Consider the following 57671-nt stretch of genomic DNA (forward strand, 5'->3'; position numbering starts at 1 on the left):
CAACCGGTCAGGCAATGGGTCAGGCAATGGGTCAGGCAACGGGTCAGGTATCTGCACCGGCTGCGGTCGGGCGGGCAGCACGGGCGCGGCGGGCCGCCGGCCCGGGTCAGGCCGCCTGGACGGCACGGCGACCGGCGCAGCGTCCGGGACCGAGGCCGGGGCGCTTGGCAGGACCGGTGGCACGGACGCCGGGGCCACGGCCGGGTCCGCCTGCGCAGGGGCGCCTGGCCCCGCCTGGGGCACGCTCCCCGTGGGGCGGGACGACGGCGGCGGTGGCGCCGCGCGCGGCTTGGGCACAGGCCCGGTGGCCTGAGCCGCGGCCTGGGCCGTGACGGCGGGGGGCGGCGGCTGGACGTCGCCGGGGAGCGCACTGGGGATGTCCCTGGTGGTGCCGGCCGTATCGCCCGGTGTGGCGGCGGCCGCGGGGGCGGCGGCCGTCGGCACGGCAGCGATCTGGGGATCGGGGGCGTCTGGCGCCCGACTGGCGGCCTGAGGGGCGATCTTGTCGCCTGCCGTGCCGCTCGACCGGTCCGCCGCGTGGACGACACCCGGCGCCGTGTCCGACGGGGCCCCTGACGCGGCGCCTGGTGCGGCGCCTGGCACGGAGCCCGTTGCGGGGTTGCCGGCGCCTGCCGCGGAGGGCGCCGCTGCCGGCGCGCCAGACGCGGCAGCGGCCCCGGTGCCGGACGTTGCCGCGGGTGTGGCCGGGTTGGCGGTGCCGGTGGTGTCGTTGGTGTCGTTGGTGTCGTTGGTGTCGTTGGTGTCGGTGGACCTGGCAGGTGCTTCGCGTCCGTCTGCTGCTGCTGCTGCTGCTGCTGCGGGGGCCGGGGCGGGTTCGGACGCGGGCGCCGGCGCGGGCGCTGTGGTCTGGCCGTCGGCGGTCCCGGCGCCTTGCGGGCCGGTGTCGCGTGCCGGGGTGTCGGCGGCCGCAGGGCGCTGCACCTGTCCGCCGTGGCGGGCCACTTCGGCCTCCACGATGGCTTCGGCGGCTTGCACCTGGGCTTGGGTGGCCTCGATGTCACGGTTCACGCGGTCCACCTCGGCCTGGGCGGCATCAATGCCAGCTTGGGCCTGGTCGCGCAGCGCGGTCACTTGGGCGTGGGTGGCGGCCACCTCGGCGTCCAGGCGGGCCTCGCTGGTCAGGCTGGCGGCGCGCACGGCGTCGGCCGCGGCGGCGGCAGGCAGCAGTTCGGCTTGCAGCTGGGACTGGGTGGCCTCGGCCTCGGCCTGGGCGGTGTGCAGGGCGGCGCTGAGGTCGTCGACCACGGTGTTGGCGGGGGCGAGTTGGGCCTCCAGGGGGGCGGTGGCGTCGGCCGCGGCCTGTTCGCTGGCCTGCACGGCCTCGGCGGCGTGTTGGCGGGCGTCGGCCAGGCCGGCGTCGGCGCGGGTTTGCAGGGTGGGGGGCTCGGGCCAGTCGGGCGGGGTGGCGCTGGCCTGGGTCTGCAGCTGTTCGGCGGCCTGGGCCAGGGCGGTTTGGCTGGCGGTGTGCTGGGTTTGCACGGCGCTGGCCTGGGCGTTGGCTGCGTCGGCGCGGGCTTGCAGGGTGGCTTGGGCCTGCTCGCAGGTGCTGGCCCAGGCCGGGCCGGGGTCGGCGCCGGGATCGTCGGGGGGGGCGCAGGCGGCGCTGGCTTGGCTGTGCAGCGCGTCCCGGGCTTGTTCGGCGGCGGCGTCCAGGGCGTCGCCTCGGGCCTGGGCGTGGTCGATGAGGGCGCTGTGCAGGGTGTCGGCGGCGTCCGTGGGGTCGGCGCTGGGGGGGGCGTCCGCCGGGATGTCTTGGGGCGGGGCGGGCAGCAGCGCGTCCAGGCCCTCCAGGGCCTGGCGCTTGAGGTCGTCAATGCCCAGGTCGCCTTGGTCGAGCAGGCTCACCACCTGGTCGCGGGCTTGGTCCAGGGCGTCACGCAGGCGGGCCAGCAGCTGGTCCACCTGGTCCAGGGCTTGGGCGAGCAGGTCTTGCAGGGCGCGGGCGGGCTGCTGCACGGCGTCGGCCACCTGGGCCAGGGCGTCGGTCAGGCGGGCCTGGGTGTCGCGTACAGCCTGGGTGGGGGTGTCGATCTGTGCGGCCAGGGTGTCGAGCTGGCCGTGGGTGTGCTGCAGGCCTTGGTCCAGGCGGTCGCGCACAGGCTGGGTGAGTTGGGTGGGCAGGGCACGCACCTGGGCGGCCACGGCGTCCACCCGTTCGCGGGGCTGGGCGGCGGCCAGGGCTTGGTCCAGTGCGTTTTGCGCGGCGATGGGGATGGCGTCCAGCTGGGCGGCGGCGGCTTGGGCTTTCTCGCGCAGCTGGGCGGCCAGGGCGGAGAGGCGCTCGCCCCCTTGCACCAGCGCCGCTTGCAGTTGCTTGAGCACCCCCACCAGCTGCTCGATCACGCCTTGGAGCTGGGCGATGGCCTGGTCCAGCAGGCCGTTGAGCGCATCCACCGCCTGGCGGGCGGTGTTGAGCAGGGTGGTGGCGGTCTGCCCGGCCTTCTGGACCACGCTGCGGGCGCTGCTGATGGCGCTTTGCAGCTTGGGCAGCAGGGCCTTGACGCCCATGAACAGCACCCGCGCGGCCACCAGCGGCGGGCAGCGCAGCATATAGCGGGTGCACAGGTCGATGGCGTTGTCGCACAGCGCGCCGGCCTGCTTGAGCTCGGCGCTGGCCGCGGAGAGGGCGCCGTCGGCCTGCAGTACAAAACTCTCCACCCGCGACAGGATCATCTGCAGCAGCACATCGGCGGCGGTGATTTGCTCGCGCACGGGGTCGAGCTGGCGGGGCAGGTCGCGCAGTTGGGCAATCAGGGTGTCGATGTCGGCACCCAGCAGCACCAGCGCTTCTTTGAAGCCGGCCACGGCGGTGTCCACGCCGTCCATCACCTCGCTGACGGTTTGCTGCAGACCGGCCACGATCTCGCCCACGCGCCGCACCTGGGCTTGCAGCGCCTCGATCACCTGGGTGACGAGGGCGGCCACGGCATCCACCTGCACGGCAATGCCTTCGATCAGCGCGTCGGCCTGGTCCAGCGGGGTGGCCAGGGCGAGGCCGGCGTCGTCAATGCGGGCGTGCAGGCCCAGCAGCTCGGCTTGCAGGTCGGCCAGCAACTGCGCCAGCACATCGGCGCCGGCGTCGAGCTGCTGCTGCAGGGTGTTGAGCAGGCCCAGCACGCCGCCGGTGAGCTCGTTGGCCGCCGCCTGGGTGCCGTCGGCGGTGCGTTGCACGCCGGCGCGCAGGGTGTCGAGCAGGGTGTCCAGCGCCTCGCGTTCGGTTTGCACGGCTTGTCGCAGCATGTCCACCTCGCCGTGGGCCAGGGTGGCCAGGGCCTCGCAGGCCTGGGTGAGCTGCTCACGGGCGCGCAGCACGGCGTCGTCGCGGGCGCGCATCAAGGCGGGTTGCAACTGGTCGCGCACCTGTTGCTGCACCCAGTGGCGGGCGTGGGCGGGCAGGGCGTCCAGGGGGGGGGCGTCGCCCTGCACCAGCGCGGCTTGGCCGGCGGCCAGGCCTTGGCGGCGGGCTTCGGCCAGCGCCTGTTGCAGCAGCTGTTCACCCAAGTGGCGGGCGGTGGCCTGCTGGGTGCGGGCGAAGTCTTCGGCGCTGCGGCGGGCGCTCTGCGCCAGGTCGGTGGCCAGGGTGGCCAGGCGTGCGGGTAGGCCGCTGGCGTGGTTCAGCAGGGCTTGACCGCGCTCGGCGGCGGCGCTGGCTTGGGTGCGCAGGGCGGGCAGGTCGGGCACCGCCAAGCGGGCCAGCTCAGCGGGCATTTGTGTGGCGCGGCGGGCCAGGGCCTGGGCGTCAGTGGGCAGGGGTTGGAGGCCCTCGATCACCGGCTGCAGGCGCTGCGGCAGCGTGGCGGCGGTGCCGGCGATGTGTTGCAGGTCGGTGGCCAGCTGCTGGGCCACGCCGGCCAGGGCGTTCACCGTGGGGCGCGGGTCCAGCAGCGGGGCCAGCTTGGCCAGCTCGGGCGGGATGGCGGCCAGGCCGTTGCCCACGGTGCGGGCAGCGGTTTGCGCATCGCTGATGCCGGCGGCCAGCTCGCCGCCCAGCCGCGTCACACCCTGCTGCACCGCCTGGGCCACCTGGGTGGCGCCATCGTTCAAGGCGGTCTGGGTGCGGGTGACGAACTGCATCGGGCGGTGGGTGGGGTTCCAGGGGGCTGGGGTGGTCAGCCGCTCACAGGCTGTCGAGCGTGCTGCGCACCGCGGCGCTGCGTTCTTTGAGCGTGCCCTGGATCTCGGGCACCTTGTCGGGCGCCGGGGTGAGCGAGGTGCTGGCCGAGGCGATCTGGTCGATGCCGGTCTTCATCTGCGCGATGGATTCCTTGACCTCGGGCAGCACGCCGGCGCCTTCAACCTGCAGGTCTTCGAGTGCGGGCAGCAGCGGCGGCAGCACCGGAATGCTGGGCATGGCGCCCAGTGAGGGCAGGTTGGACAGCGCGCTGGACATGCCGCCTGCCGAGGCCGGGGCCAGGGTGAGCCGTCCGGCGGGCACCTGGCCGAAGGCGCTCTCGGCCACCACCAGGCCGCCGCGCCAGAGGGCCTCACCCAGCAGGGCAAAGATGTCGTCCGGTCGCAGCGCGGCCTGGCGCGCCGTCGAGGTGCCCAGGCGCTGGGCCACCCAGCGCAGGTCGGCCAGGGCGGCGGGGTCGCCACGCCAGAACTGCAGCCACTGGGCCGCCTCGTCCGGGCGCCCGAAACGCCGCCGCTGCAGACCGCTGTAGCCCGGCTCGCGCCACAGCGTGGCCGCGCTGCCGCCCAGCTCGGGCGGCAGGCCGCCGGTCTCGAACATCAGCACCCGCAGATGGTGCCGCCAGAGGGTCAGCAGGGGATGGCGCATGGCGGTCGGGCCGCCGCGGGGCAGGCCCCGGGCAGGGGAACGGGGCGAACCGCGTCCGCCCTGACCTGGTGATGATCGGCCGGTGTGGGGCCTGCTTGAGCGCCTGCAGGATCAGGTCTTGGGTGCGGGCCCGCCCGCACCCCAGCCGCACGCCAACCGCACCTCACACTGCACGCGCCCCAAACGCATCGGCAACGCGTTCACACCAGCACAAAGTCCTGCGCCGTGAGCGCGGTGCCCGGGTTGAGGGTGGCAAACAGCACGGCGCTGCCGCTGCCACTGCCATCGGCGTCGTAGTACAGCTGGCCGCCATCACTGTCGTAGACCAGGCGGTCGTCGGCGTCCATCGCCCGGCCGGCGGTGTTGGCCACAAATTGCCCGCTGGCCACGCTGCCGGTGCTGCCCCCACTGGCGTTGCGCAAGGTGGTGAAGACGAGGTGGTCGAGCTGCAGCGTGTCGTCCACGCTGCTGAAGTCGCTCAGGCGGTCGGCCTGCCCGGCGCCCAGCGGGCCGTCGAACACAAAGGTGTCCGAGCCCGCGCCGCCGGCCAGGGTGTCGGCGCCGCCGCCGCCCACCAGCCAGTCGTGGTCGGCCTCGCCGTTCAAGCGGTCGTTGCCGGCACCGCCGCGCAGGGTATCGGCCCCGGTGCCGCCGGTGAGCAGGTCATTGCCGTCGGCACCGCTCAGGCTGTCTTGGCCGTTGCCGCCGTTCAGGCTGTCGTGGCCGGCGCTGCCCAGCACGGTGTCATCGCCGCTGCCGGCGATCACCGATTCAATGCCCGTCAGCAGGTCAGTGCCCTCTCCGGTGCCGCTGGCGGTGCCGGTGCTCAGGTCGATCAGCGAGCTGGCAGCGCCGAACACGGCGGTGTCGCTGCCGGCAGACCCGCGCATGGTGTCATTGCCCGCGCCCCCTTCCAGACGGTCGCTGCCGTTGCCGCCGAGCAGGCTGTCGTGGCCGCTGCCGTCCAGCAGGGTGTCGTTGCCGTCTCCGCCGTCGAGGGTGTCGTTGCCCGCCGCGCCGTCGAGCAGGTCATGGCCGGTCAGCCCGGTCAGGCGGTCATGGCTGCCGGCGTCGATGGCATCGCCTCGCAGGCTGTCGTTGCCGGTGCCACCGCTCAGGCTCAGGTTGTCCAGCACGGCCTTCAGGTCCACGCTGAGCGCGGCGGTATTGGCCGAGAAGGCCTGCCCGTCGCTCACCTTGAACAGGATCTGCGCCACGGCGGTGCCGGCGTTGTTGTCTTGCGGCACGTAGCTCAATGCGCCGCTGCTGATCTGGGCGGCGCTGACGGTTTGGCCGGTGCCCAGGGCCGTGCCGTTCAGGCGCAGCTCGCCGCGCCCCTCCAGGCCCACGAACTGCAGGGCGGCCAGGCTGTCATGGTCGGCATCGCTGAAGCCGAACTGGCTCAGGGTGAGCACCAGCGCCGTGTCTTCCACCCCTTGCACGAGGCTGACCAGGGCCAGTGGGGCGTCGTTGGTGGAGGTGATGTGCACCGTCACGCTGCTGACGGCCAGACTGGCCCCGCCAGTACCTTGGGCGCCGGCGTTGCCGTCGTTGAAAGTCCAGCTCAGTTGCACCTGGGCGGGCGGGGTGTCAGAGAGGCAGCGGTAAGCCAGGCTTTGCAGCACGCCGTCCACCTGCGCCTGGGTGGCGCCGGCGGCAAATTGCAGCCGCAGCAGCCCGCCCTGCAGGTTGAGCACCGTGCCAACGGTCTGGCCGTCCCACACCAGCGCGCCGCCGTGGCTCAAGGCGCCCAGTGCCGAGCCCGCGGCGGCGCTGAAGGTGTCATCGGCCTGGGCGCCGCCTTGACGGGCGATCTGCAGCGTACTGCCGCCGTAGTCGCCACGGCCGGCGGCCAGCGCGGCCAGTTCGGTGTCCACCACGCGGGCCTCTGGGGCCAGGCGCACGTCCGCCCCGTCCTCGGTGAAACCGATCGGGGTGGTGCCAACGGTGTCGCGCACACCCCAGCCGGGGTCGGCCACGCCGTTGGCGCTGTAGCGGGCCATGGTGAACTGGGTCACGCCGTCCACCAGCGCCGTGCCCGCCAGCACGATGCGGCCGCTGGCGTCCACGCTCATGCCGCCCACGGCGGCGGTGCCGGAGGGCGCTTGCAGGCCGGTGTGCAGCACGCCGCCGGTGCCAAAGCTGCCGTCCAAGGTGCCGCTGCTGCTCAGGCGCAGCACCACCAGCTCGCCGTCTGATTCAGCGGCGACCAGCAGCTTGCCGCTGGCCAGCGCGATCACTTGGCGGGCCTGGTCCACCCCGTTGCTGAGCGAAAAGGTGGCCACCCCGTCTCCGGAGAAGCTGGTGTCCAGAGCGCCGCTGGCGGTGAAGCGTTCCACCAGGATGTCGCGGTCTGTGCTGGTGAGCAGCACGCTGCCCACCACCACGGGCTTCAGGTCGGCCTGCGCGGTGACGCCCAGCGCCATGCAGGGTTGGGTGAGGGGGTGGCTGGTGAGCAGGCCATCACCCGAGAAAGTGGTGTCCAGCGTGCCACTGGCGTTCAGGCGGGCCAGGGCCACCGAGTAGGTGCTGCCGCTCCAGCTGTAGCCCGCCAGCAGCAACTTGCCGTCGGCAGCGCGGGCCATGGCCAGGCCGTAGTCCGCCCCGCTGCTGGGCGAGACGTAGACCGTGCTCATGCCCGTGCCAGTGCTGCCCACCTTGTCCAGCGTGAAGTTCAGCGCCGAGCCGGTGGTGTTGGGCCGGCCCCAGCCGCCCAGCAGGTAGTTGCCGCTGGCATCGCGCAGGAAGTCGGTGCCGGCGTCGTGATCCGGGGTGAGGGAGTGCACGAACAGACCGTCGCTGGAGAAGCGGGTGTCCAGGGCGCCGTCGGTGCTCAGACGGGCCAGGAAGCTGTCGAGCTTGCCAGTGCTGCCTGCGGCGCTGCTGGAGGTGCCGCTGATGACAATGCGGCCATCGGGATCAATCTTCACGCGGCGGCCGATGTCCTCGCCGCTGCCTACGCTGAAGGTCATCACCCCGTCACCCGAGAAGCTGGTGTCCAGCGTGCCGTCGTTCAGGTAGCGGGCCACGCCGACATTGCCGGCGGTGGTGCCCACCACCACCAGCTTGCCGTCGGTTTGAACGGCCACATCCAGCGCGCGGCTGCCGGTGGCGCTGAAGGGGGTGTGGATCTGGCCGTCGCCGACGGTAAAGCGGGGGGCGGTGTTGAGGGGCATGGGCGCGAGGGGGGAGGCAGGAGAAGGTCATGCGCCAGCCCGGCCCCAGGTGAGGCCGTGGCGGAGCGACGGCTTAGCGCTTGGTTTCGGCCGCTTTTCAGCGGACTTGAGTGATCTGCGACAGCCGTACGTACGGCAGGCGCGCCGGCTCCCCCGGCCACCGGTCGCGGCGACAATACGCGCCCCGCGCTGCGGCGCTTCTGCTCTTGAGTCACTCCCATGTCCGTCCAATGGTTCCCCGGCCACATGCATGCCACGCGCAAGGCGATCACCGAGCGCATGAAGCAGGGCATCGATGTGGTGATCGAGCTGCTGGACGCACGCCTGCCGGGCTCCAGCTGCAATCCGCTGCTGGCCGAGCTGACCGCCGGCAAGCCCAGCCTGAAGGTGCTCAACAAGCAGGATCTGGCCGACGCCGACCGGACGGCGCGCTGGCTGGCCCACTACCGCGCGCAGCACGAGACCGGCGCCCTGGCGCTGGACGCCAGCGAGCGCGCGCCGGCGGCCCGCCTGGCCGAGGGCTGTCGCGCGTTGGCACCGCTGCGCGGCGGCATGGACAAGCCACTGCGTATCCTGATCTGCGGTGTGCCCAACGTGGGCAAGTCCACCCTGATCAACACGCTGGTGGGCAAGAAGGCCACCAAGACCGGAGATGTGGCGGGGGTGACGCGCAACGAGCAGCGCATCACGCTGGCCAGCGACGCCTACCTGTTTGACACCCCGGGCATGCTGTGGCCCAAGATCACGGTGCCCAAGAGCGGCTTTCACCTGGCCGCCAGCGGCGCGGTGGGCGCCAACGCCTACGACGAGCAGGAGGTGGCGCTGGAGCTGCTGGAAACCCTGCAGCCGCACTACGCCGCCGTGCTGCAGTCCCGCTATGGCCTCAAGGAGAGCCCCGAGGAGGTGGCGGCCCTGCCCAGCGAACGCCTGCTGGAGGCCATTGGCCGGCGGCGCAGCGCGGTGCGCGCCGGCGGTGTGGTGGACCTGCACAAAGCCGCCGAGGTGCTGATCGCTGACTTCCGTGCAGGCGCCATGGGCCGCATCACCCTGGAGACCCCCGAGGAGCTGGCCGCCTGGCGCGTGAAGGCTGAGGCCGAAGAGGCCGCCCGCCTGGCCCGCAAGCAGGCGCTGAAGGAGGCGGGCCTGATCCGGGTGCGCAAGCCCAAGGCCGAGCCGCAGGGGTGAGTCCCAGGGCGCCGGCAGGTGCCTTGGGGAGCCGCGGGCGTCAGTAGTCGGTGAAGTCGTAGCCGATCTGGACGGAGACCCAGGTCTTGCCGTGCTGGTCAAAGGCAGCCCGGTGGGCCCGGCCCACGTAGTCGCGGCCCACCAGGATTCCGGACTGCAGGCCGCGGCCGTTCTGGCTGTTGGGCTTGCGCGTCTCGAAGGTCAGGCCCCAGGCGGTGCTGAAGGCGGTGAGCTGCTCGGTCTGGGCATTTCCACCAGCGTCCTTGGAGCTGCCCGACACCACGCCCACACCTGCGGCGACGATAAACGAGGCGCTGCCGCCCAGCGCTTCGATGCGGCGGCCGAAATACGGGGCAATGGTGGCCGAGGGCGCCAGTTCCTTGGCCCCCATGTAGTACTTGAACGGTACCACCAGGGTGCCGTAGGTGTACCCACGGCGTAGGGCGCCGCTGGCGACCACGTCCTCTACCCGCACGGTCAGCCGGGTGGGCAGTTGGCCTGCCGAGTCCATGTCGGGGGCAGAACAGGAATAGAAGGGGGACTGGGGAGCGGCTACGGCGCTCAGTTCGGTGCCGTCCTCCGTCTGCGAGAGCACGCGGATGTGGGTCACATGCGGCGGAACCCCCTTCAGGGGCGTTGTCAGCTTCAGGCAATCCGACACGTAGTTGGTGCGGGCCGGTGGGTTCACGGTGGTGTCCACCACGCAGGTTTTGGTGGCGCTGCTGTACCGTACTTGGGGGCCACCGGGGCAGCGGGGTGTCTGGGCGACCACGGCGCAGGTGTTGGGGGTGGCGCTCTGGAAGGTGCCGCCGGCAGACGCGCACATTGCCTGGTTACCGTTGAGCTTGGCCTGCAGTGCCTCGGCGGGCATGCAGTTGCCGTCCTTGTTGGGGCTCCAGCCGGTTTCACAGGTCGGCTTGATGTCCTGCTCTGCCGCCCAGGCACCGGGTCCGGCCAGCAGGGTCGTGATCAGCAGGGCGGTACCGGCGGCGAACCGGGGGCGGGGGGACAGGGACATGGTGAACTCCTCGGGTGTGGGTCTGCAGGGCGCGCCAAACGGGCGACGGCCCCATTGCATCGCCGCCGCCCGGTCCGGCCCATCCTCCACCGGGCTCATGCCGAAGGGGGAGACCGCGGTTACCGCCGGTGAATTCACAAGCTTCCCCGGTGGTGGGAAGATCCGCCGACCCCTCCCCTGGACCGTGCCATGCGCCTGCTGCTCGTCGACGACCACACCCTGTTCCGTGAAGGCATGCGCCTGCTGCTGCAGCCGCTGGTGCAGCCCCTGGAGGTGGAGGAGGCGGGCAGCTGCGAGGAGGCCCTGGCCCGGTTTGAGGCGGGGGAGGCTTTTGACCTGGTGTTGATGGACCTGGCCCTGCCGGGGGCTTCGGGCATCCAGGGCATGGCTTGGCTCAAGGCGGCGCGGCCGGAGGTGAAGGTGGTGGCGCTGAGCTCATCGGATGACCGCGACAGCGTGCTGCGGGCCTTGGACGCTGGCGCCATGGGTTTCATCCCCAAGAGCTCCACCGGGCTGGTGATGCTGGCGGCGCTGCAGCTGGTGCTGGCGCGGGGCATCTACCTGCCGCCCAGCGTTTTTCTGCCCGGCGGGGTGGCCGCCCCGGTCGAGCTGCGGCCCACCGGGGCGGACGCAACGGGCAGCGCAGGTGCGGCCGACCGTGCCGATCCGGGACCAGGCACCGACGGGCCGGCGGTGGCGGCCCGTTTGGGCCTGTCGCCCCGCCAGGCCGAGGTGCTGGACCTGCTCTTGCAGGGCAAATCGGCCAAGCTCATCGCCCGGGATCTGGACCTGGGCCTGGCCACCGTCAAGACCCACACCACCGCGGTGCTGCGGGCCCTGAACGTGACCACCCGTACCCAGGCCATCGTGGCGGCCAGCCGCCTGGGCTGGCGTTTCAGCCGCTGACGGGCGGCGTCGCCGTCGGCGGGTTGGACGGGGCGTCCTGGACATGCGGCGGCAACAGCAGACACAGGGTCTCCAGCAGCCGGTCGGCCCCGACGGGTTTGTGCAGGACCGGCACGCCCAGGGCCAGGGCGCGGGCGGCGGTGGTGGCCGAGGTGTCAGCCGTCAGCAGCAGGGCGGGGGTGTCCTCGCCCGTGGCCTCGCGCAGGCGGGGCAGCAGGCTCAGCCCATCGGTCTCGGCAGCCAAGCCAGGCTGGGCCCGAGGGCCCAGCTGCAGGTCGGTCACCACCAGGTCGGGCGGGCGCAGGTGGCGGTCCAGCTCGGCCAGGGCGGCGTTGGCGCTGCCGGCGCAGGCCACCAGCGCGCCCCAGCGTTGGCACAGCACCTCCAGGGCCTGACGGTTGTCGGCGTCGTCGTCCACGACCAGTACAAAGGCGCCCCGCAGGCGGTCGACCGACGGCGTGAGGGCGGGGCCCGCAGGCAGCACCTCGTGGGCCTGCACCCGCGGCAGCAGCAGCTCGAAGCAGGCGCCGCGGCCTGGGGTCGAGCGCAGGGACAGCCGGTGGCCCAACAGTTCGGCGGTGCGCTGCACGATGGCCAGCCCCAGGCCCAGGCCCTGGGAGCCACCGGCTTGGGTGGTGCCCGCCTCAGGCGTGCCCAAGCGTACGAATTCTTCAAAGATGCGGGCCTGGTCGGCAGGGGCTACGCCCGGGCCGGTGTCCAGCACTTGCACGGCCAGCCCATCGCCACGGCGGCGCGCGCCCAGCAGCACCTGGCCGCCAGCGGGCGTGTAGCGCAGGGCGTTGCCCAGCAGGTTGACCAGGCAGCGCTCCAGCAGCGCCAGGTCACTGCGCACCAGGGCGCAGCATGGCGCCACGCGCAGCCGCAGCCGGGCGGCCTGAGCCTGGGGCTCGAACTGGCTTGCCAGCCGCTGCAGCAGTTCATGCAGGGCAAAGGTCTCCAGTCGGGGCTGGACCAGCCCCGCATCCAGCCGCGAGATGTCGAGCAGGCTGTTGAACAGCCGCTCCATCGCCTCCACCGAGGTGCCCAGCCGCCCCACCAAGGTCTGGACCTGGGCCGTGGCAGACTCACCGCCCCCTGCCGCCTCCAGGGCGGCCAGCCGGCTGCGCAGCACGCCCACCAGCAGGCCGATGGTGTGCATGGGCTGGCGCAGGTCGTGGCTGGCGGCGGCCAGGAATCGGGTCTTGGCCAGGCTGGCACGCTCGGCCGCGTCCCGCGCCTGGCTGAGCTGTTCGGTGCGCTGGGTGACCTGGGCCTCCAGTTGCTCGTAAAACGAGCCCAGGCGGCGGGCCATGGCGTTCAAGTCGTCAGCCAGCAGTTCCAGCTCGTCGCCGGTCTGGAGCGCCACCGGAGTGGAAAAGTCGCCCGAGGCGATGCGGGCGCTGGCCCGACGCAGCAGCAGGATGGGCGCGGCCAAGCGGCGGCCTTGCCACAGGCTGGCCAGCACGGCCAGCACTGCGGCCGCGCCCATCAGCAGGGCGGTGCGCTGCAGCGTGTCCAGCACCGGGGCCATCACGGTGTCGCGGGGCTGCTCCAGCACCAGCAGCCAGCCGGTCTCGGGCAGCTCCACCACGGTGTTGAGGGTGGGCCGGCCCTCCAGGTCCAGGCTGTCCTGCCCGGTGGGCAGGGGCCGGCCGGCGGCACGGGCGGCGCGGGCGGCGCGCAGGTCGGGACGGCCGTCCAGGCGGCGCTGGCGCAGCATTTCAATCTGCACCGGGTGCACGATCAGCCGGTCCTGGGCATCCACCAGCCAGGCCCGCCCGCCCAGGCGCTCGCCCACCCGGGTCAGGGTGTCGGCCACCAGGCGCAGGTGGACCACGGCGGTGGTGCGCACGCCGCCCTCGGCGCGGCCGGCGTCCACTTCGGCCACGCGGAGCTCCACCTGGGGGTCGGCGCCCTGGAAGAAGGGTTGGCCAAAACGCACCGGGCCGGCCACCGCCGCCTGGGTGGCGCCAGGGCGGCGCGGCAGGCGGCCCGGCCCCAGCAGATCCGGGGCGGTGCGCGAGACCTGGGCCAGCAGCCGGCCTTCGGGGTCGTGGGTGCGCACCTCCACCAGCGAGGTGTGCAGCACCAGCAGGCGCTGCAGTTCGTCGCGCAGGCGCTCGGGGCCGTAGCCGGGGGCTCCCCAGGGGAATTTGCCGCTGTCGCGCAGGGCGGCGGCCGGCCCCTGCAGGGCCTGCTCGATCTCGCGTGCGGCCGCATCGGCTTGGGCGGCCTGCAGTTGCACCGCCTGCCCGCGGCTCTGCTGGTAGGTGTGGAACATCTGCACTGCCCCCGACAGGGCCAGCAGCAGCACCGCCACCAGGCCGATCTGCAGGGCCCGGCGGCGCGCCAAGGGGGGCAGGGGGATCCAGGGCTGGATCATGGCGGGCGGCAGGCCGTTGGCCGCCCAGGCGGGGCGGGGTGGGATTGGGGGGCGTGGGCGCGGGCCATGGGCTCAGCGCAGCACCTCGTCGGCCAGTGCCACGACCGCCGGCTGCACCCGCAGCCCGCCCAGGTCGTAGTCGGCCCGCAGCGTCAGTCGGTGCCGACGCGGGCGCTCCAGCGGAATCTGTCGCAGGTCTTCGCCGTTGCAGGCCCGGGCGGCCAGGTCGGCCACCGCGTCATAGCTGAACTGGGTTTCCGCCTCGTAGGCCATCAGGCCGCCGGCGCGCACATCGTCGGCGCTGGCCGAGAGGTGGGGCAGGTGCCGGCTGCGCAGGGCGGCCAGCAGGTCGGCCTGGGCCAAGTAGGCGACATAGGTGGCTGGCAGGTACCAGGCCTGGGGGCGCCGGGACGCGGGCAGGGCATCCAGCTGGGAGAAGAGCTGTCGCAGGGCCGGTGCCGATTCCACCGCATGCACCTGCAGCGCCAGGCCCAGCCGGTGGGCCTGGAGGCGCAGGTCCTGGGCGCCCCGGGTTTCGGTCAACCAGGCCTCGTCGGCCAGCACTGCCACCCGCGACAGCTCGGGAAAGGCCCGGTGAAGCAGGCCCAGGCGCACGGCGTCGGCGGTGTCGTGCAGGTCTACTCCGGTCGCGGGCGCGCGCTGGCCGGGGTCACCCAGCAGGCCCAGGCGCCGGGGCTCCAGGAAGCTGGCAAACACCAGGGGCACTTGCGGGCCGTGGCGGCGCACCGCGGCGGCCGAATCGGCGGTCACCGCCACCACCAGATCGGGTGGCGCCGCCAGGTGCCGGCGCACGGCGGCATCCAGCGCCGCCAGGTGCGTGCCGTCCAGGGCGGCATGTTCCAGGCGGTGGCCGGTGCAGGCCGGCGGCGAACGTTGCGCCCAACGCTGGCGCGCATGCTGGTACAGGGGGTCGGCCGCAGCCTGCGTGGCGCCCAGCCACAGCAGGCGCGGCGGCTCCGCAGGGGCGCTGGCCGTCTGCCGCAGCAGTGGCAGCAGCGCCAGCAGGGCAGCCCAGCCCCAGCCCGATCGCGAGCGGCGCAGCACAGGGCGGCGGAGGGTGGTCGGCGGGTCCATGGCTGGCGCCGATTGTGTCGCCTGCGCAGGTCCGCCGCTGAACAGGACCATGGGGCGGCCTGCCCCCCGAGCCACAGGCAGGCAAACGCAAAGCAATGGAGCGATGAGCCATGAGTCAGACAAACCGTAAGCAGCAGCACCAAATGGAGGGGAGTTACTTCTGTTGGATGAAGCTGTGCCCCAGCCACGGCGCCGAGCCGGACGGGCCGTTGGGCGGCCCGCTGAAACCCATGGCGGGTGGCCGGCCACCGGTCCGTCTGGCGGGGGTGTTGCTGGGGGAGGATGCCAGCGCTGGCGGGGCTTCAGGGGCCGATCCAAAGCGCAGCTACAGCGTCGACGGCTGGTGGAGCTTGCCCCAGGCCTTTCCCATGGGCCTGCCGCCGGGCATGCAAGTGGACGTGATGCCCATGGTGCAAAGCAAAAAGGTGACGGAGAGCGACGACTGGGACGGAGGCGGAACCGACACCGACGACTCAGCACGTGCCAAGCACAAGCCCCAGGACAAGGTCATGGCGCTGGCGTGGATCGACACCGAGGAAGGGCGGGCCTGGCGCGCCGGCGCCATGGCCTGGTGGCCGGTCGAGTTCCGCGGCCGCCTGCGTGTGCCGCGCTCCACCCGCCGCGACCCGGACGAGGTGGCGCTGCCGAGGGAGCCCGAGTTGGGGAACGATGGGACATGGGGCCTTTTTGGCGGCTGGGCGGCCTGGGGCGAGGCGTACCGGGACGAGGTCAAGCGGCAGCCGGAGTTCTTGGGCCCCGCTGCCGACTGGAAGTGCATCGTGGAGCCGCTGAAGGAGCTGCTCGGGAGGCAGAACAAGTCCGCACAGGAGGGCGCGGTTCGCCAGGCGAGATGCCACCGCGCGGGGGCAACGCCGGCCATCCTGGCCCAGAACGGCAGCGTGTGGGATGCGATTGCCCCGGTGCTGGCGGTCGCCGGGGTGCAGCCGCATGCGCCGGAGCAGGCGCCCATGGCCGAATATTTGTGGCGCTCGTTGCAGGCCATGCGGCCGGTGCTGTTCTATGCCAAGGCGCATTTCAACCTGGCGCGACCCTTCTGGCAGGACGGCCATAGCACTCCGGCCACCGTCATCGCCATGCCGGCGCATCCCAGCTACCCCGCTGGTCATGCCGCTGCGGCCTACCTGGCGGCCCTGTTGCTGAAGGCCGCCGGCCGAGGTGATTGGGCCCGCCTGGTGAACGCGGTCGAAACAGTGGCCTTCAACCGCGTCATCGCCGGCGTCCATTACCCCATGGATGCCAACGCGGGGTTCATGTTGGCGGAGCGGGTGTTTGAGATGCTCAAGCAAAACGATGACTGGAAGACCTGTCTCCAGAAGGTGGCGAGGCAACAAAATGAACAGCAGGAGAACCTCCCGAGTCTGAAGCCCCATCTCGAGTTCTGAGCCGCAGGGGCTCAACTCCTTTCCGCTCAGGCCGAAAGCGCCAAGAGGGTGAAGGCGGGAGGGAGTGGTCCCATGTTTCACGGTGTGCAGGGTTGGATGCGCCGGTGGCGCATCCGCACCCGTTTGTTCTGGTTGGGCGGGCTGGGCGGCCTGGCGGTGCTGCTGGGCCTGGGCCTGGCGCTTTGGCTTGGCCAGGGCCTGACCGTGCTGAGTCAGCGGGTGTTCGTCTCCAAGGACGTGGTGGCCGACATCCTGCCGCCGCCGCTGTACCTGGTGGAGATGCGACTGGTGGTCTCGCAGGTGGCTGAAGGCAGCCTGCCCTTGGCGCAGGGGCGCACCGAGGTGGCCCGGCTGCGCCAGGAGTACGAGGCGCGGGCCACGTTTTGGCGTGAGCATCCGCCCCATGGCCTGGAGACCAGCCTGCTGGGCGCGCAGCACCGCGCAGGGCTGGCCTTTATGGACGGCGTGGCCCAGCTGCTGGCCTTGCCTGAAGAGCAGGCCCTGACCCAGCTGCGGGCGGGCCTGCCCGAGTTGCAGCGGCAGTACGCCGAGCACCGAGCGGGGGTGGACGAGACGGTGCGCCAGGCGACGGCGATGGCGCTGGCCGACATGGCGGCGTTTGAACAGATGGTGGCGCAGAGCCGGCAGGGATCCCTGCTGGCCGGTGGACTGCTGCTGGCGGCCGTGCTGGGCCTGGCCGGGCTGTTGGCCGCCACGGTGCTGGAGCCCCTGCGCCGCGCCGTGCGCGCGGTGCAGCAGGTGGCCGGGGGGGATCTGGCGGCGCCGGTGGACGTGGCTGGCGCGGACGAGTTGACCGACCTGGGGCGTGCGCTGCAGGCCATGCAGCAGGAGCTGGCGACCATGGTGCAGCATGTGCAGCGGGATGCACAGCAGGTGGCGGTGGCGTCGGAGCAGATTGCCACGGGCAATCGCGAGCTGAAGATCCGCACCGAGTCACAGGCCGGCGCGGTGCAGGAGACGGCCGCCATCATGGAAGAGCTGCACTGCACCCTGAACGCCAGCGCCGACAACGCCCGCCAAGTGTGCAGTCTGACCCAGCAGGCCTCCGCCATGGCCAGCCGCGGCGGTGAGGTGGTGGGGCAGGTGGTGGGTACCATGCAGGGCATTCAGGACGCGTCCCGGCGCGTGGGGGACATCCTGGGCGTGATTGACGGTATCGCCTTCCAGACCAACATCCTGGCGCTCAACGCGGCGGTGGAGGCGGCCCGCGCCGGCGAGGCGGGTAAGGGCTTTGCCGTGGTGGCGTCCGAGGTGCGCATGCTGGCCGGGCGCAGCGCCGAGGCCGCACGGGAGATCAAGCGGCTCATGCACGACAGCAGTGAGCGGGTGGAGCGGGGCGGGGCGCTGGTGGAGGCCGCCGGCGCCGCCATGGGCGATATCGTGCGGGCCATCCAGCAGGTCAATGAGCGGGTGGTGCAGATCAGCGACGCGAGCCTGCAGCAGAATGCCGGCGTGGCACAGATGGGCGTCTCCATCGACAACCTCAACGCTGCTACGCAGCAGAACGCGGTGATGGTGGAGCAGGCCGCCTCGGCGACGATGAGTCTGCATGGGCAGGCCGACGGGTTGGTGCAGTCGGTGGCGCGTTTCAGGCTGCAGGGGCAGGGGGAACACGCCGATTGACTGTCCCGATTGACCGGACCGCCCGTCTCAGCATGTGGCGGCCGCGCGTGTACCTCATTCCGCCTGGTAGACGCGTACGGCGCCGTACAGCGAGATCGCCATCAGGCCGGGCAGGTCTCCTTCACCAAAGAACTGCGCGTTGCGGGGCGCATCCTTGCTGAGCAGGCGCCAGTCGCCGCCCTCAGTCCGGTAGAGGTAGTTGGCGTCGGCCGCGCTGTTGTTTCCCCACCGCAGGGACAGCCAGATCCGCCCGCGGCGGTCTGCATACAGCGACGTGGGGCCGCCATAGGCATTGGAGGCGCCGTCCACCGAACGCGGCAGGCTGGGCATGCGCGGCCCGGCCACGCGCTCTGGGGTGGCGCTGCCGGCGGGCAGCCGCCACAGCTCGATTTGAAAGCCCGTGAGATCGGTCAGATTGAGCCAGTAGTAGTGGCCGCTGCGGTCGGGCAGGCCGTAGCGGAAGGTGGCGCAGCCTTCGGACATCGACGGGGCATCGCAGCCGGCGATGACCGTGGTGGTGTGGGCCACGGGGTCCACCTCCACCAGGCCGCGACGGTCTTCCCAGGTCAGCAGGCGGCCGGTGGCGGTCATGTGCACCGGACGGATGCCGGCCCAGGGCAGGGGGGCCGAGCCCAGCAGTGACCAACCGCCCCCTTCAGGCGCGGCGTAGAACACCCCCACGCCGGTGCTCGTCTCGCGGCTGTAGGCCACATGCTGGCCATCCAGACGTTTGCCCAGGTAGATCACGGTGCCCGCCGCCGGCGCCGGCAGCAGCGGGGTCCAGCCGGTGTCGTCCAGGCGGCTCAGTTGACCGTAGGTGCTCTGGCCGTAGACGCGGTGGTCGGGCTGTGGGGCGCTGAAGCTGCGCATGTCGGGCGTGACCGCCTCCCAGCTGGTGCCGCCCGGCGGCAGGCGGAACTGGCTGCCCACGATGCTGGGGTTGCTCAGCAGGTGGTAGTGGCCCCCGGGCGAGCGGGCGGCGTACTGCCCTGGGGCACCGGGGGCGCCCTGCAGCGGCAGTTCCCGCAGCTTCAGGCCGCCGTCGTCGTCGCCACCACCACCACCGCAGCCGCTCAGCGCCAACATCAGGCTGAGCACCAGTGCTAAGGCCCCTTGCCGGGGGAGCTGGGCTCGCCACGGCGACGGCAGGCCATCGTCTGCGCAGGCTGCAACGGGCTTGCCAAAGGCGGCAGCAGAGGGGGCAAGGGCGGACATGGGCAAGCTCCGGAGTCTGGGCGGAGCATCGCCGCCGCGGACATGCGGCAAGTCTGGGGCCCAGCCTGTAGTGGGGTACGCAGCGTGCGGGCGGCAAACAGCTCGTCCCTCGGCCTATGACCCGGCTTGGCAAGTCCCTGCGGCGCTGGGGGCGGGCGGTGGCACCCTCAGGTGCCGATCACGCCCCCATCGTCCTTGGTGATCACCACCGTGGCCGACCGCGGTCGCCCGGCCAGCGGGCCGTCCGGCCAGCGTGAAACCTTGAGCGGCTGGTCCGGGTCGGAGCGTTCGCTGGACGGCTCTCCCGGGTGCTGGATATTGACGAACATCGTGCGCAGGTCCGGGGTGGCGGCGATGCCCGTCACCTCACAGCCATGCGGGCCGACGAGGAAGCGGCGCACCTCACCGGTGGCCGGGTGGCAGGCCAGCATCTGGTTGTTGGGCAGGTTGGCATAGTCGCCCCGGCCCAGGGTGCTGGTGGAGGCATCGGTCTGGATCCAGATCACGCCGCGTGGATCGACCCAGAGCCCGTCGGGGCTGCCGAAGGCATCGCCCTGGACGTTGCCCCGGGCGTCGGCGCGGGCCAGCGTGGGGTCTCCCGCCAGCACCAGGTGGCGCCAGCGGAAGGTGGTCCCCCCCAGGCCGCCGTCCTCCTGCCAGCTGATGATCTGGCCCATGGTGTTCTGGGCACGCGGGTTGGCGGCGTCCACGCCCGGTGCGTCCTTGACGCCGCGGCTGCTGTTGTTGGTCAGTGTGCAGAACACCGTGCCGGTGGCCGGGTCCACGGCGGTCCACTCCGGTCGGTCCATGCGGGTGGCCCCCAGCAGGTCGCTGGCCTGGCGGGTCTTGATCAGCACTTCGCCCTGGCTGTCAAAGCCCTGTGCGGTGGTCAGCGGCCCCTGGCCGTGCACCAGCGGCAGCCAGACACCGCGACCGTCGGCGTCAAAACGGGCCACGGACAAGGTGCCGTGGTCGAGCAGCTCCCGGTTGGCGGCCAGGCCGCCGGGGCGCACCCGGTCGCGACTCACGAAGCGGTAGAGGTACTCGAAGCGGGCGTCCTCGCCCATGTAGACGGCCACCCGGCCGTCGGCCAGCGGGACCACGGTGGCCCCTTCGTGGGCGGCACGGCCCAGCGCGGTGCGCTTGACCGGCACGCTCTGCGGGTCCAGCGGGTCGATCTCCACCACCCAGCCGTGGCGGTTGAACTCGTGGGGCTCGCGGCGGGCGTCAAAGCGGGGCTCGTGCTCGTGCCAGCGGTACAGGGCGCCATTGCCCTTCTTCAGTCCCCAGCGCTTCTGGTGGGCGTCGGGCGTGTCCGGCCCCTCGAAGTAGTTGACGAAGTTTTCTTCACAGGTGAGGTAGGTGCCCCAGGGGGTCTGGCCGTTGGCGCAGTTGTTGAAGGTGCCCAGCACCTGGGTGCCGCTGGGGTCGGCCGTGGTGCGCAGCAGCGGATGGCCGGCGGCCGGGCCGCTCAGCCGCATGGGCGTGGTGGCGGTGATGCGGCGGGCGTAGCGCGAGGGCAGCACCGTGCGCCAGCCTGCACCGTCGCGCTCCACCTCAATGACCGAGACGCCGTGTGCGGCCATGCTCTTGGCCACCTTGTCAGCGTTCCAGGTCTTCATGCCGTCGGTGTGCAGCAGGCCGTCGTCCACGTACTCGTGGTTCAGGGCCAGCAGGCCCCGCGCCGAGCCGGCCAGCGCAAAGAAGGCCATGCCGTCATGGTGCATGCCGGCTTGCAGCGCCTGGTCGGCCGCGTTGTTGCCGGCGTCCGGCTGAAAGGCCGGTTGTCCGGCGGCCAGGCCGGTAGGGTCGCCCCAGCGGTAGAGCACCTGGGCGCGGTAGCCCGGCGGCACGCTCACGCTGTCCTGCGCACGCATCGGCACGCTCTGGAAGCCCAGCAAGGGGCCATCGGAGGCGGCGGCGCTGGCAGCCGGGCTGGCGCAGCCCGCCAGGCCCCAGGTGCCCAGCAGGCCGGACAGGGCGGCCCCCAGCCCCCCTTGCAGGAGCTGGCGCCGCGCCGGGGCGGACACCGCCTCCAGGCAGGGCGTCTGCCCGGGGTTGGAGTGTTCGAGGGTGTCGAAGGGCTTGGACATCGTGGCTCCGTGGGGTGGGGGTCGGGCAGGGGGCGCCCGCGGCCGCGTTGCGCGGATGTTGGGCCGAGGGCATGAAGGGACGGTGACAAGGCCATGCCCCCGGCAGGGTGCCAAACGGCCACGGCGCCTGACATGCCGGATTCATCCCCCGCTCCTACCGTGCCTGGCGGGTGAATCGTGATTTTCATCACGTTCATACCCGCCCCACCCCGCCCTGGAGTCCACGATGTCGCTGCTTCGCCAAACGTTCTCCGGCCTGCTGCTGGCCGCCCTGACCGGCCCGCTGCTGGCCGCCCCCGCCCAGCTGGGCCCGCGCCCTTTCTTCCTGGTCGACGACATGGCGCCCAGCCTGCTGCGCCAGGAGCTGCGGGCCTGTGCGCGCCAGACGCAGCAGTACACCCGCCGCGACTTGGCCATCGGCCACCGTGGCGCCCCGCTGCAGTTCCCGGAGCACACCCGCGAGTCCTACCTGGCGGCGGCCCGCTCCGGCGCCGGCATCCTGGAGTGCGACGTGGCCTTCACCAAGGACAAGGAGCTGGTGTGCCGCCATGCCCAGAACGACCTGCACACCACCACCAACATCCTGGCCACCCCGCTGGCGGCCAAGTGCACCACGCCTTTTGAGCCGGCCACCTTCGATGCCACCGGCAAGCTGCTGACGCCGGCCCGGGCCGAGTGCCGCACCAGCGACATCACCCTGGCCGAGTTCCGAACCCTGCGCGGGAAGATGGACGCCTCCAATCCGGCGGCTCGTACCGTGGCCGAGTACCTGGGCGGCACCCCGTCCTTCCGCACTGACCTGTACGCCGGCCCCAGCAGCGGCACCTTGATGACCCATGCCGAGAGCATCGCGCTGTTCAAGCGCCTGGGCGTGAAGATGACGCCGGAGCTGAAGTACCCGGTGGTGGCCATGCCTTTCGACGGCTTCACCCAGGAGGCCTACGCCCAGAAGCTGATCGACGAATACCGCGCCGCGGGCGTGCCGCCGTCCGATGTCTTCCCGCAGTCCTTCCACCAGCCGGACGTGCTCCACTGGATCCAGCACAACCCGGCCTACGGCCAGCAGGCCGTGTTCCTGGATGACGCCAACACCGTGGCCGACCTGCCCACCCGCGAACAGCTCAAGGCCTACAAGCGTGCGGGCATCCACATCTGGGCACCGCCGACCTTTGCCTTGCTGACCACCAACGCCCAGGGCCGCATCGTGCCTTCGCAGGCCGCCAAGGACGCCCGCGCCGCCGGCCTCAAGCTCATCACCTGGACCCTGGAGCGCAGCGGGGTGCTGGCCGATGGCAACAACGGCTTCTATTTCCAGACCATCGACAGCGCGATCACCCGCGAAGGGGACGTGATGAACGTGATCGATGTGCTGGCGCGCGAGGTGGGGGTCATCGGCATCTTCAGCGACTGGCCGGCCACGGTGAGCTTCTACGCCAACTGCAAGGGTCTGCCCTGAGCGGCGGCAGGCGCGGCCCGCGGGGCTGCGCCTGCCGGCCGACCCTTGGCCTTGGGGGAAACGGGGGCTCCCGCCCCCCGCGGGCTGGGCCACACTGGGGCATGGCCCATGTTCACCGTCCCGGCGCGCCCCTGGCGGACGCCGCCCCTGAAGACCGCTACGCTGCCCTGCACGCCGACTTCCGCTGGCAGGTGCCCGAACACTTCAACATCGCCCAGGCCTGCTGCGGCCGTTGGGCCCGACAGCACCCGCAGCGGGTGGCCATCCGTGAGGAGAGCCTGGGTGGCCGGGTGCGCCTGCTGCGCTTTGGCGAGCTGCAGGCCCAGGCCAACCGGCTGTCGCGGGTGTTGCGGGCGCTGGGCGTGGGGCGGGGAGACCGGGTGGCGGTGGTGCTGCCCCAGCGGCCCCAGGCGGCCGTGGCCCATGTGGCCATCCACCAGCTCGGCGCCGTCTCCATGCCGCTGTCCCAGCTCTTCGGCCCGGAGGCCCTGGCCTTCCGGCTGCAGGACAGCGGCGCTCGGGTGGCCATTGCCGACGGCGCCACGGTGGGCGCCTTGCGCGCCGCCCGGGCCGACTGCCCCGGCCTGCGCCACCTGCTGCTGGTCGACGGCCAGACCCGCGACCCGCAGGAGCTGGACTGGAGCAGCGCGCTGGCGGCACAGTCCGACCACTTCACCGCCGTGCGCACCAAGGCCGACGAGGCGGCCGTGCTCATCTACACCAGCGGCACCACCGGCCCGCCCAAGGGGGCGCTGATCCCGCACCGGGCGCTCATCGGCAACCTCAGCGGCTTTGTCTGCAGCCAGAACCTGCTGCGCGGTGATCCGGGACGCCCGCCTCGCGTGCCCATGGGGCCGGGCGGTGTGCCGGCCGACGCGGTGTTCTGGAGCCCGGCCGACTGGGCCTGGACCGGCGGCCTGATGGATGCGCTGCTGCCCAGCCTGTACTTCGCCCTGCCCATCGTCGCGTACCGGGGGCGCTTCAGCCCGGAGACGGCCTTTGACCTGATGGCCCGGCACCGGGTCACCCACACCTTTTTGTTTCCCACCGCCCTCAAGGCCATGATGAAGGCCGTGCCCCGCCCGGGGGAACGTTATGCGCTGGGCCTGCGCGCCATCATGAGCGCCGGGGAGGCGGTGGGCGATGCCGTCTTCCAGTGGTGCCGGCAGGCGTTGGGGGTCACGCCCAACGAGATGTTCGGCCAGACCGAGATCAACTACGTGGTGGGCAACGGCCACCAGGGGCTGGGCGCCGACGGCCATCCCTTTGCCCACGGCGGCGGCGGCTGGCCCGCTCGGCCGGGCAGCATGGGCCGGGCCTACCCGGGACACCGGGTGGCGGTGATCGACGACGCCGGGCAGGAGTGCCCGCGCGGCACACCCGGCGACGTGGCGGTGCACCGCCGCGATGTCCACGGCCAGCCCGATCCGGTGTTCTTCCTGGGCTACTGGGGGCGCGAGGACGCCACCCGCGCCAAGTACACCGGCGACCCGGCCGACAGCTGGTGCCGCACCGGCGACACCGCGGTCATGGACGAGGACGGCTACCTCTGGTACCAGGGCCGTAGCGACGATGTCTTCAAGGCCGCCGGCTACCGCATCGGCCCCAGTGAAGTGGAGAACTGCCTGGTGCTGCATCCGGCGGTGGCCAATGCCGCCGTGGTGCCCAAGCCCGATGCGGAGCGGGGCGCGCTGGTCAAGGCCTATGTGGTGCTGGCCCCCGGCCACCTGCCTGACGCCGACCTGGTGGCAGCGCTGCAGGCCCATGTGCGTGGGCGCCTGGCGCCCTATGAATACCCCAAGGAGATCGAGTTCATCAATGCCCTGCCCATGACCACGACCGGCAAGGTGCAGCGCCGGGTGCTGCGCCTGCGGGAGGAGGAGCGGGCCCGGCAGGGGCAGCCGGGCGGCTGAGCAGGCGGCAGGCAGGGTCGCGCAGCCTCAGGCGCTGGCGGCCAGCACCACCTCCGGCGGGAACAGGCCGGCCAGGCCCGCGTCCTGGCCCGGTCCCCGCACCTTGGCCACCCGGGCCGTGCCCGCCACGGCGGGCTGAGGCGCCGGCAGCGGCTGGCCGGAGGGGTCGGTCAGCATGGCCACCAGGGGCCCATGCGGGTTGGGGGTGCGCCGCAGCACCATGGCCTGCTCGCCCGAGCCCAGTGCCACCAGGCTGCCCGGCGGGTACAGGCCCAAGGTGGTGACGACGGTGGCACCGAAATAATTGGCGCTGCGGTGACGGAAGATGGCCGCGGCCGCTGTGGGGCTCAGCAGGGCCACCCGGCCCGCACGCGGACTCATCTTGGCGCAGAACACATCGCAGGTCCGCAGCACGTCGGCCATCTCGCTGCAGGTTTCCAGGCCCATCGGGTAGCCCTTGCCCTTGGGCTGCTCATGGTGCTGGGCCACAGCGTCCAGCCACTCCTCATCGCCCACCCCCAGGCTCTGCAGCAGCCGCATGCCTTCCAGGGGATGCTGGCGCATCTGGGCCTGCTGCCCTGGCTGCATGCCGCCCGGCTGCAGGGCCAGCGTGGTCTGCAGGGAGGTCACGGCGATGTTCATGGTCAGCGCCGCCTGCACCAGCACCCGCCGGCGCTCCACGCTCCACTCTTTGCGGCTGGCCACCAGCCAGGCCACCACGGCGGTGTGCAGCGAATGCAGCACACCGTAGCGCGCCAGCTTGTCCGGGCTGATGCGGATGGCCTCGAAGACGCCCAAGTTGTCGTCCTCCACCATCAGCCGGTCCAGCGTGCGGGCCAGCGCCTGGATACGGCTCAGGAAGTCGGGCTGGGCCCGGGGCTGGAGCAGCAGGCTTTCCAGGTCATGGCCCAGGGCCTGCCACGCTTGCCAGCGCTGCAGGGGCGGGGCCAGGACGGGACTGCTGCCGGCTTGGGGGATAGCGGGTGTGGTCATGGCGCAGGGCGACGGGAAGGCCAAAGCGTGTCTATCGTCCGCGCTGGCGGGGGCTTGAGCCAGCGGCCCCCCGGCCCTGCACGCCCCCGGGCGGGCGCGATGAGCCCCCTGTGCGAGCCACCGCGCACCGGGTATGCTTGCACTGGATGAACATCCAGTCGGCAGCATGCGCACCCCGGCCTGGCGCGCTGGTCCTGAACCCGCAACAGCAGGCCGCCGTGGACCACCGGGGTGGACCCTTGCTGGTGCTGGCCGGCGCCGGCACCGGCAAGACCATGACCCTGGCCGCCCGGGTGGCGGCCCTGGTGGCCGACGGGGCGGCGCCGCACCGCCTGCTGCTGCTGACGTTCTCCCGCCGCGCTGCGGTGGAGATGCAGCAGCGCGCCGGCCGCCTGCTGCACCAGGCCCTGGGCCTGCCGCCCACCGCCGCGGTGCCCCAGCTCCCTTGGGCAGGCACCTTCCACAGCATTGGTGCTCGCCTGCTGCGCGAGCTGGCCCCCCAGCTGGGGCTGGATGAGCACTTCACCGTGCTGGACCGCGCCGATGCCGAGGACCTGATGGCTTGGGTCCGCCAGGACCTGGGACTGGACCAGGCCGGCGAGCAGGGCCGCACGCGCTTTCCGCTCAAGGGCACCTGTCTGGCCGTCTATTCGCGCCTGGTCAACAGCGCACTGCCGCTGGACGCGCTGCCGGCCCTGGTGGCTGAGCACTTCCCCTGGTGCGTCGAGGTCGTCCCCGAACTGGGGCGCCTGATGCAGGCGTATGAAGCCGCCAAGCACGCCCAGCACCTGCTCGACTACGACGACCTGCTCCTCTATTGGGACATGCTGATGGCCGACCCGACGCTGGGCGCACAGGTGGCCGCGCGCTTTGACCAGGTGCTGGTCGACGAGTACCAGGACACCAACCGCCTGCAGGCCCGCCTGCTGGAGCGGCTCTCCCCCCAGGGACGGGGGCTGACCGTGGTGGGCGATGACGCCCAGGCCATCTACGGCTTCCGGGCGGCTTCGGTGGACAACATCCTGCGCTTTGCCCGGCGCTTTGAGCCGGCGGCCGCCACCGTGGCCCTGGAGCGCAATTACCGCAGCACCCAGCCCATCCTGGAGGCGGCCAACGCCGTGATGGCGCTGGCCGCGGACCGCCTGCCCAAGACCCTCTGGAGCGACCAGACCAGCAGTGCCCGACCCGAGGTGGTCAATGTGGACGACGAGGCCGCCGAGGCCCGTTGGGTGGCCGACGCCGTGCTGCGCCGGCGCGAGGAAGGCCTGCGCTTGAAACAGCAGGCCGTGCTGTTTCGCACCGGGCACCACAGCGCCGCGCTGGAGCTGGAGCTGGCGCGTCGGCGGATTCCCTTCGTCAAGTTTGGCGGCCTGCGCTTTCTGGAGGCGGCCCACGTCAAGGATGCCCTGGCGGTGCTGCGCTGGGCGGCCAATCCCCGCAGCCGCCTGGCCGCCTTCCGTGTGGTGCAGCTGCTGCCTGGCATGGGACCGGCCCGGGCCCGCACGCTGGTGGACGCCCTGCAGGCGGCCTCGGACCCCTGGGCGGCGCTGCGGCGCTATGAGTCGCCACCGGCGGTGCGTCTGGTGTTCGAGGACCTGCGCGGGCTGATGCTGCGCCTGGCCCTGCGCCCTCCACCCTGGCCGCAGGAGCTGTCGCTGGTGCTCGAGTGGTTCCAGCCGCATCTGGAGCGCCTGTATGAGCAGGCGGTGCCGCGTGCCCTGGACCTGCAGCAGCTGGCCGTGCTGGCCCGTGGCAGCCGCGGACGTGACGCCTTCCTCACCGAGCTGGCGCTGGACCCGCCCGAGGCCTCCAGCGACGAATCCGGCCCGCCCCTGAAGGACGAGGACTACCTCATCCTGTCCACCATCCATTCGGCCAAGGGCCAGGAGTGGCCGGCAGTGACCGTGCTGCGGGTGGTGGACGGCTGCCTGCCCGCGGACCTGTCCACCGGCAGCCCGGTGGATCTGGAAGAGGAGCGGCGCCTGCTGTATGTGGCCATGACCCGCGCCCGGCAGCACCTGAGCCTGATGGTGCCGCGGCGTTTCCACGTCACCCAACAAAGCCGGCTGGGCGACCGCCACCTGCTGGCCGGGCGCAGCCGCTTCCTGCCCGAGTCCCTGATGCCACTGTTCGACCATCCCGGGCCCCAGGGCCTGAAGTCGGCCCCCGGCACGCCGCCGCCGCAGGCGGTGGTGGACCTGAAGGCGCGTCTGCGCCAGCGTTGGGCGGCGCCTGAGGCCGGCGGCCCGTCCGGGAGCGGATGAGCCCGCAGGCTTGACACCGGGGACGTACAGGACAAGAAACCGGCATGTGCCGACGCACCATTGTTATGCTGGACAGCGGTGCGCCCGATGTGGGCCGCACCCCCAGATGCGGAGGCTGGATGTCCGTGGCGCAGCAAAAGGGCAGGGCGATGTCTGCGGGCCCGCGGACACCGCGGCACGGTGGCCCTCAGGTCTGGGCCTATGTGGCCGTTTGCGCCCTGGTGGGAGGGCTGATCCTGGGGTTGGCTGTCTCGGCGGTGCGCGGTGAGCGCGCCCGTCAGCAGGAACGCATGCTGGCCCAGATGCACAGCCTCAACGGCCTGCTGGAGGCCCGGGTGCGTGACGTGCTGGTGCGTGCCGACCTGCTGCTGCAGACCGCTGTAGCCGATGCCCAGCAGGATCCCGAGGCCGCGCGCCGTGGGGCCTTGCGCGCGCCATGGCAGAACTACCGCCGACTCCTGCCGGAAATGCTGCTGTGGCAGTGGCGCCCGTCGGTGCGGGCGCCCGGCCAGACGCTGTGGTCCTCCCAGGGCGATTTTCCGGGGCCTTTGCCCACCCCTATCGGCATCTCCTCCCAGGGCCTTTACCTGGCCGGGCCCTTGCCCCTGCAGCCGACGGCAGCTTCCGACCCGTCCCCGGGCGCCGTGGCCACCGGCGGCGAACCTTCGGCGCCTTGGGTGCTGCTGCTGAGCCGCCCCCTGCGCCAGGACGATCCGGCCAGCGGCTGGCTCACCTTGGCCCTGTCGGTCGAGGCCTTTGACGCCGGGCTCAGCCAGGTGGACCTGGGGGATGGCGGGGCCGCCACCATCCGCACCGCGGACCTGGCCCTGGTCTACCGCCAGCCCTTGCCGCCCGAGGGCCTGTCCGCCCTGGGCAGCCGCAAAGTGTCCGCCGAGCTGCAGCAGGCCTTGCTGGCCCAGCCGCAGCAAGGTGCCTTCACCGCTCCGACCGCCATGGATGGCGTCGTCCGCAGCAACGTCTACCAGCGCTTGCCCGACTTTCCCCTGCTGCTGTTGGTGGGGGTGGAGCGGCGGCTGGCGCCCGGCGCTTGGTCCGGCACCGAGCTGGCCCTGGTGGGTGTGGCCGGCGCGGCGTGGCTGCTGGCGGTGATCAGCGCGGTGGCGCTGTTCCGCCGCTCGCGGCGTGAGCTGGACGCGGCCTGGCAACACCAGCAGGCCATCGCCAGCTCTTCTGCCGATGCCATCATCACCAAGACGCTGGGTGGGCGCATCACCAGCTGGAACCGGGGGGCCGAGGCCATCTTCGGCTACACCGAGGCACAGATGGTGGGCCAGACCCTGCACCGCCTGTACCCCGAGGACCTTCAGGCCCAAGAGGACCACCTGCTGGACCGGGTGCGGCGGGGCGAACCGGTTCAGCCCTTCGAGACCGAGCGGCTGCGCCAGGACGGCCAGGCGGTGCGGGTCTCGGTGAGCATCTCGCCGCTGCGCGATGGCGATGGCGAGCTGATCGGGGTGGCACACATCGCCCGCGATGTGACCCAGCAACGGCGGCTGGAGCAGGAGCTGCGCGAGCTGGCCTTCCACGATCCCCTCACCCGCCTGCCCAATCGGCGCCTGCTGATGGAGCGGCTGCGCCAGGCCCAGCTGCACAGCCGGCGGCGCCGGCAGTGGGCGGGCCTGCTCTTCGTGGATCTGGACCGGTTCAAGGGCCTCAAAGACCGGCTGGGTCATGAGGCGGGTGACGAGGTGCTGTGCCAGGTGGCACGCCGCCTCAAGGACCTGCTGCGCGACACCGACACCGTGGCCCGGCTGGGCGGCGACGAGTTCGTTGTCGTCTGCCAGGGGCTGGGCGGCGACCTGGACGCCGCCCGACAGGCTGCCGAGCAGCTCAGGACCAAGCTGCAACAGGCCCTGGCCGAGCCCCATGACCTGGGGCAGGGTCGCCTGCACCTGGGCGGCGCCAGCGTGGGCCTGCGCCTGTTCCTGGGGGCTGAGGAAACGCCCGAGCAATTGCTGCGTGAGGGCGATGCGCAGATGTACCTGGACAAACAGGGGCGCCGGGGCGCCGCAGCCTGAGGCCTTGGCACCTTGCGCCCTGGCAGGTCCTCGCGACCTCAGGCCGTCTGCAGCGCGCCGCGGCGGATCTGGTCGCGCTCCAGGCTCTCGAACAGGGCCTTGAAGTTGCCTTCGCCAAAGCCCTCGTCGGCCTTGCGCTGGATGAACTCGAAGAACACCGGGCCCAGCAGGCATTCGCTGAAGATCTGCAGCAGCAGGCGCCTCTCGCCGCCGGCGGTGGAGCCGTCCAGGAGGATGCCGCGGGTCTGCAGCTCGGCCACCGGTTCGCCGTGGCCGGGCAGGCGTTCGGCCAGCATCTCGTAGTAGACGTCGTTGGGCGCGGTCATCAAGGGCACGCCGGCCAGCTGCAGCGCGTCCACGCTGGCCAGCAGGTCGTCGGTCAGCAGGGCAATGTGCTGGATGCCTTCGCCGTTGAACTTCATGAGGAACTCCTCGATCTGTCCGGCGCCCTGTTTGGCCTCCTCGTTGAGCGGGATGCGGATCTTGCCGTCCGGGGCCGTCATGGCCCGGCTGGTCAGCCCGGTGTATTCGCCCTGGATGTTGAAGTAGCGGATCTCCCGGAAGTTGAACAGCCTCTCGTAGAAGCCGCCCCAGTAGGCCATGCGGCCGCGGTAGACGTTGTGGGTGAGGTGGTCGACCAGGCGGAACCCGTGGCCCACCGGGTGGCGCGGCACGCCATCGAGGAACTCGAAGTCGATGTCGTAGATGCTTTTGCCGTCTTCGTAACGGTCGATCAGGTACAGCGGCGCACCGCCGATGCCCTTGATGGCCGGCAGGCGCAGCTCCATCGGTCCGGTGGGGATCTCCACCGGCTGCGCCCCCAGCGCCAGCGCCCGGTTGTAGGCATGGTGCGCGTCCTTCACGCGGAAGGCCAGGCCGCAGGCCGAGGGGCCGTGCTCGGCCGCAAAGTAAGCGGCCACGCTCTTGGGCTCGTGGTTGACGATGAAATTGATCTCGCCCTGGCGATACAGCAGCACCTGCTTGCTGCGGTGGCGGGCCACCAGGGTGAATCCCATCTTCTCGAACAGCGGCTCCAGCAGCCCCGGGGTCGGCGAGGCAAATTCCACGAACTCAAAGCCCATCAGGCCCATGGGGTTCTCAAACAGATCTGCCATGTGTGGCCTCCTTCCAATGTCTTCAGGTGTGTGTCGGTAGGCGTGGCGTCCGCCGTGGCGGTGCGCCGCGCAGGATTCCGGGGCCGACCCGCCTTGCCGGCCAAGCACAAGGCCGGCCGCGTCGCGGGCACAGGCTCGCCGCGGCGGACAGGCGTGCACGGCCGCCCCCGGCCTGTAGCAGGCCGGGGGCGCTGCGGGAGCGGGGTCCGGGAGGGGAAACGGAACAGACAGGGCCGAGGGCGTCGCGACCGCGACGCTCAGCACCGGAAGGCAGACGGCGGCGCCCCGGGGACACCGCGAGTGCTGCGGGCCAAGTGGTCGCCAATGACCAGTTGATAGACAGGGGCTGTCATGACGTCATGGTAGGGGGGTGGGGCCCGGCGGCCGCTGGGGTTAACCCGCCTGTCACGCCGTCGCCATGGGCCCCCCCTACCGTGCAGGGCCAAGATCCGGCGGTCCGGCACCACACTTGCGTTGGGGCTGCGCTGTGCGTTCACCGCCCGGGGCGCACGGGTCTTTCAGCAGACAAGGAGCAGAAGTTGAGCATCAAGCAGGAACGCATCGGCCCTCTTTTGGTGATGACTGGCGAGGCGCAGCGTCAGGAGTTCGACGCCAAGGACGCCACCCCGGTGCGTGTGGCCTTTCCCACGGCCTTTCGGCGCCCGCCTCTGGTGCAGCTGGGCATCGTGGGTCTGGACGACAACAACAACCAAGCCCTGCGCCTGCGGGTGCAGGCCCTCAACGTGAGCGAGGAGGGGTTTGACCTGCAGATGTACACCTGGCACACCACCAAGCTGTTCCAGGTGGTGGTGCAGTGGACAGCCCTGGGCGAGTCGCGGTTCTGAGGCCTGGGGGCCGGGCGGGGGGCGAGGCGGGTGATGCGGGCCAGTTGCAGGTTGTCCACCTGCTGCACGGTGCCTGCCACGGCGGCGCGGGCTTCAAAGGTGAGCGGGCCCAGGGGGGCGGTGTGGCGCGCCGGCCCTGGGCATCGATCAGGGCTTCCATCTGGGTCAGGGCCCGACCGCTGTCCAGGAGGTCGCGGGCGATGCGCCAGCCGTCACCCCCGCGCACCGCGGGGTCGAACTCGATCATGCCTCCGGCCAGTTGCAGGGACTTTTCGCGCAGGTCCCCGGGGGGCCAGCGGGTCGCGGCGCAGCACGGCGATCACGTCGCGCGCCTCCAGCACCGGGCCGATGCCCTGGCCCACCGGCTGGCTGCCGTCGGTGAACATGACCTCCAGCGGCAGGCCCAGGCGGCCGGCGACGAACTCGAACAGCTTGCGCAGGCGCAGGGCCGCGGGCATGGTCCGCACTTTGGCACTGGGTCCCACCGGGATGTCCAGCACCAGGTGGGTGGAGCCGGCGGCGATTTTCTTGGAGAGGATGGAGGCCACCATCTGGCCCACCGAGTCCAGCGCCAGGGGTCGCTCCACCGAGATCAGGATATCGTCGGCAGCAGACCCTTGGGCGGTGCCCCCCCAGGCCAGGCAGCCCCCGGTGGTCCGCACAAGTTCCGGCAGGCGTGTCAGCGGCAGCTCCACCTGGGCGAGCACTTCCATGGGGTCGGCCGTGCCGGCGGGCGAGGTGATGGTCCGTGAACTGGTCTTGGGGCAGAGCAGGCCGTGCGCGGTGACGATGGGCACCACCAGCATGGAGGTACGGTTGCCCGGCAGCCCGCCGATGCTGTGCTTGTCCACCACCGGCCCGCCGCGTGCCTCGCGTTGCCAGTCCAGGCGCTGGCCGGCGGCAATCATGCCCTCGGTCAGGTAGAGCACCTCTTCGCGCTTCAGGTCCTGGCCCTGGGTGGCCACGACGAAGGCGGCCAGCTCGATCTTGCTGTCGCGGGCCTGGGCCATGTCGGCCACTGATGTCGATCAGCTCCTGGCGCTGCAGGTAGGCCACTTTTTCCCGCCAAGTGTCGATGGCCACGCGGCGCAGCACCAGCGCGGGCAGGGTGTCGGCCCGGGCGACCGGGGCGGGGGCGGGCACCGGGTCAGGCGCGGCTTCAGACGGGCCCAGGGCAGGCGGGGCCGGCCTCAGCGGGGCAAGGCGGCCAGGTCCAGCTCAGTCCAGAGGAAACGCCGTACCGGCTCCCACCACGGGCCCTGCACAGACAGGTCGACCACATGGCTCATGTCAGGCTGGGCGACCACGTCGCAGCGCACGCCGGCTGCGGTGAACCGCGCCTGGGTCGGCAGCAAGTGGCCGCTCCAGGTGGCGCCTGTGGTCCGGTCGGTGGGATTGGCATGCAGCAGCAGCACCGGGGTGTCGTCCGGGTCCACGCGCAGCAGGCTGCCGGTGTCCAGGTTGCCTTCGACCAGGGTGGCCCCGGTGGAGACGGCCGCCCGCACCCGGGCGCTCTGCCTCGGCACGCCGGACTGGGTGCCGGCCAAGGTGTCGGGCTCGACGGCGTTGATCAGGGCCATGCCTCCACCCGCGGAGGAGCCCAGGGTGGCGATGCGCTGCACATCCAGGTGGTAGGTGCCGGCCCGGGACTTGAGGAAGCGGATGGCGTCCATCAGGTCCTCGCTGGCCTGGGTGATGGCCTGCAGGCGTCGGGCCGGGCTGCGGGCGTTGTCGGGGGTAAGCCGGTAGTTGATGCTGGCCGCGACGTAGCCGGCCTGGGCGTAGGAGCGCATTTCGGCGCGGAAGTCCTCCTTGGAGCCGCTCTGGAAGCCGCCGCCGTGGACCCAGATGACCAGGGGCTGGGGGCTTCCGGCCACGGCATTGGGGGGCATGCTCAGGTCCAGTCGCAGCGCCAGGGTCTCGGCGCCGGTCTCGGCTGCCCGGCGGTTGCCGGCGGTGTACTGGTCGCCATCGGGGTTGGCGCGGGTGGCATAGACCAGGTCGGTGTGCTCGGTGAGCTGGTCCACGCTGAACTGGGTGGCCATGTAGAGCCCGGTGGCCGGGGCCTGCACCGGCGGGGGCGGCGCGGCGTCTTGGCTGCTGCCGCCGCCGCAAGCGGCCAGGGTGGTCCCCAGGCCCAGCGTGCCGGCACGCAAGGCCCGGCCCACTTGCGGTGGCCAGGACGGACGGCGCGGGCGCCGGGGGGGACGGGGCGGCGAAGAGGTCAAGTGCGGGCTCCAGCGGCATGGGGCCTCCGGCCCCACGGGCCCAGCAGGCCCGGGGCGCATGGTAGTGGCCCAGGCGGCAGAGGGTAACGCAGGACGGCGCGCAGGCGGGTTCAGCGCCGGAACAGGCGAAGGGTGTTCACGCCGGCCTCGTGCAGGTACTGCACCCGGTCGCAGGCCTGGCGGATGATGTTCAGCCCGAAGCCGCCTTCCGGAAACGCACTGAAGTCGGTGTGCGGCGATCGGGGTGGCGCCGGGGAGAAGGCCTCGCCCAGCGAGACCAGATCCACTTCCAGGCCGCCATCCCGGGCACGGGTGAACAGCTCGATGGGGGCGTCGGGCGGACGGTTGACCGCATGGCGGATGACGTTGGTGAAGCCTTCCACGCTGGCCACGGTCAGCAGGCCGGCGCCGGCCTCGTCCAGTCCCGCGGCCCTGGCGTCGGCCTGCACCGCGCGGCGCAGGCCTTCCAGGGCCCCCAGCACCGGTGCCAGCTCCAGCCGCCGCTCGGCGGGCGCGGACCGCGGGTGCAGGGCCATCACCAGGGTGAGGTCGTCGTTGACCTGCACGCTGGCGTCCAGCAGTTCTTGCCTCAGGCGGCTGAGGATGGCCGCGGGCGCGGCATGGCGCCGCGCCAGTGCGGCAAAGGCCTGCGCCACGCGCTCACGGCCCACCCGGGCACCGTCGGCGCGCTGGGCATCCGCCACGCCGTCCGAACACAGGAACAGCGCGTCGCCGGGTCGCCAGTGCAGGCTGTCCTGGGTGAAGGTGGCCTCGGCCATCACGCCCAGCGGCGGGTGCTGGTTGTGCAGGTGGACCAGGCCCTGGCCATGCTGCAGCAACAGCGGCTCCTCATGGCCGCAGCCCACCCAGCTCAGCCGGCCCAGGCGGCTGTCCAGCCGCACATGGCAGACGGTGACAAAGGCGTCCAGTGCCTGCAGGTGGGGGGTGAGCGCTCCATGCACCGCCGCCAGGATAGCCGCCGGCTCGGGGCGGGCCCCCTGGTAGCGCGAGACCAGCTCGGCCATGGAGCGGCTGAACTGCAGCTTGGTGGCCGCCCCCATCAGCGCGGCGGCCAGACCCTTGCCCATCACGTCGCCCACCACGATGTCCACGCAGTTGGGCCCCAGCTCGAAGAATTCGACGAAGTCACCGTCAACGCCCTGCGAGGCCTGGTTGCTCACGCTCAGCCACAGCGGTCGGTCTGCCGCCGGCGGTGGCGTCACCAGCAGCGATTGCTGGATGCGCGCCCCGATCTGCACCTCGCGCTCGCGTGCCTGGGCCAGCGCCAGCTCGGCCCGCCGCAGGGCGGAGATGTCGGTCTGGATGCTGATGTACTGGCGCGGCAGCCCGTCATCTCCCGGCACCGGCACGATGGTGCCGGCCACCCAGTAGCGCTCGCCGTCCTTGCGGCGGTTGACCAGTTCGCCATGCCAGATGCTGCCCTGGGTGATGGTGCGCCAGAGCTGTCGGTAGACGGTGTCGGGATGCTCGCCGCTCTTGAGCAGGTTGTGCTTGCGGCCGAGGAGCTCGGTCGGGCTGTAGCCCGAGAGCTCGGCCAGCTTGGCGTTGGCATAGAGGATGCGCCCGAAGGGGTCGGTGATGCTGACGATGGCGTGGGCATCCAGCGCCAGCTTCTGGCGCTCCAGGTCGGTGGCCAGGGCCTGGGTGCGCTCCAGCAGGGCGGCCCGCTCGGCCTCCTCCTCGCGTCGGGCGGTGATGTCGCGCAGGGTGGCGGTGAAGAACAGCTGTGACCGGGCGCGCACCGGCACCACGGTGAGCTCCAGCGGAAAGATGCGGCCCCGGGCGTCCAGGCCGTCCATTTCCACGCGCTGGTTGACCACGCCGCCGGCACGACCACTGAGGTAGTCGCTCAGGCTGGCCATGACCCGGGCACGCGCGCGATGCGGCAACAGGTGGAACACCGGCTGCCCGATGACCTCGGTGCGCTCGCGGCCGAAGATGAGTTCGGCCGCGGGGTTGAAGTCCACCACCGTGCCGGCGGCATCGAAGGTCAGGATGCCGTCCATCGACGCCTCGAGGATGGCGCGGCGCCGGGCCTCCAGCAGGCGGGCCCCGGCCCGCATGACCCGCAGGCGGCGCTGGCTGTCCTCGTCGCGCCGCAGGCTGCGCCAGAGGGCGGCGCCGGTGGGCAGCACCAGCAAGCTCAGCACCAGGCCAGCCAGGACCAGGCTGCGGGTGGTGCCGCGGCTCTCGCGCAACACGTCTTGCAGCGGGTGCTCTACCAGCACCCCCAGGGACCAGCCCGGCACCGGCCGCCAGGCCGAGAGCTGCTCGGTGCCGTGCAGGCCCTGCCCCAGGGCAGTGCGCGGCCCCCCGGGGGGGGCCGATGGCAGGGCGGGTTGCAAGGCTGGCAGCTCCGGATGCCCCTGGCCGGGCAACAGGGGCTGTGCACCGGCCACCAGGCTGCTGTCCTGGCCCAGCACCGCCACCTGCAGTCCGGTGTCGGCTATCAGACTGTCGAGCTCCTGCAGCAGGTGGCGGGGATCCAGCACGGCCACCAGCCAGCCGCTGGGCACCCCGGTGGGGCTCTGCAACGCCAGCACCAGGCACAGGCCATAGGCCTCATGCTGCCGGGGGCTGGGAGGTTCCAGGTCGGGCAGCAGCAGGCCGGCCCTCAAGGGACCCAGGCGCGGTGCCGCCGACGGCGGGGGCAGCGGGCCGCAGGCAGCCAGCGGCGCCAGGCGGCCCACGGTCCTGGCGTCGGTGCTGGTGCGCACCTGCTGCCGGGCATCGAGCAGGCTCAGGCTGCGCATCAGGGGTTCACGCTGGGCGATGTCGGCCAGCAGCGGCTGTAGGCGTACACCACTCTCGTTGGACAGGTCGGCCAGACCTTCGGCCAGGGTGCGCATCAGACCGGCGGCGGCGGCAAGCTGGCGGTCCACCTGACTGGCCAGCACCTGGGCATGCAGATCGGCCCGGGACAGCGCGCTCTCTTCCACCTTGCGCTGGCCAAACAGGATCATGGCCGCTACCGCCAGCCACACCAGGATGAGCAGCAGGCCGGTGAGCCACACCACATGCCGGGCCTGCAGGCGCGAGGGGGTGTCCGGCAATTCCCCGGCTTCTGGTGGCAGGCCGTCGGGCCCGGTGGAGGGCGCGCTGGGGCGGGCCAGCGGCTCGGACTCGGGACCGTTTTGTGGGTGGGCTGGCACCTCGTCGTCGGGATCCGGCATGGGCGTTGGGGGTGGAGACGAGGGGAGCGCGGAACCTGAACCCGATCTTCAGGGTGCCGGCCGCAGGCTCAGGGTGTGGTGGGTGTGGGCTTGCACATCCTCCGCGGCCAGGTGCCGCCGGGCTTGCCGGCCCTGGGCATGGGCCAGGGCCTGGTCGGCGTAGTGCGGGTCGCCCCATACCCCGCTTTGGCCCACCGGGTTGCTGGCCCAGGCGCCGGTTGGGTCCCCCAGCTCGATGACCCGGCGGGTGGAGGGGCCGTTCTGCACCTTCCAGGGCGCCGGACCGACGGGGTAGGAGAAGTTGTTGGGGGTTTCGCGGCCACCGGGCACGCCGTACGGGCCGACGTTGAACAGCCGGTCCAAGGGGGCTTGGCGGCCCAGCGGATGGCCGTGGGTCAAGGTGTGGGCGCGTCCCCAGGTCCAGGTCTCGGCTTGGGCGCCAAAGGTGGTTTCCAGGTGGCGCAGGGCCTGGCGCCAGGATTGGCTCAGGCGCTCGGCCGGGCGTTCCACGGCCGGGGTGTCCCGGCGGTCCCACCACGGCGAGGTGGGGTCTTCCAGCACGCGCAGCAGCGCGTCCTCCAGGATGCGGGCCCGCAGCAGCAGGCCAAGCTGGGCTTCTCCCAGCGGTTCACGGAACAGGCTGGTGGCAATCTCGTGGAACCACTGGTTGAACAAGGTGGCCTCCACGCTGTCCACGCCGTGGCGGCCATCCCAGCGGCCCAGCTGCTCCAGCAGGCGGCGCTCCTGAGGCTCCAGCGGGGCGGCTTCCAGCAGCGCGAGGGCACGGGCGATGAACTCCGGGGCGTAGCCGTTGCCGTCGGCCAGTTGCAGTTCCCGAGCCGCCTGGGCGTCCCAGACCCTGCCCGGCGTCGCCAGGGCGGCATCCAGGTGGCGCACGCGGTGCGGCCCGGCGTAGTAGCCGGGCAAAGGCCAAGGGCTGGCCGGCGCATGGTTGGCCGAGACGATGTAGCCCCGTGCCGGGTTCTCCTCTTGCGGGTTGTCGCTGAAGGGCAGCCACCCCAGTGTGCGGGCTTCTCCCCGCGCGGCGTCCAGCATCAGGCTGGGCCGCATGCCGGCCGGCCGCTGGGGCAACTTCGCGGCCGCCCACCAGCCGATGTCCCCGCGGGCGTGCGCCCAGAGGATGTTCAGCCCCGGAGCGTGCACCCCTTGCGCCGCCTCGCGGGCCTCCTGCAGGGTACTGGCCCGGTTGAGCCGGTAGAAGGCCTCCAGCACCGGGTTGTCGGTCTCCAGCAGAGTCCAGCGCAGCGCCACGGGCCGGCTGGGCGCCGTGCCGGGCGGCAGGGCGGATTCCACCAGCGGGCCATGGGGGCCACGGCGCAGCACCAGGTCCACTGCCGGCGCCCCCTTGACCAGGATCCGGCTGGTGCTCTCCTCGGTCGGGCGCCAGCCGTCCGGGTGGCGCAGCCACCCTGGCCGGGCCGGGTCGGTCTCCTCCAGCACCAGGTCCATGTCGTCGTTCTGGAACATCGTCAGGCTCCAGGCCTGGTCGGTGTTGTGGCCCAGCAGCGCCATGGGCAGCAGGGCGGCGAAGTGGCCGTAGAGCTCAAAGCCGGGGGCCTGCAGATGGGCCTCGTACCAGACGGCGGGCACCGAGAAACCGATGTGGGGGTCACCCGCCAGCAGCGGCTTGCCGCTGCGGGTCCGGCTGCCGCCCACCACCCAGGCATTGCTGCCCTCGAACAGGCCCACCCCCGACAGGGCACTGGCCTGCTCCACCAGTTCGCCCAGGCGCGCCAGGGCCGGGTGGTCGGCCGCTGGCAGCGCGGGGCGGGCCAGCACGGGCTGGGCGGCGCCCCGCCGGGCCTGGGGGCGTCCCAGGGCGCCCAGCGGATCCTCTGGCGGCAGGAAGGGCGCCAAGTGCCGCTCGCCCAGGTGATCGCGGATGAAGGTGAGGGCCGGGTCGGTGCGCAAGGCGTTGGCAAAGCTGAAGGCCAGGTAGGCGATCACGCTGTAGGAGTCGGCCGCGGTGAAAGGGCGCCGCGGCAGGCCCAGCAGGTCAAATTCCAGGGGCAGCGGGCAATGCGCCACGCAGTGGTTGACCCCGTCCAGATAGGCCTGCAAGGCGGTGCCGGCCGGGCTGGCCGGGTCCAGGCGTGCGGCCATGCGGTCGGCATGCTCGCGCAGGCGCAAGGTGCGGAACAGCTTGTCGGTGTCCAGCAGCTTGGGGCCCAGGACCTCCGCCAGCTCACCACGGGCCAGGCGGCGCTGCATCTCCATCTGGAACCAGCGGTCCTGGGCGTGCACATAGCCCAGGGCGCGGTACAGGTCGGCCTCATGACGGGCCTGGAGATGCGGCACGCCCAGTTCGTCATAGCGCACCTGCACCGCCGCTTGCAGCCCCGGCAGCTCCAGCTCCCCGTCACGCTGCGGCCGTTTGCCCTGGAGGTACAGGGTGAGGGTCATGAGGACCAGTAGCAGTCCGCCGCCCAGGGACCAGGCGATGAGCTTGAGGGTGCGGCGCATGGGGGGGGCAGGGCAGAGGGGAGGGGTGGGTGTGGTGCCATTTCAACATGGGCCGCCCGGCTCGGCCACCGGAGCCACCAGAGGGAGGATCGCCACAGGGGCCGCGTACACTCGGGGCCCCTTTCCTGAACCACATCTGCTGCCGTGCGAGACCGACTGGCTGTTCTTCCCCAGTACCTGCTGCCCAAGCTGGCCCTCACCCGCATGGCAGGCCAGCTGGCCGGATGCCGCGCGGGGCCCTTGACCACGGCGCTGATCCGCGCCTTCATCCGCCGCTACGGCGTGAATATGGCCGAGGCGGCGCGTCCGGACCCGGCCGCCTACCCCACCTTCAACGAATTTTTCACCCGGGAACTCCGGCCCGGCGCCCGGCCGCTGGCGCGGGCACGGTGGGTGTCGCCGGTCGACGGGGCGGTCAGCCAATGCGGCCGCATCCAGGACGGCCAGATCTTCCAGGCCAAGGGGCATGCCTACTCGGCCACCGCCCTGGTAGGGGGGGATGCCGTGCTGGCCAGCCAGTTCCGGGAGGGTCACTTCGCCACGCTCTACCTGAGCCCGCGCGACTACCACCGCATCCACATGCCCTGTGCGGGCCGGCTGCGGCAGATGGTGCACGTGCCCGGCGAGCTGTTCTCGGTCAACCCGACCACGGCACGCGGCGTGCCTGGTCTTTTCGCGCGCAATGAGCGCGTGGTCTGCGTCTTCGATGGGGAGCGTGGCCCGTTCGTGATGGTGCTGGTGGGCGCGACCATCGTGGGCAGCATGGCCACGGTCTGGCACGGGGTGGTCAACCCGCCGCGCCCGGGCGGGCCCCGCATTTGGGACTATGCCGACGGGCCGCTGCTGGCGCAGGGCGCGGAGATGGGCCGATTCCTGCTGGGCTCCACCGTGGTGATGCTTTTCCCGCAGGCCGACATGCGCCTGAATGCCAGCTGGGAGCCGGGTCGCGCCATCCGCATGGGCGAACTGATGGCCCAGTGAGGGCCGCGCCGCAGGCCGCGTGGCGGGCCTGCAGGGCTCTCAGCGTCGGCGGGGGCCGCCACCCATGGGGGGTTGCGCGGACCGGTCGATGTGGCGGAACGTGATCCGCCCTTTGCTCAGGTCATAGGGCGACAGCTCGAGAGACACGGCGTCGCCGGCGAGGATGCGGATGTGGTTCTTCTTCATCTTGCCGGCGGTGTAGGCCACCAGCACGTGACCGTTTTCGAGGGTCACACGGAACCGGGAGTCGGGGAGCACTTCGTCCACGACGCCACGCATTTCAATCAGTTCTTCCTTGGCCAAGGAGACAACTCCAGGTGCTGAGAGGATCAGGAGCGGCTGGCCAGGGATGGGATTGGCGCCTCGGTGCAGCCGCGGGGCCATGCCGTCATCTTGCACGCCAGGCTCCATCGAAGGACGGAGTCTGGCGCGACGACGCGGAGGCCATGCTGATTCGGCACCCGCACCGGCGGCATGATGCAAAACCGTGAATTGTAGCGGCGTCGGGCACAATCCGGGCATGGCTTTCCCTTCTTGCGGCCGCGCCCTGCCGGCCTTGATTTCCTCCATCACCCTGGCCCTTGGCCTGGGCGCTGCCGGCTCTGCCCAGGCAGAAGATTTCTACCTCAAGGCCGGTGTCGGCCGGGTGCGCGCCAGTGGCATGAGTGACGCCTCGCTGAGTGCTGAGCTCACCTTGGGCCTGCCCCTGCGTCGCGAGCTGGCCGTGGAAATCAACCATGTGCGTGTGCTGGACGTCGGCAGCTGGTTTGACGACCAGACCGGGCCGGCCCGGCGTGTTTTCTCCTCTCACACCGGTGCCGCGCTGGCCTACCACTACAAGCCCAATCCCAGCGTCCGCCTGGACGCCCGCCTGGGTGTGGGGACCACCCAGCGCGACGGCAGCGACAGCACCATTTCAGGCGACAGCCTGTGGGAGCTGAGCCCCGGGGTGGGCATCAGCGGTCAATTGCGCCGTGACCTGCGCCTGGGCCTGGAGCTGCGGCGCTACTGGCGCAGTGAGGTCAACCTGCTGGGGGTGAGCGGCAGCTGGCTGTTCTGAGCCCAAGGCCCTCGCGCTTGCCTCATCCCCCAGCCGACCTGCCGTGAACCCGCCACGCCCTGAGAAGGATTTTCCGCCGGCCGACGCCGGCGCCACGCCGGAATGGCTGGCCACGGTGGAGCCGCCGCCGGGCCGCAGCCGGCGCCAGCGCCTGGTGATCTTGGGGGTGACGGTGGCCACGGTGGCTGGTCTCTGGGGCTTGCTGCTGTGGCAGCCGGGACGCGCCCATTGGCCGCGCTTCATCCCCGTGCCGAACTGCTCGGCCAGTGCCGTCGCGGCGGCTGAGACCGGCTGCGTGGGTGGCCGCCAGGAGGTCCTGCTGCTGCCGCCCTCCGCGGCCGTCGACGCGTCGCTGCCGCCGGACGACCGGCAGCCTTGAGCTGACACAGGGAAATCGTCAGGCCATGAGCGCCACCTACCTGCACGCCCCGTACAAGGACCGCGAACGCGTCAAGGCACTGGGGGCCCGCTGGGACCCGGTGCGTCGGCAGTGGTATGTGCCGGCCGGGCGTGACCTGGCCGCCTTCAGCGCCTGGTTGCCCGCCGTGGCTGGCGCGCCTCCGAGGGAGCCGGCGGCGGCTAGCATGGCACTGGTGGGGGCAGAACCGGCGGCGCCCTGGGACGCCACAGCAGCGCCGGCCCCCTCCGCGGGGCGGGATGTGTCCGCGCCAGAGCGTTCATCCGGTGCGCTCGAGGCCCATCGCGGTCAATCCCTCTCGGCCTTGATGGCCGCGGTGGCCGCCAGCGTGGCGCAGTCGTTCCGGCAGGCGGCCTGGACACGGGTGGAGGTGGTCAAGGCGGATGTGCGGCGCGGACATGTGTACCTGGAGTTGGCCGAACGCGATCCGCAGGGCCAGGTCCTGGCCCAGGCGCGGGGCATGGTTTGGGCCGACACCGCACAGCGCCTGTTGCCGCGCTTCGAGCAGGCCACCGGCATGGTCATGGGCGCTGGGCTGAAGCTGCTGGTGCGGGCCCGTCCGCAGGTGCACGGCCTCTATGGCCTGAGTCTGGTCATCGAAGACCTGGATCCCGACTACAGCCTGGGTGATTTGGAAGCCCGCAAGCGCGAGATCCGCCAGCAGCTTCAGCGTGAGGGCTTGTGGGACGCCCAGCGACGCCTTGCCCCTCCCTGGGACTTCACGAAGGTGCTGGTGGTGGCCCCCGAAGGGGCAGCAGGTCTGGGCGACTTCCGGGCCGAGGCCGACCGACTGGCTGCCGCCGGTGTCTGCCACTTCGACTATGTGCACAGCCGCTTCCAGGGCGAAGGCGCCGCGGCGGAGATCGTGGCGGTCCTGGAAGACGCCCTGCGGCGGCGCACGCAGGACGGTGCGCCGCTTTGGGATGCGATCGCGCTGATCCGGGGCGGCGGTGCCGTCAATGACCTGGCTTGGCTGAACGACCTGGCGCTCGCACGTTGCCTCTGCCAGCTGCCGGTGCCGGTGTTCACCGGCATCGGCCATGAACGGGACCGCTGCGTGCTCGATGAGGTGGCGCATCTTGCCTTTGACACCCCGTCCAAGGTGGTGCTGGGCATGGTCCAACAGATACGGCTGCGTGTCCAGGAGGTCCGCGCTGCGATGCAGGCGGTGGCCCTGCTCGCGCGCCGGCGGCTGGACGGCGCCCGCCAGGGGTCCCGACAGCAGTGGCAGGGCTTGCAATGGCAGGCGGGGCTGCAACTGGTGCAGGCCCGTCAGCAGGTCCCGGCCCTGATGCAGTCGGTCCGCGCAGGCGCTCAGGCCCAGGTGATGCAGGCCCGTGCCACCAGCCGGCAGCGCCGTGACGAGGTGGGCTGGCAGGCCGTGGCGCAGTGCCGGCAGGCGCGTGAGCGGGTGCCGCAGGCGCTGGCACAGGTGCGGGAGGCCGCGCGTGAGCAGTTGATCCAGGCCCGACAGCACACCCAGGCCCTGTTGCGCGAGGTGACAGGCCAAGGGCCGGAGCGCACCCTGGCCCGAGGTTTTGCCGTGGTGCGCGACGCCGCCTCTGGTCAGGTGTTGACCCGGGCGGCTGAACTGACACCGGATCGGACCGTGCTCCTGCAGTATCAGGACGGGGGCGTGCCTGCGACCATCACCGGGCCGATGGCGGCGCCCTCCCTGGCGGGCGCGTCCACGGCGGCACCCTCCACTACATCCAAGCCGCGGCGGGTGCGCCGCCCGGCCACCGGCCCACAGGACACGCCATGAACCCCAAGACCTTCAAGGACGCCTACGCCGTGCTGCAGCAGCATGCCGAAACCTTGCGCAGCCAGCGCGAGCCCAACATCGACGACCTGCTGCGCATCGTCACCGAGTCGGTGGCCGCCTACCAAACCTGTCAGGCCCGCATCGAGGCGGTGGAGAAGGCGCTGGACAGGGCCTTGGGTGAGGCGGGCCTGGAGACCGGCCACCGCGACGACGGCGAGCCGGGCTGAGACCTGGCCGGCCGGGCAGGGCAGGCGGACTGCGCCTCTCCCGGTCCGGACATGAAAAAGCCTGCCCTGGGGCCGGCTTGTCGATGTGCGCACCTCCAGAGAACCCGGAGGCGGGCGGCACTTCAGTCGTCGTTGCCGCCGAAGATGCCCAGCAGGGACAGCAGCGACTGGAACACGTTGTAGATGCTCAGGTACACGCTCAGGGTTGCGGTGATGTAGTTGGTCTCCTCGCCGTCCTGCACGCGCTTGAGGTCGTACAGGATGAAGGCCGAGAAGATGCCGATGGCCAGGACCATCAGGGTGATCATCAGCGCGCTCGACTTCAGGAACACGTTGGCGATGCCGGCCACCATCAGCATGATGGCGCCGATGAACAGCCACTTGCCCATGCTGCTGAGGTCACGCTTGATGACCGTCGACAGCGTGGCCATGCCCAGGAAGATCAGGCCGGTGCCGGCGAACGCCGTCATGATCAGGCTGGCGCCGTTGGACAGGCCCAGCACCGCACCCACCAGGCGCGAGAGCATCAGCCCCATGAAGAACGTGAAGCCCAGCAGCACCGGCACGCCGGCCGCCGAGTTCTTGGTGCGCTCGATCGCGAACATGAAGCCGAAGGCGCCGGCGAAGAACACGATCATGCTCACCAGGGGCGACATGGCCGTGGCCAGTCCGGTGGCCACGCCGATCCAGGCGCCCAGCACTGTGGGCACCATGGACAGGGCCAGCAGCCAGTAGGTGTTGCGGAGCACGCGGTTGCGCTGCTCCACCGAGGGTACGCTCTGCGCGTACGCGGCGGCAAAAGAGTCAAACGAGTGGTTCATGGCGGACTCCGAGGTTGCAGTTGCGGGCGGGAATGTAGCGAAACTTTCGCTATGTTGCTTGGAGGAGCCTTGCGGCTCCAGGTTCCGTGGACGTGCGTTCAAACCTTCTCGGCCAGCGTGCCCGACTCCTCGGCGAGCAGCTTGCGCTTGGATCGAGCCCGAATGTTCAGAAACTCGACGACCAGAGAGAAAGCCATGGCGGCGTAGATGTAGCCCTTGGGCACGTGGGCATCGAAGGCCTCGGCGGTCAGGGCCATGCCCACCATCACCAGGAAGGACAGGGCCAACACCTTGACCGACGGGTGGCGGTCGACGAAGTCACCGATGGGCTTGGCGGCCAGCAGCATCACCCCCACGGCGGCCACGACAGCAGCCACCATCACGCCGATCTGGTCGACCATGCCCACAGCCGTGATCACCGAATCCAGCGAGAAGACGATGTCGATGATGCCGATCTGGACGATGGTCGCCAAGAACAGCTTCTTGCCGCTGGCCTTGACAGCCGCCGGGTCAGACTCGGGCGGGCCGCCCTGTTCGCGTGCCTCGACCTCCACAAAGATCTCATGCGAAGCCTTCCACAGCAGGAACAGGCCGCCCAGCAGCAGCACCAGGTCACGGCCGCTGATGCCCTGGCCCGCCACATGGAACAGGTCGGCCGTCAGGCCCATCACCCAGGACAGCGACAGCAGCAGCGCCAGGCGCGAGACCATGGCAAAGCCCAGGCCCAGACGGCGGGCCTTGTCACGCTGATCCGGCGGCAGGCGGCCGACCAGGATGGAGATGAAGATGATGTTGTCGACGCCCAGGACGATTTCCAGGGCGGTGAGCATCGCAAAGGCGATCCAGATGTTGGGGTCGAGTAGAAAGTCCATCGTGTGACTCTAGCGAAGAGGTGGGGTCGGGTAAATTCGAATTTGCATTCGAGTCGATCAGGAAAAATCGAATGGTTCGCCGTTGGCGACAAACCGAGTGGACAGATTGCACCGGATCAGGGCCTTGAATTACAAGCACTTGTACTACTTTTGGGCCACAGCCAAGGCTGGAGGCATTCTGCGTGCCAGCCAACAGCTGCATGTGACACCCCAGACCTTGTCCTCACAAATTAAGCTGTTGGAGGACGAGTTGGGCTGCGCCCTGCTGCGCCGTGTGGGCCGGGGGTTGGAGCTGACTGAGGCCGGCCTGGTGGCCCAGGACCACGCCGACCGCATCTTCAGCCTGGGTCAGTCGCTGCAGGCAGCCCTGGGGCAGACCCAAGGGGCCGCGGCCGCCATCACCTTCCGGGTGGGCGTCGCCGATGCGGTGCCCAAGTCCATCGCCTACCACCTGCTGGAGCCGGCGCTGGCGCTGGACCAGGCGGTCCGGCTGCTGTGCCGCGAGGGCAAGAAGACCGACCTGCTGGGCCAGCTGGCAGTGCACCAGCTGGACCTGGTGATTGCCGACGCGGCGATGGACCAGCGGCTGAGTGTCAAGGCCTTCAGCCACCGCTTGGGCAGCACGGCCATGGCCTGCTTTGCCGCGCCGGTGCTGGCGCAGCGCTTGGCGGGACAGCCCTTTCCCGCCTGCCTGGAGGGCGCACCGCTGCTCATCCAGGGCATGGGTTCGGCCATGCGGCAGCGGCTGGATCTCTGGCTCAGTGAGCAGGCGTTGCGCCCCCAGGTCATCGGTGAGTTTGACGACGATGCGCTGCTCAAGGCCTTCGGGGCCCAGGGGCGGGGGGTGTTCTTTTCGGCTGCAGTGCTGGAGCAGGAGACCTGCGCCCAGCATGGCGTCCGCGTGCTGGGTCATGTCGAGGCACTGCAGGAGGAGCTCTTTGCCATCTCGGTGGAGCGACAGATCAGCCACCCCTGTGTGGCCGCCATCACCGCCCAGGCCCGCCAGGCGCTGATGGCGGCGCCTTGACGCTGGCACGCCGGTTTCTCCGCCACAGTTTCCCCAGTCCTCACCCGATTCGCCCATGAACACCTCCTGTGATGCTGATGACCGCAAGCTGCCGGCGGCGGGGCCGACCCTGAGCTATGTGCTGCAGGACTGGGGGCCGCCCGGTGCCCGCCCGCTTGAGGGGGTGCTGCACCCGGGCCTGCAACTGGTGTTGGGGGGCGAGGGCCGTGGCAAGACCCGGCTGCTGCGTCTGCTGGCAGGTGCCGATCCGCTGCCGGCGGCTTGCACGCTGCACCCGGCGCCCTGGCCTGCCTTCCTCTCTGACCTGGAGGAGGAAGGGCTGCGTGCGGTGGTGGCCGCCGAATGGCTGGGCCGGCATGCGGCGCAGCCGGGCTGGCGCGCCAAGGTGGCCAGCGCCCTGCTGGAGGCGCTGGGTCTGCAGGACCATCTGCTCAAGCAGGTCCACATGCTGTCGACCGGCACCCGGCGTAAGCTGGGTTTGGTGGCTGCCGCTGCGGGCACGGCCCGGCTGGTGTTGCTGGACCAGCCCCACGCCGCGCTGGACGCGCGTTCCTGCCGGGTGCTTGACGAGCTGCTGGCCGAGGCGGCCCAGGAATCCCACCGTTGCTGGGTCGTGGCGGACTACAGCTGCCCTGAACGGCTGCAGGGCCTGCCCGGCGTGCGGGTGCTGGACTTGGGGGATTGAGCCCGGCGCGTGTCCGCCGCCGTCGCCCTGGGGCCTGCCCGGCTGGCAGCCAAGCTGGCCTCAGGCACACTTGCGCCCGTGCGAGCTGTACCTGCCCTGATTTCCTTGAGGCGCCCCACCTGGTCTGGCCTGTGGCTGGCCCTGCTGGTGCTGGTGCCTGCCCTGGTGGGTGGCCTGTTGGGCTACCGCTGGAGCGAACGCGCTGGCCTGTCCCAGCTGGCCTCCGTCACCGGGGAGCGTCTGGCCCTCTACGCCGCCACATTGGAGTCGGAGCTGGCCCGTTTTGCCTATCTGCCCAGTCTGGTGGCGGCCGAGCCGGACATCGAAGCCCTGCTGTTGCAACCGGCTGATCTGCGGCGCCGTGAGGAGGCCTCGCGCAAGCTGGTGCGCATCGCCGCGCGGGCCGGCGCCAGTGGGATCCTGATCTTGGCCGACGACGCCGGCGCCGAGCCCGAAGTGCTGGCCTCCAGCCTGCGGGGCGGGGCGGCGGGGCAGGATGCACTGCCGCCGCGTGCCTTGCAAGCCCTGCTTCGCGACGGACCCCGCGACTATTTCGCGGCCAACGACGCTGACGGCACCACCGACTATTACTTTGTGCAGGTGGTGCAGCGCCAAGGCCGGCGTCTGGGGCAGGTGGTGGTACGGGTCAACCTGGCGCCGCTGGAGGCCACCTGGATTGACCTGGGCCTGCGCACCCAGAGCGAGCGCCTGCTGGTGATCGACGAGAACGAGGTGGTCGTGCTGTCGTCCGTGCCGGCCTGGAAGTACAAGACCACCGGTGCCCAGGCCGTGCGCGAGGACACCGGCCGCTATGCGGCGGCCTCGCTGGCACCGCTGGATTGGCAGGAGGTCCAGGAGCTGGAGCCTGGCGTGCGCCTGTTGGCCCTGGCCGCCCCCGATGGCCGCAGCATCCAGCGGCAGGTGGCGCAGGAGCGCACCATCGTGCCGCTGGGGGCGCGGCTGCTGGCGCTGTCGGATCCCTCCGAGGTGCAGCGCCTGGCCCGTCATGCGGCTTGGGGCGGTGCGGCCGGCGGTGCGCTGCTGGGGCTGCTGGCCCTGTACGGCCTGCACCGGCGGCGCAGCATGCGCCAGTTGCTGGCGGCCCGCAACGCGCTGCAGCAGGCCCATGACCAGCTGGAGGCCCAGGTCGACGAGCGCACCTGGCAGTTGCGCAGCGCCAACGAAGAGCTGACCCGCCAGATCGCCCAGCGCGAGGAGATGGAAGGCGAGCTGATCCAGGCGGGCAAGCTGGCGGTGCTGGGCCAGATGTCGGCGGGCATCTCGCACGAGATCAACCAGCCCCTGACCGCCCTGCGCGCCCTCTCGGGCAACGCCCTGCAATTCCTGGAGGCCCAGCGCCTGCGCGAGGTGGCCGGCAACCTGCGCATGATCGACGAGATGGCCGAGCGCATGGGCCGCATCGTGGGGCAGCTCAAGTCCTTTGCCCGCAAGGAGGGCCTGAGCCACCAGCCGGTGGTGCTGTCCCAGGCGGTGCGCAACGTGGTGCTGATGCTGGGACACCGGCTGCGCGAGCAGCCGGTGGACCTCCTGGTCGAGGTGCCGGACGACCTACAGGTGCTGGGCGACCTGCACCGGCTGGAGCAGGTGCTGCTCAACTTGATGGGCAACGCGCTGGACGCTCTGCGTGGCGTGGCGCTTCGGCGGCTGGAGGTCCATGCCGAACTCAGCGGCCAGCGGGTGCTGGTACAGGTGCGTGACAGCGGTCCCGGCTTGAGCGAGCTGCAGTGGGCCCGGCTGTTCGAGCCGTTCTTCACCACCAAGGGAGCTGGCGAAGGCCTGGGACTGGGCCTGGTGATCTCCTCCAAGATCGTGGCGGAGTTCGGCGGCAGCCTGCGGGCCTTGCGGCCGGTGCCGGGGCAGGGCATGGTGTTCGAGTTCGACCTGCCCTGGGCGCAAGGTTCGGTGCGGCCGTCGCTGCCGGGCGAGCTGCTGGGTTGAAGCCTGAAGCCGCACCGGCAGCGCCGTTGTGCGGCCCGCGACGGGGGTTTACCGGTACAGCCGCGGGTCGCTGGCGTCGGTGGGGTTGGCCACCACGCGCTTGAGCGCTTCGCTCATGGGCATCTGCAGGTTGATGCCCTTGGGGGGGATGGGCGACTGGAACCAGTTGCGGTAGAGGGCGTGGATCGCACCACTGCGGAACAGGTCCACGATCACCCCGTCCACCAGGCGCTTGAACACCGCGTCGTCGCGGCGCAGGCCAATGGCATAGGGCTCCACGGTCAGCGGCTCCTCCACGATCTGGTAGGCGGCGGCCTCGGGTTGGGTGGCGATCATGCTCTTGAGCAGCACATCATCCATGGCAAAGGCCACGGCCCGGCCGGTGGCCAGCAGCCGGAAGGCTTCGAGGTCGTCGAGTCCAGCCAGGATCTTCATGCCCAGCTGTCGGCTCTCGTTGGTGGTGTGCAGGAACTGGATGCTGGTGGTGGCCACCGTGGTGGCCACGGGCTGGCCGCGCAGGTCTTCCAGGCCGCGGATCGAGCTGCCGGGGCGCACCATCAACCGGCTGGCCGCCACGAAGGTGGTCACCGAGAAAGCCACGCTCTTGTTGCGTTCAGCGGTATTGGTGGTGACGCCACATTCCAGGTCCACCGTGCCGTTGGCCAGCAGCGGCAACCGGGTGGCCGAGGACACTGCCATCAGCCGCACATCCAGTGTGGGCATGGCCAGGCGGCGCCGCACCTCATCGACCACCCGCAGGCAGATGTCGATGGAGTAGCCGATGGGTTGGCGCTGGCGGTCCAGGTAGGAGAACGGCGGCGAGGAGTCGCGGTAGCCCAGGGTGATGACCCCGGCATCGCGGATCTTGGCCAGCGCGGGGGAGCTTTGGATCGGGTCTTCTGCGCGCCCGGCCGCCGTAGCGGCCCAAGCAGGCCAGGCGGCTCCCAGGCAGAGCGCCACCAGTCCCCAGTGCGCCAGACGTCCGCGCCGGCGGGCGCACGGCGTCGGGAAACGGCGGCGGAGGCTGGCGTGTGCAGGGGCGGGCGGCATGGGCGGCGGGCAGGCAAAGACGGACGGCCGGCAGCATACCCGCTGGCGTCGCGCCCCCGAGGCCTTTGGGGGCAGCGTTTGCCCGCAGCTCAGGTCCCTAAGGGGGTCAGAGCGGCGGCTTGAGCATCGCCAGCGCCACGATGGCGCCCACAGCGGTGGCGCTGGCGGCCGTCCAGCCCAGGCGCACGCCAGGGGCCAGCCCCGGGCGCAGCGCCTGCCGGCCCAGCAGGATGTAGGCCACCAGCAGCAGGAGCTTGGGCACCAGCCAGGGCGCGGCGGGCCCGGGAAACTGACGGCTCAGCACCATCAGGGTGAGGCCGGCCAGCAGCAGGCCGGAATCGACCACGTGAGGCAGCCAGCGCAGCGGCGTCCAGCGCTGGCGCCAAGCCGCTTGCCGCCAGGCCAGGAGGGCGCGCAGCCCGAACAGGGTCACGCTCAGGGCGGCCAGCCCCATGTGCAGGTGCTTGAGGAGCAGGTAGCTCATGCTGGAGGTGGGCGCGGGTCCGCCAGGGTGGAGGACAGGCGGTGGCCCTCAGGCCTCGGGGGGGGCGGGACGAACCGCAGCACGCACGCGTGTCCGGGTGCGGGGCTGCGGCGGTGCCACGGTGGCGGTGCCTGCCCGCTGGCGTGGCAGCACGTCGGCCAGGGTCCGCCGGTCCAGGGCCGTCAGAAAGCCGCGCAGCGCCTCATCGAAGACGCCGGCCAGGCGGCACTGGCCGGTCAGCAGGCAATGGCGCTCGTTGGGTCCGGTGACGGGTGGGCTTGCCGGGGCGCCCATGCATTCCACCAGCTGGAAATCGGGCTCCACGCTGCGCACAAAGGCGCCCAGGTTGATCTCGGCCGGCGGGCGGGCCAAGGTCATCCCGCCCCCCTTGCCCCGCACGGTGGTGATCCAGCCGGCCAGGCCGAGCTGGTGGGTGATCTTCATCAGGTGGGCCTCGGACAGCCCATGCGCCTGCGCGACCTCGGCAATGGTGCACAGCCGTGCGGGATGGCCGCCCAGGTACATGAGCAGGCGCAGGGCGTAGTCGGTCATCGCGGTCAGGCGCATGTCGGCTCCGGGGAGGGTTTGGGGAAAGAGGGGGTCAGCCAGGCTGACCGTCGGCGCGTGGACGCCACAGCCAGGGAGCGTAGCGCACCAGGAAGAGGCCGAAAGCCAGGGCCCAGGCCACGCTGGAGGCGCCGACGGCCAGGGGCAGCCACCCCGGTGCGGCCAGCGGCAGCGCCACCCGCAGCAAGGCGGCCAGCGTGATCAGGAGGTAGGCCGTGGTTTCCAGGGCTCCGGCCCGCAGCGCGCGGCCGGTGTGGCCCAGGGCGGTGCGGGTCATCATGCCCAGGGTCATGGTGCCCAGGGTCCCCACCGTCAAGGCGTGGACGGCCAGGCCTGGCGTCACCAGCCCGGCCCAGGCCCCCAGGCGCAGGGCCAGGTGAACGCACAGCCAGGCGTAGGCCAGGTGCAGGACCCAGACCAAGGGTTGACGGCCGCTCTTCCAGCCTTGCCACAGGACCAGCCGCAGCCCGTGTGTCGCCAGGGCCAGGCCCAGCATCAGCGCCTGCAAGGGCGCCCAGTGGGGCGTGGGCACCAGGGCCTGGAGGGCATCGGCGGCCCCCAGGCCCAACAGGCTGCCCAGCGCCAGGCGTTCCAGCGGCGGATGGCGGGTGGCCCGCAAGCCGGGCACGCCGTTCTGGCTGAACATGGGAATCACCCGGCCGCCCATCACGGCGATCATGAACAGCAGGACGTCCAGCGCCAGGGGCACCGCCAACGTGGCGGTCACGGCTCCGGCGCCCAGTGCACTGGCATGCAGGCTGGCGGCCGCCACGGCCAGGCCCAGCAGCAACAGGACGAAGAAGTGGTTGCGCCGGTGGGGGCCGCGGTGCAAGGCGCGGCCCAGGCCCCAGGCGGCGGCCAGGGGCACCGCCACGTTGGCCACGGCGGCAGCCCACGGCCAGGGGCTCCACATCAGCACCCGGGCGGCCACCCAGAGGGCGGCCAGGGCCATCAGGGGGCGCCCGGTTGGCGTGGGCTGGCCCGACCAATGACGGCCGGCGGTGAAGAGGAAACCGATCACCACGGCCAGGGCAAAGCCGAACACCATCTCGTGGGCATGCCACAGCGGGCCCGCCAGCACCGGGTGGGGCAGCAGCCCCAGGAATTGGGCAGCCCACAGCGGTACCGACACCACGGCCTGCAGGCCCGCCAGCTGGTAGAAGGGCCGAAAGCCCAGGTCCCACAGCGCCAGCCGGTCCGCCGGCGGAGCGCGGCGGATCTCCTCAATCTGGATGAACTGGGTGGCCATGGTGCTTGAAGATGAATATTTGATGACTCTTATTGTGACCTTGGTCGCCGCTATAAGCAAACTATGAAGTGAATCTTATGGCGGCCCAATCAGCAGCTGTGGGGCGGATGGGGGCCGGCGCGGCCTCACCAGGCCAGGGACAGCACCTCGCCGTTTCCCAAACGCGTCTGGGTGAAGAAGTCTTCGGCGCTGACGCCGTCGAGCAAGTGGCGCAGGCAGCGCACCACAAAACCATGGCAGACCACCAGCACGGCCCCCGGGCTGCCCTGCGCCTGGGCGAGGGCGGCTTCGGCGCGCAGGGCCTGCAGGCCTTCGGCCACGCGGTCCACCACCGCCTGCACCGCCTCGGCGCCCTCCGGGCTCCGGTCCCAGCGCCACGCGACCTGGGCGCGGGCCGCCTCGGGATGCCGCGCCAGGGCTTCGGCTGCGGTCAGCCCCTCGAAGATCCCGAAGTCCCGTTCCCGGAAGCGGGCGTCCAGCACCACCTCCAGCCCCAGGGCCTGGGCCAGCGGTGCGGCCGTCTGCCGTGCCCGCAACTGGGGTGAGCAGACGATGCGCCGCAGCCGGGGCAGGGCGGAAGGGGTGTCGGCCGGGCGCCAGCGCGCCGCCAGGGCGTCGGCCTGGGCCAGACCCAGGGCGTTGAGCGGGGGATCGAGCCGGCCTTGCCAGCGTTCGTCGATGTTGAGATCGGTCTGACCGTGGCGGGCGATCCAAAGTGGTGGCAGCGGGGAGGGGGACATGGCTGGGGGTGGTGGGTGGGCCATCGGAAAGGCGTCAGGCGCCGTCGGCGCGGGGGCGGCAGGTGCTGCTGTGCCAGGGGTCAGAGCACGTCGCGCAGGACCTGCACGGTGTCGGTGAGGGCGGGCAGCAGCCGCTCGACCGCCTCAGCCAGCGTGGCGTTCTGCATGGGCAGGGTGGCGCCCAGGGCGCCCACGCAGTCGCCCCGACGGTCCTTGACCGGCATGGCGACACCGCGCAGGCCGGGGGTGAGCTGCTGCTCGGTGCACCAGTAGCCCATTTCACGGGCCTGGCGCACGCTGGTCATGAACGCCTCGGGGTCGGTGGTGGTGCGGGGCGTGAAGGCGGAGAACTCATGCTCGGCCACCCACTGCTGCAGACGCGACTCCGCCCAGGTCGACAGGATGGCCACGCCGGGTGTGACCACATGGGCAGGGACCCGCGCGCCCACCGGAAAGCCGATGCTCATCACCCGGCTGCTGACCGAGCGGGCCACATAGACCACCTCATGGCCGTCCAAGACGCTGAAGTTGTAGTTCTCGCCGTTGTCGGCCGCCAGCCGCTGGACAAAGGGCTGCACCAGCCGCGGCAGACGGGCCGAGCCCAGGTAGCTCTGGCCCAGGCGCAGGATGCGGGGTGAGAGCCAGAAGCGCTTGCCGTCGGTGTCGGCATAGCCGAAATGCACCAGGCTCAGCAGGTAGCGCCGCGCCGCGGTGCGGGTGATGCCCGCCCGGGAGGCCGCCTCGGAGGCGGTCAGCCGGGGGTGGTCGTCATCAAAAGCCTCGATGACCCGCAGGCCCTTGCCCAGGCCCTCGACGATGTCGGTGCTGGCGATCTCCATGGTGGACGCGATGGTGCCATGGCCGCGAAGGCCTCCGCACCCTGGTGCTCAGGACTTTCCCCAAAAATGATCGCTTTACGCGCACTGTGCGCGATAGTCGCGCAAATTCGGGTCTTCCGCCTTGTCACCGGGGGCTGCGCTGCCTATCGTGCGGCGCAGCCCAGGCCCGTTGCCGCATGTTCCGCCATGGCGGCCGGGTCGCCCCAAGAGGCTGATCCCATCTGGAGACAAGCGCCATGTCCATCGTCCGCCGCTCATTGCTCGCCCTGGCCGCCACGGTCGCCCTCAGCGCACCGCTGCTGGCCCACGCCCAGTCGGTCAAGATCGCCAACATCGTCGAGCTGTCCGGGGCTGGTGCCACGGCCGGCACCAACTTCAAGAACGGGGTGGAGCTGGCCCTGCGCGAGATCAACGCTGCCGGGGGCATCCTGGGCAAGAAGATCGAGTTCTCCTCGCTCGACACCCAATCCAACCCCGGCGTGGCCAAAGGCCTGACCCAGAAGGCGGTGGACGACGGCGTGTTCGCGGTGATGGGGCCGGTGTTCTCGGGCTCCATCATGGTCAGCATGACTGAGACCCAGCGTGCCGAGGTGCCCAACTTCACCGGCGGCGAGGCCGCGGCCATCACCCAGAAGGGCAACCCCTACATCTTCCGCACCAGCTTCACCCAGACCACCGCGATGCCCAAGGTGGCGCGCTACATCGCCCAGGGTCTGAAGGCCAAGACGGTGGCGGTGATCTTCGTGAACAACGACTTTGGCAAGGGCGGGCGCGACAGCATTGCCAAGGCGCTGGCCGCCGAGGGTGTGAAGGTGGTGGCCGACATTTCCACCGATTCCGGTCAGGTGGACTTCTCGGCGCCGGTGCTCAAGGCCAAGCAGGCCAATGCCGACGCGATCTTTGTCTACACCAACGAGGAAGAAAGCGCCCGCGCCCTGCGCGAGCTGCGCAAGCAGGGCGTGAACAAGCCCATCGTGGGGGAGACCACGCTGACCGGCCAGAAGGTGATCGAACTGGCCGGTGACGCCGCCAACGGCGCCACCGCCCACGTCGGCCTCACGGTGGATGCGCCCAATCCGAACATGCTGCGCTTCAAGGCCAAGTACTACCAGGCCTACGGCTACATCTCCGACCACAACGGCATCAAGGGCTACACCGGCATGTACGTGCTCAAGGCCGCCATCGAGAAGGTCGGCAAGTTCGACCGTGTGGCGGTGGCCAAGGCCCTGCATGGCCTGAAACTGAGTGCTGCACAGCACCCGGGCGTGTTGATGGATGTGGCCTTTGACCACAACGGGGACCTCGACCGAGAGAGCTACATCGTCGAGGTGCAGGGCGGCCGCCAGGTGGTCAAGGCCGTGCTGCCGCCGCTGGGTGCTGTGAAGTAAGCCCGTCCGAGGCCGGGGCGGGGGGCCGTGCCCTCTGGGTGCCTGCGGCCTGACGCCCTCCGGGCCCACCGACGCCGACGCCCCGCGTCTGCCACCTTGGGGTGGTGGGCGCGGCCCGGCCCGACCGCCTGCGCCCACAGTGGACCGCTGCGATGACCGACTTCCTGCAACTCCTCCTCTCCGGCTGTGCCACCGGCGGCATCTATGCCCTGGCGGCGCTTGGCTTTACCCTGCTCTGGCAGGCCAGCGGCACCATCAACTTCGCCCAGGGCGAGTTCGTGATGCTGCCGGCCTTCTTGATGCTGGGCTTCGGCTTCGCCGGCCTGCCGCTGCCGCTGGCCTTTCTGGCCACCTGCGTGCTGGCGGTGGCCGTGCTGGGTTGGGCCTTCAAGCGCGGCGTGGCCGACCCCCTGTTGCGCCACGGCCTGATGCCGGTGGTGGTGGCCACCATCGGCCTGGCCATCGCCTTGCGCAACGGCGTGCGCGCCGGCTACAGCGCCGAAGCCCATCCGTTCCCCTCGCTGTTTGCCGACCGCCTGTTCACCGTGGCCGGTGTCAACGTCACCCTGGCGGATCTGGGCACCCTGGCGCTGGCGCTGGCGCTGGTGCTGGCCACGCAGGCCTTCCTCAACCGCACGGTCACGGGCCGGGCCATGCAGGCGGTGGCCCAGAACACCGAGAGCGCCACCGTGCTGGGCATCAACGTGCCTCGCATGGTGTTCTATGTGTTTGCGCTCAATGCCCTGCTGGCCACGGCGGCGGCGCTGCTGGTCACGCCCACCTACCTGGCCAAGTTCGACATGGGTGAGGGCCTGGGCACCAAGGCGTTCTTCGCCGCCATCATCGGCGGCTTCAACAACTCGCGCGGTGCCCTGCTGGGCGGGGTGATCGTGGGCGTGGCGGAGAACCTGGCCGCGGCCTATATCTCCCCGGCCTACAAGGACGCCGTGGCGCTGCTGCTGTTCATGGTGGTGATCCTGTTCAAGCCCGAAGGGCTGATGGGACGCAAAGAGATCCGCAAGGTCTGAGCGACCGCCTCGGAAGGAACTTTGACATGACATCCTCCAAACTCGCCAAGGCGGGCGGCTGGGTGGCGCTGGTGCTCCTGCTGGCCGTGCCCCCGCTGCTCAAGAACTATGGTGTCTACCTGTTCACCTATTGGCTGGTGTTTGTCATCGCCACCATGGGGCTGAACCTGACGGTGGGCTATGCCGGACAGAAGAGCCTGGGCCATGCCGCCTTCTTCGGCATCGGCGCCTACACCGTGGCCATTGGCCTGCAACATGGCTTGAGCTTCTGGGTGGGCCTCCCGCTGGGCATGACCATCTGTTTCGTGACCGGCCTGCTGCTGGGCTTTCCAGCCCTTCGGGTACAGACCATCTACCTGGCCTTTGCCACCCTGGGCTTTAACACCGCGGTGTGGCTGGTGATGCGCAACGAGGAGTGGCTCACCGGGGGCACCTTTGGCATCAACGGCATCACCCGGCCCACGCTGGCCGGACTGTCCCTGAACGGCCCGCTGGCCTACTACTACCTGGTGCTGGCGGTGGCGCTGGTGCTGGCCGGCCTGTTGTGGGGACTGCTGCGATCGCCCTGGGGCAAGGCCTTCACCGCGCTGCGTGACAACCCCATCCGCGCCGAGAGCCTGGGGATCCACATTCAGCGCTACACCCTGCTGGCCTTTGCCATCGGTGCGGCGTATGCGGGGGCCGCCGGCGCGCTGTTCGCCTGCCTGGTGGAGTTCATCGAGCCCGCCCCCTTCACGGCGGGCGCCTCCATCATGATGTACCTGATGGTGGTGCTGGGCGGGCCAGGCTACTTCCTCGGCCCGGTGCTCGGCTCTGCGGTGGGCGTGCTGCTGCCCGAGTGGCTGCGCTTTGCCCAGGGTTGGTACCTGTTCGTGTTCGGCACGGCGGTGGTGCTGCTGATGCTGTGGCTGCCCGACGGCCTGCTCTCCATTCCCGACCGCCTCAAGGCCCGTCGCCAGGCGCGTGAGGCCTCCGTGGCCCGCGCCGCGGCGGCGGCCCAACACCCCCATTCGCAGGGAGACCGGGCATGAGCGTCGCCAAGCCCCAAACCGACGCGCCGC

At 71.2% G+C, this 57671-nt stretch carries 42 protein-coding genes and 2 pseudogenes (1 of these 44 running past the window's edge); 21 read left to right on the forward strand and 23 right to left on the reverse strand.

Translation table 11 applies throughout. The annotated features are described in order from the left end of the window. The 3 genes and pseudogenes from G3A44_RS24150 to G3A44_RS17565 all read right to left on the reverse strand — a co-directional run. A pseudogene (locus G3A44_RS24150) lies at window positions 1-4095 on the reverse strand (hypothetical protein); the annotation flags it as partial. Window positions 4096-4138: 43 nt separating this feature from the next. Beyond that, window positions 4139-4801: a hypothetical protein gene (locus G3A44_RS17560; protein WP_163459056.1), complete on the reverse strand. Its 663-nt coding sequence runs from the start codon at window positions 4799-4801 to the stop codon at window positions 4139-4141. A gap of 200 nt (window positions 4802-5001) precedes the next feature. After that, window positions 5002-7977 carry an Ig-like domain-containing protein gene (locus G3A44_RS17565; protein ID WP_163459057.1) on the reverse strand — a complete coding sequence of 992 codons (2976 nt, stop codon included), beginning with the start codon at window positions 7975-7977 and terminating at the stop codon, window positions 5002-5004. A gap of 219 nt (window positions 7978-8196) precedes the next feature. Between G3A44_RS17565 and ylqF the strand changes: the two genes are divergently transcribed. After that, window positions 8197-9162: a ribosome biogenesis GTPase YlqF gene (ylqF, locus tag G3A44_RS17570; protein WP_163459058.1), complete on the forward strand. Its 966-nt coding sequence runs from the start codon at window positions 8197-8199 to the stop codon at window positions 9160-9162. Window positions 9163-9202: 40 nt separating this feature from the next. Here the strand turns inward: ylqF and G3A44_RS17575 are convergent, their stop codons facing one another. Beyond that, a complete protein-coding gene (locus tag G3A44_RS17575; protein WP_163459059.1) occupies window positions 9203-10180 on the reverse strand; it encodes a hypothetical protein in 978 nt (325 codons plus the stop codon). 189 nt (window positions 10181-10369) lie between these two features. Between G3A44_RS17575 and G3A44_RS17580 the strand changes: the two genes are divergently transcribed. Further along, a complete protein-coding gene (locus G3A44_RS17580; RefSeq protein WP_163459060.1) occupies window positions 10370-11086 on the forward strand; it encodes a response regulator transcription factor in 717 nt (238 codons plus the stop codon). Here G3A44_RS17580 and G3A44_RS17585 read toward each other — a convergent pair. Together G3A44_RS17585 and G3A44_RS17590 are read right to left on the reverse strand one after the other, a co-directional pair. Then, entirely contained in the window at window positions 11076-13469 is a 2394-nt protein-coding gene (locus G3A44_RS17585; RefSeq protein ID WP_163459061.1) for an ATP-binding protein, read from the reverse strand. The genes G3A44_RS17580 and G3A44_RS17585 overlap by 11 nt on opposite strands. A gap of 72 nt (window positions 13470-13541) precedes the next feature. Continuing rightward, a complete protein-coding gene (locus tag G3A44_RS17590) occupies window positions 13542-14564 on the reverse strand; it encodes an ABC transporter substrate binding protein (RefSeq protein ID WP_163459062.1) in 1023 nt (340 codons plus the stop codon). A gap of 386 nt (window positions 14565-14950) precedes the next feature. On the opposite strand from G3A44_RS17590, the gene G3A44_RS17595 reads away from it, so the two are divergent. Next, window positions 14951-15967, forward strand: a complete 1017-nt coding sequence (locus G3A44_RS17595; RefSeq protein ID WP_163459063.1) for a phosphatase PAP2 family protein — start codon at window positions 14951-14953, stop codon at window positions 15965-15967. Between the two features lie 72 nt (window positions 15968-16039). After that, entirely contained in the window at window positions 16040-17611 is a 1572-nt protein-coding gene (locus tag G3A44_RS17600) for a methyl-accepting chemotaxis protein (RefSeq protein WP_163459064.1), read from the forward strand. A 54-nt stretch (window positions 17612-17665) separates the two neighbouring features. Here G3A44_RS17600 and G3A44_RS17605 read toward each other — a convergent pair whose 3' ends face one another. Next, window positions 17666-18826: a hypothetical protein gene (locus tag G3A44_RS17605; RefSeq protein WP_163459065.1), complete on the reverse strand. Its 1161-nt coding sequence runs from the start codon at window positions 18824-18826 to the stop codon at window positions 17666-17668. Between the two features lie 167 nt (window positions 18827-18993). Continuing rightward, window positions 18994-20919: a PhoX family protein gene (locus G3A44_RS17610; RefSeq protein ID WP_163459066.1), complete on the reverse strand. Its 1926-nt coding sequence runs from the start codon at window positions 20917-20919 to the stop codon at window positions 18994-18996. A gap of 226 nt (window positions 20920-21145) precedes the next feature. On the opposite strand from G3A44_RS17610, the gene G3A44_RS17615 reads away from it, so the two are divergent. Together G3A44_RS17615 and G3A44_RS17620 are read left to right on the forward strand one after the other, a co-directional pair. Next, window positions 21146-22375, forward strand: a complete 1230-nt coding sequence (locus G3A44_RS17615) for a glycerophosphodiester phosphodiesterase family protein (RefSeq protein ID WP_163459067.1) — start codon at window positions 21146-21148, stop codon at window positions 22373-22375. A gap of 101 nt (window positions 22376-22476) precedes the next feature. Continuing rightward, window positions 22477-24288 carry an acetate--CoA ligase gene (locus tag G3A44_RS17620; RefSeq protein ID WP_163459068.1) on the forward strand — a complete coding sequence of 604 codons (1812 nt, stop codon included), beginning with the start codon at window positions 22477-22479 and terminating at the stop codon, window positions 24286-24288. Window positions 24289-24315: 27 nt separating this feature from the next. On the opposite strand, the gene G3A44_RS17625 is transcribed toward G3A44_RS17620, so the two are convergent. After that, the gene (locus tag G3A44_RS17625) at window positions 24316-25281 is read right to left on the reverse strand and encodes an HD-GYP domain-containing protein (protein ID WP_163459069.1); all 966 of its coding nucleotides are present in this window, start codon (window positions 25279-25281) and stop codon (window positions 24316-24318) included. Between the two features lie 146 nt (window positions 25282-25427). Between G3A44_RS17625 and G3A44_RS17630 the strand changes: the two genes are divergently transcribed. Further along, complete coding sequence (locus tag G3A44_RS17630; RefSeq protein WP_163459070.1) at window positions 25428-27545, forward strand: ATP-dependent helicase; 2118 nt, start codon at window positions 25428-25430, stop codon at window positions 27543-27545. A gap of 203 nt (window positions 27546-27748) precedes the next feature. Beyond that, a complete protein-coding gene (locus G3A44_RS24155) occupies window positions 27749-29584 on the forward strand; it encodes a diguanylate cyclase domain-containing protein (RefSeq protein WP_163459071.1) in 1836 nt (611 codons plus the stop codon). A gap of 38 nt (window positions 29585-29622) precedes the next feature. Here G3A44_RS24155 and hppD read toward each other — a convergent pair whose 3' ends face one another. Beyond that, on the reverse strand, window positions 29623-30699 hold the full coding sequence (hppD, locus tag G3A44_RS17640) for a 4-hydroxyphenylpyruvate dioxygenase (RefSeq protein WP_163459072.1): 1077 nt from the start codon (window positions 30697-30699) through the stop codon (window positions 29623-29625). Window positions 30700-31238: 539 nt separating this feature from the next. On the opposite strand from hppD, the gene G3A44_RS17645 reads away from it, so the two are divergent. Continuing rightward, a complete protein-coding gene (locus tag G3A44_RS17645) occupies window positions 31239-31544 on the forward strand; it encodes an H-type lectin domain-containing protein (protein WP_163459073.1) in 306 nt (101 codons plus the stop codon). Window positions 31545-31555: 11 nt separating this feature from the next. Here the strand turns inward: G3A44_RS17645 and G3A44_RS17650 are convergent. The 4 genes and pseudogenes from G3A44_RS17650 to G3A44_RS17665 all read right to left on the reverse strand — a co-directional run. Beyond that, window positions 31556-32563, reverse strand: a pseudogene (locus G3A44_RS17650) (thymidine phosphorylase); the annotation flags it as partial. 171 nt (window positions 32564-32734) lie between these two features. Then, a complete protein-coding gene (locus G3A44_RS17655) occupies window positions 32735-33772 on the reverse strand; it encodes an alpha/beta hydrolase (RefSeq protein ID WP_163459074.1) in 1038 nt (345 codons plus the stop codon). A 110-nt stretch (window positions 33773-33882) separates the two neighbouring features. Beyond that, entirely contained in the window at window positions 33883-36966 is a 3084-nt protein-coding gene (locus tag G3A44_RS17660) for a PAS domain S-box protein (RefSeq protein ID WP_163459075.1), read from the reverse strand. A 48-nt stretch (window positions 36967-37014) separates the two neighbouring features. Then, window positions 37015-39450, reverse strand: coding sequence for a penicillin acylase family protein (locus G3A44_RS17665; protein ID WP_163459076.1), 2436 nt, complete (start codon window positions 39448-39450; stop codon window positions 37015-37017). Between the two features lie 144 nt (window positions 39451-39594). On the opposite strand from G3A44_RS17665, the gene asd reads away from it, so the two are divergent. Next, window positions 39595-40431, forward strand: a complete 837-nt coding sequence (gene asd, locus G3A44_RS17670; RefSeq protein WP_310734404.1) for an archaetidylserine decarboxylase — start codon at window positions 39595-39597, stop codon at window positions 40429-40431. A 39-nt stretch (window positions 40432-40470) separates the two neighbouring features. Here the strand turns inward: asd and infA are convergent, their stop codons facing one another. Continuing rightward, entirely contained in the window at window positions 40471-40734 is a 264-nt protein-coding gene (gene infA / locus G3A44_RS17675) for a translation initiation factor IF-1 (RefSeq protein WP_163459077.1), read from the reverse strand. A 217-nt stretch (window positions 40735-40951) separates the two neighbouring features. Between infA and G3A44_RS17680 the strand changes: the two genes are divergently transcribed. From G3A44_RS17680 to xseB, 4 genes are read left to right on the forward strand one after another with little or no spacing between them, the layout of a single operon-like run. After that, a complete protein-coding gene (locus G3A44_RS17680) occupies window positions 40952-41491 on the forward strand; it encodes a porin family protein (RefSeq protein ID WP_163459078.1) in 540 nt (179 codons plus the stop codon). Window positions 41492-41534: 43 nt separating this feature from the next. Continuing rightward, window positions 41535-41870 (forward strand): hypothetical protein, encoded by a 336-nt coding sequence (locus G3A44_RS17685; protein WP_163459079.1) that lies wholly within the window; start codon window positions 41535-41537, stop codon window positions 41868-41870. A 25-nt stretch (window positions 41871-41895) separates the two neighbouring features. Further along, window positions 41896-43674, forward strand: coding sequence for an exodeoxyribonuclease VII large subunit (xseA, locus tag G3A44_RS17690; RefSeq protein WP_163459080.1), 1779 nt, complete (start codon window positions 41896-41898; stop codon window positions 43672-43674). Then, window positions 43671-43901: an exodeoxyribonuclease VII small subunit gene (xseB, locus tag G3A44_RS17695; protein WP_163459081.1), complete on the forward strand. Its 231-nt coding sequence runs from the start codon at window positions 43671-43673 to the stop codon at window positions 43899-43901. Before xseA ends, xseB begins: the two co-directional genes overlap by 4 nt. Before the next feature lie 122 nt (window positions 43902-44023). Here the strand turns inward: xseB and G3A44_RS17700 are convergent, their stop codons facing one another. Both G3A44_RS17700 and G3A44_RS17705 read right to left on the reverse strand, forming a co-directional pair. Further along, window positions 44024-44722 carry a Bax inhibitor-1 family protein gene (locus tag G3A44_RS17700; RefSeq protein WP_163459082.1) on the reverse strand — a complete coding sequence of 233 codons (699 nt, stop codon included), beginning with the start codon at window positions 44720-44722 and terminating at the stop codon, window positions 44024-44026. Window positions 44723-44820: 98 nt separating this feature from the next. Beyond that, window positions 44821-45594 (reverse strand): TerC family protein, encoded by a 774-nt coding sequence (locus G3A44_RS17705; protein WP_163459083.1) that lies wholly within the window; start codon window positions 45592-45594, stop codon window positions 44821-44823. A 97-nt stretch (window positions 45595-45691) separates the two neighbouring features. Between G3A44_RS17705 and nhaR the strand changes: the two genes are divergently transcribed. The 3 genes from nhaR to G3A44_RS17720 all read left to right on the forward strand — a co-directional run bounded on the left by nhaR (window position 45692) and on the right by G3A44_RS17720 (window position 49265). Then, complete coding sequence (gene nhaR, locus G3A44_RS17710; protein ID WP_310734405.1) at window positions 45692-46621, forward strand: transcriptional activator NhaR; 930 nt, start codon at window positions 45692-45694, stop codon at window positions 46619-46621. Window positions 46622-46676: 55 nt separating this feature from the next. Further along, window positions 46677-47306: an ABC transporter ATP-binding protein gene (locus tag G3A44_RS17715; protein WP_163459085.1), complete on the forward strand. Its 630-nt coding sequence runs from the start codon at window positions 46677-46679 to the stop codon at window positions 47304-47306. A gap of 105 nt (window positions 47307-47411) precedes the next feature. Next, window positions 47412-49265, forward strand: coding sequence for a sensor histidine kinase (locus G3A44_RS17720; protein WP_163459086.1), 1854 nt, complete (start codon window positions 47412-47414; stop codon window positions 49263-49265). Window positions 49266-49313: 48 nt separating this feature from the next. Here G3A44_RS17720 and G3A44_RS17725 read toward each other — a convergent pair whose 3' ends face one another. The 6 genes from G3A44_RS17725 to G3A44_RS17750 all read right to left on the reverse strand — a co-directional run bounded on the left by G3A44_RS17725 (window position 49314) and on the right by G3A44_RS17750 (window position 54194). Further along, a complete protein-coding gene (locus G3A44_RS17725) occupies window positions 49314-50225 on the reverse strand; it encodes an amino acid ABC transporter substrate-binding protein (RefSeq protein WP_163459087.1) in 912 nt (303 codons plus the stop codon). Between the two features lie 196 nt (window positions 50226-50421). After that, on the reverse strand, window positions 50422-50799 hold the full coding sequence (locus G3A44_RS17730) for a SirB2 family protein (RefSeq protein ID WP_163459088.1): 378 nt from the start codon (window positions 50797-50799) through the stop codon (window positions 50422-50424). A gap of 48 nt (window positions 50800-50847) precedes the next feature. Then, window positions 50848-51366 (reverse strand): RrF2 family transcriptional regulator, encoded by a 519-nt coding sequence (locus G3A44_RS17735; protein ID WP_163459089.1) that lies wholly within the window; start codon window positions 51364-51366, stop codon window positions 50848-50850. 34 nt (window positions 51367-51400) lie between these two features. Continuing rightward, window positions 51401-52615: an NnrS family protein gene (locus G3A44_RS17740; protein WP_163459090.1), complete on the reverse strand. Its 1215-nt coding sequence runs from the start codon at window positions 52613-52615 to the stop codon at window positions 51401-51403. Between the two features lie 125 nt (window positions 52616-52740). Beyond that, a complete protein-coding gene (locus tag G3A44_RS17745) occupies window positions 52741-53355 on the reverse strand; it encodes a histidine phosphatase family protein (protein WP_163459091.1) in 615 nt (204 codons plus the stop codon). A gap of 80 nt (window positions 53356-53435) precedes the next feature. Further along, window positions 53436-54194, reverse strand: coding sequence for an IclR family transcriptional regulator domain-containing protein (locus G3A44_RS17750; RefSeq protein WP_163459092.1), 759 nt, complete (start codon window positions 54192-54194; stop codon window positions 53436-53438). A 236-nt stretch (window positions 54195-54430) separates the two neighbouring features. Here G3A44_RS17750 and G3A44_RS17755 point away from each other — a divergent pair, with 236 nt between their 5' ends. The 4 genes from G3A44_RS17755 to G3A44_RS17770 form a co-directional block, all read left to right on the forward strand. Continuing rightward, the gene (locus tag G3A44_RS17755) at window positions 54431-55582 is read left to right on the forward strand and encodes an ABC transporter substrate-binding protein (protein WP_163459093.1); all 1152 of its coding nucleotides are present in this window, start codon (window positions 54431-54433) and stop codon (window positions 55580-55582) included. A 152-nt stretch (window positions 55583-55734) separates the two neighbouring features. Further along, window positions 55735-56610, forward strand: a complete 876-nt coding sequence (locus G3A44_RS17760; protein ID WP_163459094.1) for a branched-chain amino acid ABC transporter permease — start codon at window positions 55735-55737, stop codon at window positions 56608-56610. A gap of 26 nt (window positions 56611-56636) precedes the next feature. Beyond that, window positions 56637-57641, forward strand: coding sequence for a branched-chain amino acid ABC transporter permease (locus tag G3A44_RS17765; protein ID WP_163459095.1), 1005 nt, complete (start codon window positions 56637-56639; stop codon window positions 57639-57641). Beyond that, on the forward strand, window positions 57638-57671 hold the 5' portion of the coding sequence (locus G3A44_RS17770; protein WP_163459096.1) for an ABC transporter ATP-binding protein. 734 nt of this gene lie beyond the right edge of the window; the window shows 34 of its 768 coding nt (coding positions 1-34); it begins with the start codon at window positions 57638-57640; its stop codon lies off the right edge, out of view. The genes G3A44_RS17765 and G3A44_RS17770 overlap by 4 nt, the downstream gene beginning before the upstream one ends.

Origin of the sequence: Ideonella livida (assembly GCF_010499455.1) — a bacterium.
GTDB lineage: Bacteria > Pseudomonadota > Gammaproteobacteria > Burkholderiales > Burkholderiaceae_C > Ideonella > Ideonella livida.

Coding starts and splice junctions, on each gene's coding strand:
- xseB (WP_163459081.1), top strand. CDS start 43,671: ATGAACCCCAAGACCTTCAAGGACGCCTACGCCGTGCTGCAGCAGCAT.
- hppD (WP_163459072.1), bottom strand. CDS start 30,699: ATGGCAGATCTGTTTGAGAACCCCATGGGCCTGATGGGCTTTGAGTTC.
- G3A44_RS17630 (WP_163459070.1), top strand. CDS start 25,428: ATGAACATCCAGTCGGCAGCATGCGCACCCCGGCCTGGCGCGCTGGTC.
- G3A44_RS17585 (WP_163459061.1), bottom strand. CDS start 13,469: ATGATCCAGCCCTGGATCCCCCTGCCCCCCTTGGCGCGCCGCCGGGCC.
- G3A44_RS17740 (WP_163459090.1), bottom strand. CDS start 52,615: ATGGCCACCCAGTTCATCCAGATTGAGGAGATCCGCCGCGCTCCGCCG.
- ylqF (WP_163459058.1), top strand. CDS start 8,197: ATGTCCGTCCAATGGTTCCCCGGCCACATGCATGCCACGCGCAAGGCG.
- G3A44_RS17565 (WP_163459057.1), bottom strand. CDS start 7,977: ATGCCCCTCAACACCGCCCCCCGCTTTACCGTCGGCGACGGCCAGATC.
- G3A44_RS17580 (WP_163459060.1), top strand. CDS start 10,370: ATGCGCCTGCTGCTCGTCGACGACCACACCCTGTTCCGTGAAGGCATG.
- G3A44_RS17735 (WP_163459089.1), bottom strand. CDS start 51,366: ATGCGCCTGACCGCGATGACCGACTACGCCCTGCGCCTGCTCATGTAC.
- G3A44_RS17750 (WP_163459092.1), bottom strand. CDS start 54,194: ATGGAGATCGCCAGCACCGACATCGTCGAGGGCCTGGGCAAGGGCCTG.
- G3A44_RS17765 (WP_163459095.1), top strand. CDS start 56,637: ATGACATCCTCCAAACTCGCCAAGGCGGGCGGCTGGGTGGCGCTGGTG.
- G3A44_RS17590 (WP_163459062.1), bottom strand. CDS start 14,564: ATGGACCCGCCGACCACCCTCCGCCGCCCTGTGCTGCGCCGCTCGCGA.
- G3A44_RS17625 (WP_163459069.1), bottom strand. CDS start 25,281: ATGACCACACCCGCTATCCCCCAAGCCGGCAGCAGTCCCGTCCTGGCC.
- G3A44_RS17600 (WP_163459064.1), top strand. CDS start 16,040: ATGTTTCACGGTGTGCAGGGTTGGATGCGCCGGTGGCGCATCCGCACC.
- xseA (WP_163459080.1), top strand. CDS start 41,896: ATGAGCGCCACCTACCTGCACGCCCCGTACAAGGACCGCGAACGCGTC.
- G3A44_RS17610 (WP_163459066.1), bottom strand. CDS start 20,919: ATGTCCAAGCCCTTCGACACCCTCGAACACTCCAACCCCGGGCAGACG.
- G3A44_RS17595 (WP_163459063.1), top strand. CDS start 14,951: ATGCAAGTGGACGTGATGCCCATGGTGCAAAGCAAAAAGGTGACGGAG.
- G3A44_RS17560 (WP_163459056.1), bottom strand. CDS start 4,801: ATGCGCCATCCCCTGCTGACCCTCTGGCGGCACCATCTGCGGGTGCTG.
- G3A44_RS17700 (WP_163459082.1), bottom strand. CDS start 44,722: ATGAACCACTCGTTTGACTCTTTTGCCGCCGCGTACGCGCAGAGCGTA.
- G3A44_RS17605 (WP_163459065.1), bottom strand. CDS start 18,826: ATGTCCGCCCTTGCCCCCTCTGCTGCCGCCTTTGGCAAGCCCGTTGCA.
- G3A44_RS17680 (WP_163459078.1), top strand. CDS start 40,952: ATGGCTTTCCCTTCTTGCGGCCGCGCCCTGCCGGCCTTGATTTCCTCC.
- G3A44_RS17755 (WP_163459093.1), top strand. CDS start 54,431: ATGTCCATCGTCCGCCGCTCATTGCTCGCCCTGGCCGCCACGGTCGCC.
- G3A44_RS17760 (WP_163459094.1), top strand. CDS start 55,735: ATGACCGACTTCCTGCAACTCCTCCTCTCCGGCTGTGCCACCGGCGGC.
- G3A44_RS17620 (WP_163459068.1), top strand. CDS start 22,477: ATGGCCCATGTTCACCGTCCCGGCGCGCCCCTGGCGGACGCCGCCCCT.
- G3A44_RS17665 (WP_163459076.1), bottom strand. CDS start 39,450: ATGCGCCGCACCCTCAAGCTCATCGCCTGGTCCCTGGGCGGCGGACTG.
- G3A44_RS17730 (WP_163459088.1), bottom strand. CDS start 50,799: ATGAGCTACCTGCTCCTCAAGCACCTGCACATGGGGCTGGCCGCCCTG.
- G3A44_RS17660 (WP_163459075.1), bottom strand. CDS start 36,966: ATGCCGGATCCCGACGACGAGGTGCCAGCCCACCCACAAAACGGTCCC.
- G3A44_RS17715 (WP_163459085.1), top strand. CDS start 46,677: ATGAACACCTCCTGTGATGCTGATGACCGCAAGCTGCCGGCGGCGGGG.
- G3A44_RS17705 (WP_163459083.1), bottom strand. CDS start 45,594: ATGGACTTTCTACTCGACCCCAACATCTGGATCGCCTTTGCGATGCTC.
- G3A44_RS17575 (WP_163459059.1), bottom strand. CDS start 10,180: ATGTCCCTGTCCCCCCGCCCCCGGTTCGCCGCCGGTACCGCCCTGCTG.
- G3A44_RS17615 (WP_163459067.1), top strand. CDS start 21,146: ATGTCGCTGCTTCGCCAAACGTTCTCCGGCCTGCTGCTGGCCGCCCTG.
- G3A44_RS17745 (WP_163459091.1), bottom strand. CDS start 53,355: ATGTCCCCCTCCCCGCTGCCACCACTTTGGATCGCCCGCCACGGTCAG.